Origin of the sequence: Actinomadura sp. 7K507, assembly GCF_004348425.1 — a bacterium.
In the GTDB taxonomy this organism is placed as follows: Bacteria; Actinomycetota; Actinomycetes; order Streptosporangiales; family Streptosporangiaceae; genus Spirillospora.
The window spans coordinates 1-46,939 of record NZ_SMKK01000041.1 but is presented as its reverse complement, the minus strand read 5'-3'; the positions used below and the strand labels follow the sequence as shown (position 1 = coordinate 46,939).

At 69.7% G+C, this 46,939-nt stretch carries 40 protein-coding genes and 1 pseudogene; 27 read left to right on the top strand and 14 right to left on the bottom strand.

Annotated features, from left to right (window positions below; translation table 11 throughout):
• Window positions 1-41 precede the first annotated feature (41 nt).
• Window positions 42-1,499, top strand: a complete 1,458-nt coding sequence (locus tag E1285_RS12265; RefSeq protein WP_132151281.1) for an MFS transporter — start codon at window positions 42-44, stop codon at window positions 1,497-1,499.
• 145 nt (window positions 1,500-1,644) lie between these two features.
• On the opposite strand, the gene E1285_RS12260 is transcribed toward E1285_RS12265, so the two are convergent.
• The gene (locus E1285_RS12260) at window positions 1,645-3,975 is read right to left on the bottom strand and encodes a pyruvate dehydrogenase (protein ID WP_243722736.1); all 2,331 of its coding nucleotides are present in this window, start codon (window positions 3,973-3,975) and stop codon (window positions 1,645-1,647) included.
• 129 nt (window positions 3,976-4,104) lie between these two features.
• Between E1285_RS12260 and E1285_RS12255 the strand changes: the two genes are divergently transcribed.
• On the top strand, window positions 4,105-4,602 hold the full coding sequence (locus E1285_RS12255) for an Lrp/AsnC family transcriptional regulator (RefSeq protein WP_132151279.1): 498 nt from the start codon (window positions 4,105-4,107) through the stop codon (window positions 4,600-4,602).
• A 102-nt stretch (window positions 4,603-4,704) separates the two neighbouring features.
• Here the strand turns inward: E1285_RS12255 and E1285_RS12250 are convergent, their stop codons facing one another.
• From E1285_RS12250 to E1285_RS12240, 3 genes are all read right to left on the bottom strand, one after another.
• Window positions 4,705-5,724 carry an amidohydrolase family protein gene (locus E1285_RS12250; protein WP_132151277.1) on the bottom strand — a complete coding sequence of 340 codons (1,020 nt, stop codon included), beginning with the start codon at window positions 5,722-5,724 and terminating at the stop codon, window positions 4,705-4,707.
• 73 nt (window positions 5,725-5,797) lie between these two features.
• On the bottom strand, window positions 5,798-6,838 hold the full coding sequence (locus E1285_RS12245; RefSeq protein WP_132151275.1) for a leucyl aminopeptidase: 1,041 nt from the start codon (window positions 6,836-6,838) through the stop codon (window positions 5,798-5,800).
• A gap of 11 nt (window positions 6,839-6,849) precedes the next feature.
• Window positions 6,850-7,650, bottom strand: a complete 801-nt coding sequence (locus tag E1285_RS12240; protein ID WP_132151273.1) for an alpha/beta hydrolase — start codon at window positions 7,648-7,650, stop codon at window positions 6,850-6,852.
• Between the two features lie 213 nt (window positions 7,651-7,863).
• Here E1285_RS12240 and E1285_RS12235 point away from each other — a divergent pair, with 213 nt between their 5' ends.
• The 10 genes from E1285_RS12235 (at window position 7,864) to E1285_RS12190 (ending at window position 17,488) form a co-directional block, all read left to right on the top strand.
• Window positions 7,864-8,595, top strand: a complete 732-nt coding sequence (locus E1285_RS12235; protein WP_165966576.1) for a GntR family transcriptional regulator — start codon at window positions 7,864-7,866, stop codon at window positions 8,593-8,595.
• A 217-nt stretch (window positions 8,596-8,812) separates the two neighbouring features.
• A complete protein-coding gene (locus E1285_RS12230; protein ID WP_132151269.1) occupies window positions 8,813-9,439 on the top strand; it encodes an isochorismatase family protein in 627 nt (208 codons plus the stop codon).
• Window positions 9,436-10,515 (top strand): ABC transporter substrate-binding protein, encoded by a 1,080-nt coding sequence (locus E1285_RS12225; protein ID WP_132151267.1) that lies wholly within the window; start codon window positions 9,436-9,438, stop codon window positions 10,513-10,515. The genes E1285_RS12230 and E1285_RS12225 overlap by 4 nt, the downstream gene beginning before the upstream one ends.
• A complete protein-coding gene (locus E1285_RS12220; protein ID WP_132151265.1) occupies window positions 10,508-11,380 on the top strand; it encodes an ABC transporter permease subunit in 873 nt (290 codons plus the stop codon). Before E1285_RS12225 ends, E1285_RS12220 begins: the two co-directional genes overlap by 8 nt.
• Window positions 11,377-12,153, top strand: coding sequence for an ABC transporter ATP-binding protein (locus E1285_RS12215; protein WP_165966575.1), 777 nt, complete (start codon window positions 11,377-11,379; stop codon window positions 12,151-12,153). Before E1285_RS12220 ends, E1285_RS12215 begins: the two co-directional genes overlap by 4 nt.
• Window positions 12,154-12,209: 56 nt before the next feature.
• Entirely contained in the window at window positions 12,210-13,196 is a 987-nt protein-coding gene (locus E1285_RS12210; RefSeq protein ID WP_207946555.1) for a fumarylacetoacetate hydrolase family protein, read from the top strand.
• Window positions 13,193-14,293: a zinc-binding dehydrogenase gene (locus E1285_RS12205; RefSeq protein WP_132151261.1), complete on the top strand. Its 1,101-nt coding sequence runs from the start codon at window positions 13,193-13,195 to the stop codon at window positions 14,291-14,293. The genes E1285_RS12210 and E1285_RS12205 overlap by 4 nt, the downstream gene beginning before the upstream one ends.
• On the top strand, window positions 14,293-15,246 hold the full coding sequence (locus E1285_RS12200; RefSeq protein WP_243722735.1) for a VOC family protein: 954 nt from the start codon (window positions 14,293-14,295) through the stop codon (window positions 15,244-15,246). Before E1285_RS12205 ends, E1285_RS12200 begins: the two co-directional genes overlap by 1 nt.
• Before the next feature lie 28 nt (window positions 15,247-15,274).
• On the top strand, window positions 15,275-16,531 hold the full coding sequence (locus E1285_RS12195; protein WP_132151259.1) for a CaiB/BaiF CoA-transferase family protein: 1,257 nt from the start codon (window positions 15,275-15,277) through the stop codon (window positions 16,529-16,531).
• A gap of 42 nt (window positions 16,532-16,573) precedes the next feature.
• Window positions 16,574-17,488, top strand: coding sequence for a hydroxymethylglutaryl-CoA lyase (locus E1285_RS12190; RefSeq protein ID WP_132151257.1), 915 nt, complete (start codon window positions 16,574-16,576; stop codon window positions 17,486-17,488).
• Between the two features lie 733 nt (window positions 17,489-18,221).
• Here E1285_RS12190 and E1285_RS12185 read toward each other — a convergent pair.
• The gene (locus E1285_RS12185) at window positions 18,222-19,139 is read right to left on the bottom strand and encodes an oxygenase MpaB family protein (protein WP_207946554.1); all 918 of its coding nucleotides are present in this window, start codon (window positions 19,137-19,139) and stop codon (window positions 18,222-18,224) included.
• Between the two features lie 67 nt (window positions 19,140-19,206).
• Between E1285_RS12185 and E1285_RS12180 the strand changes: the two genes are divergently transcribed.
• Complete coding sequence (locus E1285_RS12180) at window positions 19,207-19,833, top strand: TetR/AcrR family transcriptional regulator (protein ID WP_132151253.1); 627 nt, start codon at window positions 19,207-19,209, stop codon at window positions 19,831-19,833.
• A 139-nt stretch (window positions 19,834-19,972) separates the two neighbouring features.
• On the opposite strand, the pseudogene E1285_RS47255 reads toward E1285_RS12180, so the two are convergent.
• A pseudogene (locus tag E1285_RS47255) lies at window positions 19,973-20,095 on the bottom strand (transposase family protein); the annotation flags it as partial.
• A 142-nt stretch (window positions 20,096-20,237) separates the two neighbouring features.
• Here E1285_RS47255 and E1285_RS12170 point away from each other — a divergent pair.
• Window positions 20,238-20,651 carry an Imm10 family immunity protein gene (locus E1285_RS12170; RefSeq protein ID WP_132151249.1) on the top strand — a complete coding sequence of 138 codons (414 nt, stop codon included), beginning with the start codon at window positions 20,238-20,240 and terminating at the stop codon, window positions 20,649-20,651.
• A gap of 319 nt (window positions 20,652-20,970) precedes the next feature.
• Here the strand turns inward: E1285_RS12170 and E1285_RS12165 are convergent, their stop codons facing one another.
• Window positions 20,971-21,633: a hypothetical protein gene (locus tag E1285_RS12165; RefSeq protein WP_132151247.1), complete on the bottom strand. Its 663-nt coding sequence runs from the start codon at window positions 21,631-21,633 to the stop codon at window positions 20,971-20,973.
• A 654-nt stretch (window positions 21,634-22,287) separates the two neighbouring features.
• Here E1285_RS12165 and ligD point away from each other — a divergent pair.
• On the top strand, window positions 22,288-23,226 hold the full coding sequence (gene ligD, locus E1285_RS12160; protein ID WP_243722734.1) for a non-homologous end-joining DNA ligase: 939 nt from the start codon (window positions 22,288-22,290) through the stop codon (window positions 23,224-23,226).
• An 18-nt stretch (window positions 23,227-23,244) separates the two neighbouring features.
• Here the strand turns inward: ligD and clpB are convergent, their stop codons facing one another.
• The 5 genes from clpB to dnaK are packed head-to-tail and all read right to left on the bottom strand — an operon-like array spanning window position 23,245 to window position 29,578.
• Complete coding sequence (clpB, locus tag E1285_RS12155) at window positions 23,245-25,860, bottom strand: ATP-dependent chaperone ClpB (RefSeq protein WP_132151243.1); 2,616 nt, start codon at window positions 25,858-25,860, stop codon at window positions 23,245-23,247.
• Entirely contained in the window at window positions 25,842-26,186 is a 345-nt protein-coding gene (locus E1285_RS12150; RefSeq protein ID WP_132151241.1) for a chaperone modulator CbpM, read from the bottom strand. Before E1285_RS12150 ends, clpB begins: the two co-directional genes overlap by 19 nt.
• Window positions 26,186-27,133, bottom strand: coding sequence for a DnaJ C-terminal domain-containing protein (locus E1285_RS12145; RefSeq protein WP_132151239.1), 948 nt, complete (start codon window positions 27,131-27,133; stop codon window positions 26,186-26,188). Before E1285_RS12145 ends, E1285_RS12150 begins: the two co-directional genes overlap by 1 nt.
• Window positions 27,133-27,732: a nucleotide exchange factor GrpE gene (locus E1285_RS12140; protein WP_132151237.1), complete on the bottom strand. Its 600-nt coding sequence runs from the start codon at window positions 27,730-27,732 to the stop codon at window positions 27,133-27,135. Before E1285_RS12140 ends, E1285_RS12145 begins: the two co-directional genes overlap by 1 nt.
• Window positions 27,701-29,578, bottom strand: a complete 1,878-nt coding sequence (gene dnaK / locus E1285_RS12135; protein WP_132151235.1) for a molecular chaperone DnaK — start codon at window positions 29,576-29,578, stop codon at window positions 27,701-27,703. The genes E1285_RS12140 and dnaK overlap by 32 nt, the downstream gene beginning before the upstream one ends.
• Window positions 29,579-29,932: 354 nt before the next feature.
• On the opposite strand from dnaK, the gene E1285_RS12130 reads away from it, so the two are divergent.
• Together E1285_RS12130 and E1285_RS12125 are read left to right on the top strand one after the other, a co-directional pair.
• Entirely contained in the window at window positions 29,933-30,382 is a 450-nt protein-coding gene (locus tag E1285_RS12130; protein ID WP_132151233.1) for a DUF1931 family protein, read from the top strand.
• Window positions 30,383-30,513: 131 nt separating this feature from the next.
• Window positions 30,514-33,363 carry a LuxR family transcriptional regulator gene (locus tag E1285_RS12125; protein WP_132151231.1) on the top strand — a complete coding sequence of 950 codons (2,850 nt, stop codon included), beginning with the start codon at window positions 30,514-30,516 and terminating at the stop codon, window positions 33,361-33,363.
• Here the strand turns inward: E1285_RS12125 and E1285_RS12120 are convergent.
• Window positions 33,350-33,781 carry a DUF2267 domain-containing protein gene (locus E1285_RS12120; protein ID WP_132151229.1) on the bottom strand — a complete coding sequence of 144 codons (432 nt, stop codon included), beginning with the start codon at window positions 33,779-33,781 and terminating at the stop codon, window positions 33,350-33,352. The genes E1285_RS12125 and E1285_RS12120 overlap by 14 nt on opposite strands.
• Before the next feature lie 277 nt (window positions 33,782-34,058).
• Here E1285_RS12120 and E1285_RS12115 point away from each other — a divergent pair, with 277 nt between their 5' ends.
• A complete protein-coding gene (locus E1285_RS12115; protein ID WP_243722733.1) occupies window positions 34,059-35,870 on the top strand; it encodes an MFS transporter in 1,812 nt (603 codons plus the stop codon).
• Window positions 35,867-36,151, top strand: coding sequence for a hypothetical protein (locus E1285_RS12110; RefSeq protein WP_132151225.1), 285 nt, complete (start codon window positions 35,867-35,869; stop codon window positions 36,149-36,151). The genes E1285_RS12115 and E1285_RS12110 overlap by 4 nt, the downstream gene beginning before the upstream one ends.
• Here the strand turns inward: E1285_RS12110 and E1285_RS12105 are convergent.
• Window positions 36,139-38,673, bottom strand: a complete 2,535-nt coding sequence (locus tag E1285_RS12105; RefSeq protein WP_132151223.1) for a LuxR C-terminal-related transcriptional regulator — start codon at window positions 38,671-38,673, stop codon at window positions 36,139-36,141. The genes E1285_RS12110 and E1285_RS12105 overlap by 13 nt on opposite strands.
• A 172-nt stretch (window positions 38,674-38,845) precedes the next feature.
• Here E1285_RS12105 and E1285_RS12100 point away from each other — a divergent pair, with 172 nt between their 5' ends.
• From E1285_RS12100 to E1285_RS12070, 8 genes are all read left to right on the top strand, one after another.
• A complete protein-coding gene (locus E1285_RS12100; protein WP_132151221.1) occupies window positions 38,846-40,420 on the top strand; it encodes a Na+/H+ antiporter in 1,575 nt (524 codons plus the stop codon).
• Window positions 40,421-40,523: 103 nt separating this feature from the next.
• Window positions 40,524-40,973 carry an Hsp20/alpha crystallin family protein gene (locus E1285_RS12095; protein ID WP_207946553.1) on the top strand — a complete coding sequence of 150 codons (450 nt, stop codon included), beginning with the start codon at window positions 40,524-40,526 and terminating at the stop codon, window positions 40,971-40,973.
• A 47-nt stretch (window positions 40,974-41,020) separates the two neighbouring features.
• On the top strand, window positions 41,021-41,446 hold the full coding sequence (locus E1285_RS12090; protein ID WP_132151219.1) for a thioredoxin domain-containing protein: 426 nt from the start codon (window positions 41,021-41,023) through the stop codon (window positions 41,444-41,446).
• Window positions 41,430-43,019: an FAD-dependent oxidoreductase gene (locus E1285_RS12085; RefSeq protein WP_132151217.1), complete on the top strand. Its 1,590-nt coding sequence runs from the start codon at window positions 41,430-41,432 to the stop codon at window positions 43,017-43,019. Before E1285_RS12090 ends, E1285_RS12085 begins: the two co-directional genes overlap by 17 nt.
• 22 nt (window positions 43,020-43,041) lie before the next feature.
• The gene (locus E1285_RS12080) at window positions 43,042-44,280 is read left to right on the top strand and encodes an FUSC family protein (protein ID WP_132151215.1); all 1,239 of its coding nucleotides are present in this window, start codon (window positions 43,042-43,044) and stop codon (window positions 44,278-44,280) included.
• Window positions 44,281-44,811: 531 nt separating this feature from the next.
• Window positions 44,812-45,354, top strand: a complete 543-nt coding sequence (locus E1285_RS45515; RefSeq protein ID WP_165966573.1) for a hypothetical protein — start codon at window positions 44,812-44,814, stop codon at window positions 45,352-45,354.
• On the top strand, window positions 45,321-45,905 hold the full coding sequence (locus tag E1285_RS45510; RefSeq protein ID WP_165966572.1) for a tyrosine-type recombinase/integrase: 585 nt from the start codon (window positions 45,321-45,323) through the stop codon (window positions 45,903-45,905). The genes E1285_RS45515 and E1285_RS45510 overlap by 34 nt, the downstream gene beginning before the upstream one ends.
• Before the next feature lie 415 nt (window positions 45,906-46,320).
• Window positions 46,321-46,830: an integrase core domain-containing protein gene (locus E1285_RS12070; RefSeq protein ID WP_207946552.1), complete on the top strand. Its 510-nt coding sequence runs from the start codon at window positions 46,321-46,323 to the stop codon at window positions 46,828-46,830.
• The last annotated feature ends 109 nt before the right edge of the window (window positions 46,831-46,939 follow it).

The window sequence follows — 46,939 nt, the reverse complement described above, 5'->3', positions numbered from 1 at the left end:
GCTCCACCCCGACCTCCCAACACAAGAAAGGTGACCCTCAAGTGGCAGACGACCGGAACGGACCGGGGCGCTTCCGCCGGCCGACTGCGGCTCTGGCGCTCCTGGCGTTCGCGCAGTTGATCGTTTCCTTGGACTACAACATCGTGTACGTGGCGCTGCCGGAGATCGGCTCCGAGCTGGGCTTCTCGGCGCAGACCCTGCAATGGGTGGTCAGCGCCTACGCGGTGGCGTTCGGCGGGTTCCTGCTGCTGGGCGGCCGCGCGGTGGACCTGTTCGGTCCGCGCCGCGTCTTCATGGCTGGGCTGGCGCTGTACGCGGTGGCGTCGTTGGCGGGCGGGCTGGCCGGCTCCCCGGTGCCGCTGGTGGCGGCGCGAGCGGTGCAGGGCCTCGGCGGGGCGCTGCTGTTCCCCGCCACGTTGACGCTGGTGTCCACGGGATTCGCCGAGGGACGCGAGCGCAACCGGGCCTTCGCGGTGTGGGGCACCGCCGGCGGCAGCGGCATGATCCTTGGCTCGCTGCTCGGGGGCGTGCTCACCCAGGCGTTCGGCTGGGCCGCGGTGTTCTACGTCAACGTGCCGCTGGCCGCCGCCGCGGCGTTGCTGGCCCTGCCGCTGGTCCCGCGCGGCACCACCCGGCGGGACGGCCGCAGGTTCGACGCGGCCGGCGCGCTGACCGCCACAGCCGGGACCACGCTGGTGGTGTTCGCGCTGGTGCAGGGGCCCGAGTCCGGCTGGGCCGCGCCGTCCGTGATGGGCGCGGCGGGGCTCGGCGCGGCGCTGCTGGCGACGTTCGCCGCGATCGAGGCCCGCAGCGCCGACCCGCTGCTGCCGCTGCGGCTGCTGCGCGGCCGCGACCTGTCCACGGGCGCGGTGGTCACGTTCCTGTACATGGCCACCTTCGGCACCCTGCTGTACTTCCTGACCGTCTACTTCCAGGCCGTGCGGGGGTACGACGCGCTGCACACCGGGCTGGCCTTCCTGGTCCCGATGGCCGCCATCGTTGCCGGTTCCCAGCTCGCCGGGCGGCTGGCGACGGCCCGCGGCCCGCGCACCGCGATGCTCGCGAGCCTGGCCGTGGGAGGGGCCGGCGCCGTCGTCCTCGGCGCGAGCCTCGGCACAGGCAGTTCCTACCTGAGCCTGCTCCCCGGCCTGATCGTTCTGGGCGTCGGGCAGGGCGCGGGCTACACCCTGATGTTCGGCGCGGCCACCGCCGCCACCCCGGGGCACCAGCAGGGTGTCGCCTCGGCGGTGGCCTCCACCACCCAGCAGGTCGGCGGCGCCGTCGGCCTGGCGGTTCTGGTCGCCATCGCCAACGCCCCCACCGAAGGCGTGACCGGGCCCGCTCTGCCCGCGGCCACCACCGACGGGCTGCGGACCGCGGTGTTCGCCGCGGCCGTCGGGATCGCTCTCACCCTCGTGGCCGCCCTCGGATTCACCCCCCGCCCGCAGGCGCACCCGGTGCGGACGACCGGCGACGCGGTCGAACGTGTCGACGCCTGATCCCGTTCCTCCAGCCCCCGAGAGAAGGGAATTCATGGACGCCGGGGACACCGTCCGCCGCCGGCAGCCGCGCTCGGCGGGCCGCACCGGACGGCCCGGACGGGCGCGGGCCGGTCGCGGACGTCGGGGCCGCGCCGACCCGGCGTCAGCCGTCGGCCAGGTCGAGGCCGGCGCGGACGATGGCGTCGGCGTCGAGGCCGTGATGGCGGTACACGTCCTCGATGGACCCCGACTGGCCGAACCGCGTGACGCCCAGCGAGGTGGTCGGCACCCGGTTGATCGTCGCCAGGAACGCCAGCGTGTGCGGATGGCCGTCCAGCACGGTGACCAGCGGGGCGGCCCGGTGGGCGGGGAAGAGGCGGTCGAGGATCCAGCTCGGCGCCTCCTCGTGGCCCTGGCGGGCGCGCACCGCGCTCATGAGCAGGCCGGGGCTGGTCACGCACACCACGTCGGCGTCGACGCCGTGGCCGGCCAGTCGGTCCGCCGCGATCAGCGCCTCGGGCACCACCGCGCCCATCGCCGCGATGGTGACCGCGGGGGACTCGGTGCGCCTCAGGAGGTAGCCTCCCGCGACCGCCTGCGCCCGGCGCCGTTCGCGGGCCGCCGGATCCCGCGGAACGCCGGCGAGCGACTGGTCCACCGGCCGGGTGGAGAGGCGCAGGTACGCCGAGCCGCCGTCCGGCCGCCCCAGCCGGGCCATGGACGCGAGCAGCGTCCATTCGACGTCGATGGCGAACGCCGGCTCGTAGGAGACGCAGCCCGGCTGCTCGATGCCCAGCGACGGGGTGGTGATCGACTGGTGCGCGCCGCCCTCCGGGGCCAGGCTCACACCGGACGGCGTCCCCACGAGGATCGACTGGCCGCCCGCGTAGATGCCGAACGACCACGGCTCCGCCGCCCGCTGCACGAACGGGTCGTACAGCACGCCGATCGGCAGCAGCGGCTCGCCCCACCGGCTCCAGGTGGTGCCGAGCTCCCCGATCAGCCCGACCAGGTTGGTCTCCGCGATGCCCAGCTCGATGTGCTGCCCGGTGGGCCGCTCACGCCAGTGCAGGATCGTCTCGGAGTCGTCGGCGAACCAGTCGGGACGTTCCCGCGCCGACCAGACGCCCACCTTGTTGACCCAGCCGCCCAGGTTGGTGCTGGAACTGACGTCCGGGCTCACCGTCACCACCCTGCGGGCGATCTCGGGCGCCGACCGGGTGAGGTCCATCAGCACGCGGCCCAGTGCCGCCTGGGTCGTCGCCGTCCCGGTCGGGGTGCGGCCGAAGTCGTGGGGCGGGTCCGGCGCCTTGGGCGCCCGGACGCCGGGGCGGCGCAGTCGGCGAGCCGTCTCGGCGCACAGCAGCCCCGCGGCGCCGCCCGGGTCGAACCGCGCCCAGGGACGGGCCGGGTCGGCGCCGACCTCGGCCGCCAGCTCCTCCATCTGGGCGGTGGTCAGCAGCGACGAATGGTTCTGCGGGTGGCCGTGGGTGGGCAGCCCGTACCCCTTCACGGTGTACGCGAAGATGACCGTGGGCCGCCCGTCGTCGATGGCGGAGTAGGCGCGGTCGAGGGCCGCCAGGTCATGCCCGCCCAGATCGGCGATGGCGGCCGCCAAGGTGGCGTCGTCCAGCCCGGTGATCAGTGAGGCGATCCGCTCGCGTCCCGGACCGGTTCCCGGGAGGCGCTCGCGCAGCTCGCCGGGGCCGCAGCGCAGCAGCCGCTGGTACTCCGGGTTGGGCATCCGGTCGATGCGCTCGCGCAGCGCGTCCCCGCCGGGCTGGACGAACAGATCCTCCAGCAGGTCCCCGTACTTCACGGTCAGCACCTGCCACCCGGCGGCGGCGAACATCCCGCGCAACCGGTCGGCGGCGATGTCGGGGATCACCCGGTCCAACGACTGGCGGTTCAGGTCGACGATCCAGACGATCTCCCCGAGCTCGCCCACGCCGGGTTCCAGGATCGCCTCCCACACTGCGCCCTCGTCCAGCTCCGCGTCGCCCACCAGCGAGTACTGCCGGCCGGTCCCGGTGCCGCCGAACGCGTGGTCGACGTAGCGGCGGGCCAGCGCGCCCCAGATCGGGGCGGTGGCGCCGATCCCGACCGAGCCGGTCGAGTAGTCCACCGGATCGGGGTCCTTGGTGCGGCTCGGGTAGCTTTGCAGCCCGCCGAACGCCCGCAGCGTCGGCAGGCGGGACTCCTCCAGCTCGCCGAGCAGGTAGTTGATCGCGTGCAGCACCGGGGAGGCGTGCGGTTTCACCGACACCCGGTCCTGCGGCCTCAGGTGACCGAACCACAGCGCGGTCATGATCGACACGATGGACGCCGACGATGCCTGGTGGCCGCCGGCCTTGAGGCCGGACGGGTTCGGGCGCACCCGGTTGGCCTCGTGGACCATCGAGCTCGCCAGCCACAGCACCCGGCGCTCGATCTCCCGCAGCACGTCCCCGCCGGGCTGCCGCGCGGCGACCGGCGCGCTTGTCATCTGCTTCATAAGTGTTCTCCTGACCGTGCACACGACTACTGCGAGCAGAGCATGAAGTACATTGGTGCACAATAAGCGGGGCAAATATTGAGCAGAATGCACGCTCTCATCTCATCCCCCGCGCAGAAAGCGAGCATCATGCGAAGCGAGGACCGCGTCGACCAGACCGACGCGCGGCTGCTGAGGGCCCTGAACGACACGCCGCGGGCCACGATGATCGCGCTGGCGGAGCGGACCGGGCTGTCGCGCAACACGGTGCAGGCCAGGCTCGCGCGGCTGGAGGAGGGCGCGGCGCTGCGGCCGTTCGAGCACCGGATCTCGCCGGCGGCCCTCGGCTACCGGCTGACCGCGTTCATCACCGTCCAGGTCGCCCAGCGCAGGCTGGACGAGGTGGCCTCCTCGCTGGCCGGCATCCCGGAGATCCTCCAGGTGCAGGGCGTCAGCGGCTCCACTGACCTGTTCGTCCAGAGCGTCGCGGTCGACGCCGACGACCTCTACCGGATCGCCGGGGAGATCCTCGCGGTCCCGGGCGTCGAGCGCACCAACACGTCCCTGGTCATGCGCGAACTGGTGAAGTACCGCATCACTCCTCTGCTCCGCCGAGCGATGGGGGAGGCGAGCCCTGAGGACGGCTGAACCCGCTCGGGCGGACGCGACATCACCGGACCGAGGCGAGCGCCCGGCGGCACGGCCGGCCAGGCAGCCAGGGGCTGACCGGCCGCGGCGCAGGAGGACGTCCTACTCCGGTACCGGCGTCGCCGGTGACGCGGGGGTGGGCACCGCTCCTACCGCCGGAGACAGCAGTTCGATGGCGTTCCCACCGAGGACACCCGCGACCTGGCCGGCCGGTATGACCTTCCGCACCAGATCGATTCCGTGCCGGGTCGACCAGTACGGGTAGTCGCTGGAGAACAGCAGCCGTGAAGACCCGACCAGGTCCGCCAGCAGGCTCAGGGACTCGGGCTGGTTGCAGACCGTGTCGAACCACATCCGGCGCAGGTAGTCCGCGAACGGCCGCTCCAGGCCGGGCCACCATCCCTTGCCACGGTAGACGTCGATCCGGCCGTGCAGATACGGCAGCGCCCCCCCGACATGCGGATGAACGATCTTGAGCCGCGGATAGCGGTCGAGGACGCCTCCGACGATGAGCGACATCGACGCGAAGCTCGTGTCGAACATGTATCCGATCGTCACTTCCATCTTGTAGGGCGTGACCCTCGGTTCCCGGAAGGAGCGGGTCGGATGCAGGAACAGGGGGAGCCCGAGTTCCTCCGCCCGCGCGTAGACGGGCCACAGCCGCTCGTCCGCGACCGACATCCCGTCGATACTGCCCGGCAGGTAGATCCCGCGCAGGCCGAGCCGGCCGACGGCGTCCTCGAGCATGTCGAGCGCCAGGTCGGGATGCTTGAGCGGGAGGTGCGCCAGCCCCGCGAAGCGCCCGGGATGGGTCGCCTGGGCCCGGGACAGTTCCTCGTTGAGGAGCAGGCACAGGTCGTGCGCCTCCTCGCGCTCCCGGTCGTTGACATCGCCTGCCGCCGCCACGCTGACGACGGCCATGTCGATCCCGGCCTCGTCCAGCACCCTGACCTGATGGTCGAGGTCGGTGAACCGCCGGTCGTACTTCCAGACCTCGTCGGGCGAGACCTCGTAGACGTACCCCTCCGCGGTCCGTTCCGCCCGGGGGCCGTGCGTCCTTCCGATGTGCGCGTCGAGGAACGCGGTGGGGTACCAGTGCCACTGGCTGTCGACCACGGTCATGCCTTACCTCCGTTGGTGCCGGTGAGAGTCGCGGGGGCGGGAGCGCGGGACGGGGAGCGAGAAGACGTCCGGATCACCGGCGGGACGGCGCCCGCAGATCCGGGACCGCGATGTCGCCGTCGATGACGACCGGCTCGTCGTCGAGGAACAGGCTGCACCCACGCATGGGAATGTCGAGGTGGCAGGCGGTGTCGTTGGGACCGCCCAGTTCGTTGTTCGGGCCGATCGAGAACATGACGTTGCCGTAGACGGAACGCAGCTCCATCCCCATTCCCCCCGGGAACGACGGCTGTGCGAGCCCGTGCCAGTGCGCGCGTTCGTCGAGACCCCACCCGATGTGGGACATGCCGTAGCCGCGCGGGTCGTCGAACGACGTGATGTAGGAGCGGATCAGGTCCGCGTCGAACCCTCCGCGTATGTCGGTGATGAATCCCTTCTCGATCGTGAACTCGACGTGGCCGGTCACGTACAGGTTCTGCGGTAGGAGCACGTCACCGGGGCCGAGGACGATCCGGCCGTCGACGCCGTCGTCCGCGGCCCCGGTGAACACGAATCCCGCCGGCCAGTGGTCCCACCGTCCCGGTGTGTCGGTGTAGCCGTACTCGGGCACGGTCGGGTACGCGCCGAGCCGGTAGGTCACGTCGGTGCCGTGCTCGTTGGTGAAGCGCAGCGTCGATGCCTTCTCCAGCAGTCCGGCGGCGGCCTCGACCCGCTCGCGCAGTGCCGGGCTGGGGGCGAGGCGCGCGAGCAGTTCGATCGGCTCGACGACCGTGAGGATCCTGGTGCCGGCCGCCTGGACGGCGAACTGCTCGGGTGAGAAGAGCAGGAACGCCAGGTCGACGAGCATGTCCGACTGCTTCAGCGCCTCGACCGCTTGGGGGCTCGCGGCGAGTTCGGTCGATCCCACCGACCAGCTTCCCGTGTCCGGGAGGGGGCGCGGCAGGCGCAGGTGAAAGGTGGTGGCGCCGAGGCTCCTGGCCGCGTACATGAAGGCGTCGGCGTAGTCGAGCCGTTCGCGCCCCCGCGACAGTACGGCCACCCGCTCGCCTTCGCGGACGCCGCACAGGGTCAGCTGGTCACGGAACAGTCCCTGGATCAAGCTCTGGTCGTACATCGTCTTTCCTCTCAGAGGTGGTCCCGCAGGGCGGCCCAGAACCCGTCCGGGTTGTCCCACGGCACCATGTGACCGGCGTCCGGAACGGAGATCACCGGGAGTGCCGGGTTGGCGCGTGCGAGTTCGGCGGCGCCGGCGGCAGTGACGACCGGGCTCGCCGCGCCGCGCACCAGGGCGACCGGTGGGAGCAGCCGGCGCCAGAGGTCGTGGAAGTCGTCGCGGTGAAAGCCGTCGAGCGTTTCCAGGACGGCCGCGGGGTCGCAGGTCGGCAGTTCCCGTGCCCTTATGGCGATCTCACGCCGCGGCCAGCGCGGGTAGCGCGCCCGGATCGATTCGGCGAGGCCCGCCGGCCGGCGGGCCTCGCCGAGCTGTGCGAGGAAGTTCTCCCGGGTGGTCGGGTAGGGCCGCCGTCCCGGGCCCGACAGCGGCGGGTCGACCAGGACGACCCGGCCGTGCCGTCCGGGGTACCGCACCGCGTACGCCGCCGCGATGCGGGCGCCGAACGAATGGCCGAGCAGCGCCGGCGCGTCCAGCCGCAGGGACGCGACGATGGCGGCGACGTCCTCCACGTGGTGGCCGAGCGTGTAGTGGCCCGCGGCGGCCCGCCCCGATCTGCCGCGGCCGCGCAGGTCCGGCACGTGGACCGTGTACCGGTCGGCGAGAGCGAGGGCGATGAACTCCGCCGCATGCGCCGTGGTGGTGATCCCCGGTAGCACCAGCAGCGGCGGGGCGCCTCCGCCGCCGTAGCGAAGCACCCGCAGTCGGAGGCCGCCCGCGTCCACCGGCAGGCTGTCCCCGCTCGGCTCCGGCACGGCGCCTCCCTCCCGCGTCACCGTGGGGCCCGGCGGTCGGGGCCGTCCGGGGCCGTCAACTGATAAGGCATGGGGGTAAGTGGATCCACTTTCTGAAGGAAAAGTCAAGTCTTCCTCCGGAACGATGGAGAGTTGAGTACAGTTAGGGCGCGGAACGATGCGGCCGTGACTCACTTGCTCGGGCGTGCCGTCCACTTACCGGGAGACATGGTGATGAGCGCTGAAATCGGGTCGCCCCAGCGAGCCGACGGCCGCCGGCTGGTCGTCGACATCCACGCCCACGTCCGCCAGCTGATCCTCGACGGGACGCTGCCGCCGGGGTCGACAGTGGCCCAGGCCGAGCTGGCGAGGACGCTCGGAGTCAGCCGCACGCCGTTGCGCGAGGCCTTCCGGATGCTGCAGGAGGAGGGGCTTCTCGAGACCGCGCCCAACCAGCGCGCGCGCGTCAGCGACATCGACGTCGCCTACGTCGACCAGGTCTACGGCGCGAGGATCCTCCTGGAGTCCCTCGGCATCGCGCTCACCCTGCCCGAGTTGAACGCGGAGCGCCTCTCGGAGATGAGGGCGCTCCTGGGACGGATGGAGACGCTGGCCGGGGCCGGCGACTGGAAGTCGTGGCAGCAGGTGCACCATGACTTCCACGCGGTGCACAGCGCGCGCATCGGCGGTCAGGTACGGCAGATCATGTCGAGCCTGGCGGAGCACTGCCAGCGGTACATCACGCAGAATCGCGTTCATGAGGCGCAGACCCTGGACGTCGCGCACCGGGAGCACACGAAGCTGCTCGAGGCGCTGGAGAGCGGCGACCAGTCCACGGCGGTCGAGTCGATCGTCCGGCATCTCGCGAGGACGGTCCTGACGACGATGGCGCACACCGCGCCCGAGTACGAGCCGGTCGGCGTCCGGACGGCGCTGCGCATGGTGCTGGGCACCGCGCAAGACTGACCGCCCGCCCCGTCACCGCCCCGCACTCCCTCTGACCTGCACCTCCGCGACTCGATTCCGGCGTGGCGGCCGATTCTTCGTCGATGCGCCCGCGGTGACCGCGACCTCCGAGCCGGGAGGATAAGTGGATCCAGTTCGTTCGACGGGCTCTTGACTTCCTTGAACGAAGTGTGTTCACTTTGGCCCCAACGTTCCGTCGGAGTGAGGAGAGCGGGACATGCTGGAAGCCACCTACACCGAGGCCGGGTTCGGACGGCCCGTACGTCGCGGCCACCGCCCGGCCGTGGTCGTCGTCGACTTCAGCGAGGGATTCACCGATCCGTCGTTCCCCACGGGGGCCGACATGTCGGCCGAGGTCGAGGCGTGCGCCGTGCTGCTGGCCTCGGCGAGGGAACGGGGCTTCCCCCGCGTCTTCACCACGATCGCCCACGACAGCCCGCACGACGCCACCACCTGGTGGGATAAGGCGCCCGGTCTGCGCACGTTCATGGCGGGGTCGCGGGCCGTCCGGCTGGACGAACGCCTCGGCCGGAGGGCCGACGAGGCACTCGTGGTCAAGAGGGGGCCGTCGGCGTTCCACGGCACCGACCTGGCCGGTCGGCTCACCCGTGATCGCGCCGACACGGTGATCGTGTGCGGGGCGACGACGAGCGGGTGCGTGCGCGCGACCGTCGTTGACGCGATGCAGCTGGGATACCCGGTTCTCGTGCCGCGGGAGTGCGTGGCGGACCGGGCCCGGGGGCCGCACGAGGCGAGCCTCTTCGACATGAACCAGAAGTACGCCGACGTCGTCACCCTCGCCGAAACGCTCGCCCACCTTGCGGGCATCACGGCCGCCGATTGATCGCGGCGGTCGGTCAAACGGGCTCCCGAAGCGGCAGTCACCCCATGGAAGGGGTTAGGTTAATGGTTTCTCTGAAAGCCGCATCCACGATGGCGGCCATTCTGCTGACGGTTTCGGCATGCGGCGTCGGGCAGGGCGCGTCGGACGGCACCGGCCGTTGCGGCACCTTCACCCTCGGCGCGCTGGACGACGACTCGCACCGCGCGGCATACCACGCGATCGAGAAGGGCCATGTGAAATCCGAGGTGATCGGCGAGTTGAAGATCGATTACCTGCAGATTCCGGCGCTAATTCAGGCGACCGCCTCGGGGCAGTACGACGTGGTCGGCACCTCACTGCCGGGTGTGGTCAACGCGCGCGAGAAGGGTGGCGTCGACCTGCGCATCGTCGGCCTCATCCAGGCGCAGACCGGCGGCGGAACCAAGACCTTCGTCCCCACCGGATCCGGCATTCAGAACGGGCGCGACCTGAAGGGGAAGACGGTCGGCGTCAGCGGATTCGGTTCTAGCGTGATGATGTCGACGCAGATGGTCTACACGAAGAAGTATGGCCTGAACGCCAAGGCCGAGGGCGGCGACATCAAGTATGTCGAACTGGATCCGCAGACGATGTACAGCGCCCTCAAGAAGGGCGACATCGACGCCGCCGTCATGTTCCATCAGGCGGGCTGGCGTGCGAGCAACGACCCCGGCCTCCGGGTCGTGGCCGATATCGACAACGACTTCCGCGAGATCAGCGGGGCGTGGCTGGTGGGCGCCGCCTATGCCGTGCCGGGCGACCTGCTCAAGAAGAAGTCCAAGTGTGTCGCCGAGTTCCAGCAAATGATCGGCGAGTCGGTCGCCTACGCGGAGAAGAACGTGAGCGAGCTGGCTCCGGTGATCAGCGAGCAGACCGGCGTCGAGGCCAAGTTCATCGAGTACTGGTGGAACCAGAAGTCCTACCGTTTCGGGGGCGGTACCGACCCCGAATGGATCGAGTGGGCGGGCAGGTTCTACCGGCTCGCGCACGAGGGCGGGCACCTGCCGAAGAACCCGGATCTCGGCGAGATCGTGGTCAACGGCGGCACCGGTGAGTGAGCACGGGACGGGCACCGCGGTCCTGGGCGAGCGGGGCGGCGCCGGGCGCGGGACGCGGGACCGCGCCCCCGTCCCCGGTGACGGGGCGGCGAGACCCGGTCGCCGCCGGATTCTCGCCCACCTGCTGGCCGACGGTGTGCCGCTGCTGCTGCTCGCGGTGTGGTTCTGGTATTCGACGAACGTCTCCGCGGCCGAACTGCCGAACCCCGTCGAGGTGGGCCGGGAGAGCATCGACCTGCTGATCGGCGAAGGCGCGGTGCACACCTGGACCTCGATGGGCCGGATCGTGCTGGCGGTGCTGCTGGCGACGTGCATCGGCAGCCTCCTCGTCTTCCTGGCCGGCGTCGCACCGGTCACCGAACTGCTGATCGGCAAGCGTGTACTGCCGTTCTTCAACAGCGTCCCGGCCCTCGGCTGGGCGATCCTCGGCGTCATCTGGTTCGGTGTCGGGGACTTCTCGGTGGTCTTCGTGGTGACCGCGATCACGATCCCGTTCTGCCTGGTCAACCTGTGGGAGGGCAAACGCGCGCTCGATCCCGGGCTGCTGGAGATGGGCCGCAGTTTCACCCGGTCGCGGGTCCGTGTCCTCTTCGCGATCGAGCTGCCGTTGCTGGTGCCCTACATCTTCGCCGCGGCCCGCCTTTCCTTCTCGGTGGGATGGAAGGTCGCGCTCATCGCGGAGTTCTTCGGCTCGCAGACCGGGCTGGGACTCGTCATGAACCGGGCGAGGCAGTCCTTCGACTCGCCGACGGTCTTCGCCACGATCGTCGTGGTCCTTCTCATCGTCAGCGTGGTGGAACGGCTCCTCTTCGACCCCCTGGCACATTGGTTCGCCAAGCGGACCGGAACGGCGGTGGCGCGGTGAGCACCATAGACATCCGGAATCTGGAAGTCGGGTTCGGTGACGAGGTCATCATCGATGGCGTCGATCTCGGGATTCGCGACGGGGAACTGGTCACGCTGCTGGGGCCGAGCGGCTGCGGCAAGTCGACGATGCTGCGCATCATCGGCGGACTTTCCGGCTACCGCGGCGGCAGTGTCACGGTGAACGGCCGCCCGGCGGCGCAATCATGGGAAAGTCTCGCGTACGTCTTCCAGGCCGCTCGCCTGGCCCCGTGGCGAACCGCGTTGGACAACGTGGTCCTCGGCATGAAGCTGCGAGGAGTCGCCGGCTCAAGGCGCGAGATCCGGGAACGCGCCCGCGGTTTCCTGGAGACGGTCGGCATCGGCGCACTTGCGGACCGTCCCGCTCACGCGCTCTCCGGCGGGGAGCAGCAGCGGGTCTCGATCGCGCGGGCGCTGTCGGTGGAACCGAGCGTGCTGATGATGGACGAGCCGTTCAGCGCGCTCGATGTGCAGACGCGGCGGCGTCTCCGGCAGGAGATCGTGTCGCTCTGGGAACGCACCGCGCTCACCATCGTGCTGGTCACCCACGACATCGAGGAAGCCCTCGTCGTAGGCAGCCGCGTCGTCGTCTGCTCCCCCAAACCGACGGGGATCCTCGCGGACATCGACGTGGACATGCCCTATCCCCGGGACCCCACGACCGCCGAGTTCGGCGAACACCGCAAGCGCATCGTCGAACTGTTCGGCTCCGAGGAAGCGGACGACGGCCGGACCGGGGCGAATGTTCGCTGACGGTTGTTCGCTGACGGTGCGGGTCGATCCATGCTGAACGGCAAAGGGAGAATTCTGTGAGTGCGGACATTCAGTCCTCAGATGGGCCGGCCTTCCGTCTCGGGGCGGCGATCCGCGGTGATGGGCGGACGGTGGTCGTGGAGTCGCGGGGCTCGCTGTACGACCTGGCGGAACTGGTGCCGGCGGCGCCTCCCGCGAGTTCCGTCCTGGACCTGGTCGAAAGCGGCTGGGACGCCGTCCTCGACGGGATCGCCGACGCCCTGGCCGGCGGTCCGGCGGCGAAGCCGCTGGACGAAGGATCCCTGCGCTGGGAGGCGCCGGTGATGCACCCGCGGAAGCTCATCTGCATCGGCACCAACTACAAGGACCACATCCGGGAGATGGGGTTCAGCCTCGACGCGCTGTCCGCCCACCCGTACAGCTTCCTGGCCCCGCCGACCACGACGCTGGTGGGAACGGGACAGCGGGTCGCCGTCCCCGCGATCGCCGAGCGGATCGACTGGGAAGCCGAGGTCGCCCTCGTCATCGGACGCCGCACCCGCAATGTGGAGGCCGCCGACGCGCTCGGGCACGTGGCGGGGTTCGCGGTGCTCAACGACCTGTCCGCGCGGGACTGGAGCGGCCCGAACGCACCGGCGGTCGGCATCGACTGGGTCATGGCCAAGGCGCACGACGGGTTCAAGCCGATGGCGCCGTTCGTCACGCCGGCACGCTTCATCGCCGCCCCGGAGAAGTTGTGGGTGCGGTCGTGGGTGAACGGCCGTCTGAAGCAGGACGGATCCACCAGCGACATGGTGTTCGACTTCTGGCAGATCATCGAGCACCTGTCCCGCATCATGACCCTGGAGCCGGGCGATGTCGTCGCCACCGGTACTCCGGCGGGCGTCGGTCATGGCCGCCGCCCGCCCGAGTACCTCACCGCCGGCGACCACGTCGCCGTCGAGGTCGAGTCGCTGGGGCGGGTGGAGACGACACTGACCGGGCCCGACGGCGCATCGTCCGCCGTGCGCGCCGGGACGGCAGTGCCGGATGGCCGACCGTGACGGGCCGGGCGATGATGAGGGCGGCCGTCCTGGAAAGTCGCGGCGAGCCGGACGAGTTGCACGTCCGGTCATGGCCGCGGCCGGAGCCGGGCCCCGGCGAGGTGCTGGTCGCGGTCCGCACCGTCACCACGGCGTCCTTCGACATGCAGGCGCGCACGCTGCCGATCACCGAGCTGCCAAGGATCCTCGGGCAGGACCCCGCCGGGGTGGTCGCCGAGGCCGGGGCCGGGGCGACCCGGTTCCGGGTCGGTGACCGCGTCACCGTCGGCGGCTTCCAGCCGTGCGGTGCGTGCGAGCCCTGCCGCGACGGACGTCCGTTCTGCAACCGACACGAAGTGCTCGGCATACAGCGCGACGGCGGCCAAGCCGAGTTCGTCACGGTGCCCGAAGAGCTCGTGGTGCCCATTCCGGACGGCATCGGATTCGCCGAGGCGTCCATCATGGCCGTCACCTACCCGGTCGCCTGGAACCTGATCAGCGTCAACGGAATGGTCCGCCCCGGTGACCGCGTACTGGTCATGGCCGCGGCCGGCGGTCTCGGCCTGGCCTGCGTCCAGGTCGCCCGCTCGCTGGGCGCACACGTCGTCGCGGCGGTCGGCGCGCGGTGGAAGGCCGATCGGCTCCGGGAACTTCTCGGCATCGACTCGGTCGTTGACTATTCCCGGCCGAACTGGGCCGAAGACATTCGCCGGATCACCGGTCAGGGTGGAGTCGACCTCGTCGCGGACAATATCTCCAACCCCGCGCTGTTCGAGGACACGCTGCGGCTGCTGGCGGCCGGTGGACGCCTCGTCACCTGCGGGGCGCACGGTGGTGGGGTCGTCAGTGTCGACATCCGCCGGCTGTACCTCAACCGCCAGTCGATCATCGGGGTGAACATCCCCGGCCGGGACGTCGTGACCGCGGTCTGGAGGAGCGTTGAGCGGGGACGTTTGCCGGCGCCCCCGCTCGTTGAGGAGTTCACGCTCGACGATCTCCCGGACGTGCACCGCCTGATCGCCGCCCGGAAGACGATCGGTCGCACGCTCATCCGGGTGACCGAGGACGGCCCGGTGGGCGGCTCCCACCCGAACAGTCATGACATCGAGGAGTCATAGTGCCCACTCCACTGCCTCTCGAAGAGCGGTCCGCCTCCAGCGCGTCACCGATCACGCACACGAGATATCTCGCCATCGGCGTCCCCGATTACCACAAGGCGGTCGATTTCTACGGCTCGACCTGGGGTCTGCGGCCCGTCGTGGACGACACCGGGGTGACCTTCTTCTCCGCCGAGGGCAGCGAGGAGCATTTCGTGCTCCGCGTGCGCGCGGCCGAGCAAAGGCGCCTCGACCTGATGGCACTCGCCGTCCCCACACCGGCCGAGGTCGACCGGCTGGCCGAGTCCCTCGCGCGAGCCGGAGTGCGACTGGACCTCACGCCGGCGTCGCTGACGGCTCCGGGCGGGGGCTACGGGTTCCGGTTCTTCGACCCCGACGGTCGCCTCATCGAGATCTCCTGCGACGTCGGGACCCGCGAGGCACGGGTGATCGAGGAGCGCGAGGACATCCCGAGCAAGCTCAGCCACGTGGTGTTCAACACCGCGAACCTGGCGCGGACGATCGCCTTCTACGAACGTCATCTGGGCTTCAGGATCTCCGACTGGGTGGAGGACCGGATGGTCTTCATGCGCTGCCGGCGCGATCACCACACGCTGGGGTTCGCGGCCGCCGCCCACGCCTCCCTCAACCATGTCTCGTTCGAGATGCGCGGCCTCGAGGAGTACATGCGGGGAACCGGACGCCTGACCAGGGCCGGGTTCCCCGTGCTCTGGGGTCCCGGGCGGCACGGGCCGGGCGACAACACCTTCTCCTACTTCCGATCGCCGGACGGCAACGTGGTCGAGTACAGCACCGCGCTGCTGCAGGTCGACGAGAGCACCTGGGTGCCCTGCCGGTGGGAAGGCGACGGCGAGGAGGCCGACCAGTGGGGGACGGCGGGCCCCATCGACGAGTTCATCCCGGTCGCGGTCGGGGACCCGGACCCGGGCTTGTGGACACCGCCTCCGTTCTGACCAGCCGCTTCCACCCTTCAGGAGAGTCATGACCGGCACAGTTCCGCCCGAGGACCTGGGTGCAGACCGGCCCGCCGGGCGAGGCGCGTCCGGACCGCTGGCCGGCGTGCGCGTCATCGAACTCGGTTCCGTCGTCGCCGGCCCCTTCGCGGGCCGCCTGCTCGCGGATCTCGGTGCCGACGTGATCAAGGTCGAGGCCCCGGGACGACCCGATCCCCTGCGTCACTGGGGGCAGGAGTCGTACCGGGGGCACAAGCTGTGGTGGACCGTGCACGCCAGGAACAAGCGCTGCGTCACGCTCGACCTCCGCACCGAGAGGGCGCAGCGACTCCTGCTGGCCATGGTCGCCACCGCGGACGTGGTGGTGGAGAACTTCCGTCCGGGCACGCTCGAACGCTGGAACATCGACTATCCGCGCATGCGGCGCGCCAACGCCGGGATCGTCCTCTGCCGGATCTCCGGCTTCGGGCAGACCGGACCCTACAGTCACCGTGCCGGCTACGCCTCCGTGGCCGAGGCCATGAGCGGTCTCCGGGCCCTGAACGGGTACCCAGGGCAGGCGCCGCCGCGCATGGGCATCTCGCTTGGCGACTCGCTCGCGGGCATGTTCGCCGTCCAGGGCATCCTCGCCGCACTCCTGCACCGCGACCGTACGGGCGAGGGCCAGGTCGTCGACGTGGCGCTCACCGAATCATGCCTCGCGCTGCTGGAATCGGTCATCCCCGAATTCGATCGCCTCGGCCGGATCCGCGAACCGGGCGGGACGCGCCTGGAAGGGATCGCACCCTCGAACCTGTTCCGCTCCAAGGACGGGATCTGGGTCGTCATCGCCGCGAATCAGGACACCCTGTTCAAGCGCTTGTGCGAGGTGATGGACAGGCGTGAACTCGCCACCGACCCGCGCTATCGCGATCACGAGGCCCGTGCCGCCAACCAGGACGCCATCGAGGACATCGTCGCCGAGTGGGCCGGACGGCACGACGCCCGCCACATCCAGGAGGTGCTGGCCGGCAGCGGTGTCGCCGTCGGCCCCGTTCACACGGTGGACCAGGTCGTCAGCGACCCTCAGTTCCTGGCCCGGGGCATGCTCACTCCGCATTTCGACGAGCGGCTCGGTGAGGAGGTGCTCGGGCCGGGAGTGGTCCCCCGGTTCTCCGCCACGCCCGGTTCGGTGCGGTGGGCCGGTCCCGCGGTGCCGGGGGCGCACAACGCCGACGTGTATCCCGAACTACTCGGTCTGACAGCGAACGACCTTGAGGAGCTGGCCGATGAAGGCGTCATCTGAAACCACGGGTCGCGTCCGCCGCGGGAACCGGCGGCACCGCCGATGACGACTCCGACCCGCCCTCGTCTCGACATCCGCGAAGTGGGCCCGCGCGACGGGCTGCAGAACGAACAGCCCATCTCCACCGAGGCCAAACTCGACATCATCGAGCACCTGGTTCGAGCGGGCGCGCGCCGTATCGAGGCGACGTCGTTCGTCTCGCCGCGCTCGGTCCCCGCGCTCGCGGACGCGGCGGACCTGGCCGCGGCCCTGCGGCAGTGGCCTGACGTCCGGTGGTCCGCCCTGGTCGCCGGTGTGAGAGGAGCGGAGAGGGCCGTCGCGGCCGGCATCCTCGAGGTCGCGTACGTCGTCTCGGCGGCGGACGGGCACAGCAAGTCCAACGTCGGGCGCACGACCGAGCAGTCGCTGCGGCTCATCCCTCAGGTGGCGGACGTGGTCCGGCAGGCCGGCGGGGTGTTCGAGGTGATCGTCGCGACGGCCTGGGACTGCCCTTTCGACGGCGAGACGCCGCAGGCCCGGACACGCGACGTCGTCGCGCGCGCGATCGACGGCGGCGCCGAACGCCTCTGCCTGGCCGACACCATCGGCACCGTGACACCGGGTCGGCTGAAGGCGCTGGTGGAGGCGACGCGTCGTATCGCACCCGGCGTGGACATCGGCGCCCACCTGCACAACACCCGTGGCACGGGCCTCGCGTCGGCCTACGCGGCCCTGCTGGCCGATGTCAGCTGGCTCGACTCGTCGATCGGCGGTCTCGGCGGATGTCCCTTCGCACCGGGTGCGAGCGGGAACATCGCAACCGAGGAACTCGTCTACATGGCGCACGATCTCGGTCTGGAGACGGGGTTCGAACTCGAGGAGTTGCTTGCAGCAGGACACCGAGCACAGGAGATCCTGGACGTTTCCCTCCCCAGCGGACTACTGCGGGCAGGCGACCGCACCCGCGCCCCGGCCTAATTGGGGGAGATGGCCGGCAACTGGTGATCCACACGTGAACCTGTCTCGGATTGGGGGAGCGGGAGGCGGACAATCTGGCCATGGCTGGAGGCATGCCATCGCCCGTGTCAGGTTCTTGATCGCGACTGCTCTTCAGGGCCGCCTTGGTGGGAAGCGCTCGATGGTGCCGCCTGCTCCGGGATGCGAGCCTGCGGATTCACGCCCGTGGAAGTGCGTTGCTGACTGCTCTGGCGGCTCTAGCCGCTGGTTCTGTGGGCGACATGACCGGCTTGGGCGGGCGGAGAGTGCCCGGTTTCGAGGCGCTGCCAGGGTGGACGCAGGGCCCGAATCGAGCCGCCGAGCCGCCAGCGAGCTGCCACGGGGACAAACCGGGACATGCTGGGCGGCGGACAAGCCGGGCATTCTCGTGTTTACCCTGGTCAGAGGTGGTGGGTCGCGTGGGACTCGAACCCACAACCTACGGATTAAAAGTCGGCTGCTCTCGTATCAGAGCAGCGCTCTTAATGTCAGCCTATACCACTCTGTCCGCATCCAGCCCGATCGCCGTGTCGGCCTCTGTCACGCTGTGCCGCTCCGCTTCGGAACAGCTGAGCAGACAACGAGCCGACATGGTCGCACAGCGTCCGCGCCTAGGCGTCCATGGAAGCCGGTCCGGTGGTCCTCGGTCTGTAGCGGGAGCAACCTACGCCCAGGCCTCAACGCTGTCGGTCTGGCTTGGCGGACGTGGTGCGGTTCAGACGGGTGGTGTGGCGGACTGGCAGGGGACGGGCTCGTTCGCTGCGCGGGCCTCGGCCATCGCGCGGAACGGGGGCATGCCGAACGCCCATCGCATCAGGCGGGCGTCCAGGCGCGCGTGTGGCTCGAAGATCAGGGTGTCCAGGAGCCGGTGATGGCGGTAGCCCGTCAGTTCCTGTGCCCAGGCGGGCATCAGGGCCATGCCGGCATGCATGTCGTAGGAGTGCAGTGGGCGGCCCAGTGGGCGCAGCGCGCGCGGCAGGAACGGGCCGGTCTTGCCGAACTCGAAGAAGGCGCGCGTCTGGTCGTTGACGGTGAGCTTGGGCCGCATGGCCGCGGCGTAGTCGTCGAGTTCCTCCATTGTCACCGGAACGCGGCCGGCTCCGCTTTTCGCCGCGATGACGGACTGTTCGGCGAGATAGCGGTCCCGCTCGGACGGGCTGAGCGGCCGGCTGGAGCGCTCGTAGGCCCGCATCACCGCCCAGGGGATGCAGGTGTGCACCCATCCGAGCAGGTCCGGGTCCATTGCGCGGTAGGGAGCGCCGTCCGGTGCGGTGCCGGCGACGCGCTCGTGCATGCGCCGGACGCCTGCGATGAGTCGTTCGGCGGCCTGGGTGTTGCCGAAGGTCGTACAGATCACGTAGCCGAGCGTGGTGCGGGCACGGCGGAACGAGTCGTCCTGGTAACCGGAGAAGTCGTGAACACCGGCCATGACCTGTGGATGCAGTAGTTCCATGACGATGGCCGCGGTCCCGCCTCCGGACAGGGCGGCCATGTCCGAGTGCAGGACCCACGAGACGCTGCCGGGTCCGATCAGTCCCGGGTCGCCGGGCGGGCCCGCGTACACCCTCGGGTCGTCGTGGCGGCCGCCGACCCGGGTGAACTCGGCCACGATGAGGCCCTTGATCCGCTCCATGTCGCCTCCGTTGGACATCGTGTTCGGACAACGTGTCCAAACATAATGTCTGATAGATTTTCGGTCAATGGCCTCACGTCTGACGCGTGGCGAGCGCCGCCGCGCCCTTGAGAATCGGCTCCTGGACGCCGTGCAGCGGCTGGACCGGGAGGGTGTGCCGTTCTCCCGGCTCACGGTTGAGACGCTGGCCGCTGAGGCCGGCAGCGCTCGTTCGACCTTCTATTTTCATTTCGCGGACAAGGCCGCGCTCGTCCGGGCCCTCGGCGAGCGACTGCTCGACGACCTTGGCGACCGGTCGGCCGTCCTATGGAACGAGTCGCTGCCCGGCAGGCGCGGCCTGTACGACGCGGTGCGCGGGGTGATGTGCCTGTACCGGGACCGCTACCCCGTCTTCGCCGCTCTCGCCGAGACCGCCGTCGCGGACGCCGAGGTCAACAAGTTCCTGGTCCGCCGCATCGAGGCGATCTCCGACTCCCTCGCCGCCCGGATCGAACACGCGCAGCGGCTCGGCGTCGCTGGGCCGGTCCTACTCCCCGAGACCGCCCACGCCTTTGTGACCCTGCTCGAACGCACCTGCTACAACCATCTGCGCGGGGCCGACGACGCGAGCCTCGACCGGCATGCCGAGGTCCTCACCACGATCATCTGGAACACCGTCGTCAGCCCGCGGATGCACGGCCGAGCCGACCCGTGAACATCGCGGTGGGGCGACCCGGCGTCCACACGTTGCAGACTGGCCACGGCCCCTCGGGTTGCCTGCTGCCGCCCTCGAGTTCGGGTCGGCCGGTGCCCAACCGGTCCATAGGGCTCCGCCAGCGCTTGATCGCTCGGCGCCGGGCGGCGGTGATGTCGGCGACCGATCCCGGCTCGGCAGGCGAGGGCCACAAGGGTTCCCCGGTCGCGTCGGCCAGGAACTGCACGTTGCCGCCGTGGCGGTGTTTGCGTCCGCTGTACCAGACGTCGTTGCCGGTGTCCGGATCGCGCTGGCGGCAGCGGTCGGCGGGAACAGCTTGCCGTCCAAAATCACACATGGCAGGAAAATGGTAAGCAACAATTCTGGTGGGAAGGCATTAATCGACACTTGAGGTCGGTGGGATCATGGCACAAGTGATGACGGCGCAGGAAGCCGGTGTCGAAGAGAGCTTTTCGCTGCTTATGGTCGGCATCGCTGAAATGCGAGGTGTGGTCGGCGGAACCGCCATTATGTTTCAGTGTGATCTTGAGAGGTCGCAACCCAACGATGAGGATGCGTGGCCCCAGGACAAAACGTATTGTGTGACCAACGAACGTGGCGCTGTCCACTATGGAGGCGTTCAGGAGGTCGTTCTGGATGGCGCGCTGCTGCGGATCGTTTTCAGTGAGAGCGCGACCACGGCTCTAGCGCTGGACGACAGCATCATGGAAATGTCATTGGAAGTTTCAGATACGGATCGCGAGGCGATCCGTGACGGCCTTCGCCGAGTGCTTTCTTGTGGCAGGCGAGAGTATCAGCCGACAATCCTTCAGTTGTGAGCGTCCGCAGGCGAGCAGATCCTGGCCGCACCGACAAGGCCTACGGCGAGTTGCTGGTGCTCGGCGTCCAGGTGGCTGCCTCCATCAGGTGAAAGATCCTCAAGACGCTGGCATCGATCCGTGTCCGAGCCTTCCTCCACCACCCGGGCTCAGGCTCCACTGCTACAAGACCTAGCCCGCTGCTGGCGTGAGACCTTCCGGGGCCGTCACCCTTATGCACCGCGAACGCGTTGGTCACGGTCATGTAGGCCAGTCGCAACAGCACAGCCGCCCATCATCCCTCGGCAACCGCCTCACCGCGGCCTGTCCTTGCGACTGATCAAGCCCCATGCCGGAGCCCACCCCTGCACGTCTCACCTGCACGGACGTAATTTTCGGCAGCCACAACGTTGTCGACGTAGTGACGGTTCCAGATCGGCTCCAGGAGCATGTTCTCGAACCGGAACATCAGCAGGTCCTCGATCGGCTCCTTGCCGAGGAAGTGGTCGACGCGCCTCAGATGGTCCTCGTCGAAGAACTTCAGCAACTCGGCGTTCAACGCCCGCGCCGACTCCAGGTCGTTGCCGAACGGCTTTTCGACGACCATCCGGGCGTTCCTGTTCAGGTCGACCTTGGCCAGGCCCTCGGCGACCGTCGCGAACAGCGAAGGAGGAACCGCAAGATAGTGAGTGAGGAATTCCGCATCGCCGACCTCGCCACGGATCGCATCGAAGGTGACGCCATCGGTGTAGTCGCCGGCGACGAGCCGGAGGTTCCCAGCGAACTTCTCGAACGCCGCGTCGTCCACCTTGTCGTGCTTGGCCTCGCAGGCCTCACGGGCTCGACTTCGCAGCCCGGCCAGGTCGAGGTCGGTCTTGGCGACCCCCACGATCGGCTGGTCCAGCACCCCGTCCGCCGTCAGCTGGTACAACGCCGGCAGCAGCATCTTGTACGCCAGATTCCCGGTGATCCCGAACAGCACCATCGCGTCGGCCCGCTCCATCGCCGGCCCCCTCTCCTCGGCTCACAGCTTGACGCCTCGGCCATCCGGAGAACAAGCGTCCCGCGGGTCGCATAGAGCTCGGTCATGGTCAGAACGTGTCGCCTCGTCTCCATCGATCCCGGTTCGCGTGTCGTTCCGTGCCGATGCCTGCCACTCGCCACGGCCGAGCGCCTCGCCCATTAACGATCATGGTGCACGGAGGTTTGTGTTGACGGAAGGGACCGTGACCACGCGGACCCCGCTCAGCGGTGCACGAGCTTGACGGTCGCGCTGCGGGCCTGCTCGTTGGTGAGATGGTCGACGGACGAAGGGCTTCCCGAAGGCGGCATTCGCCTATCCGTCAACCAAACCGGGGACCTGAACCCCCCATGCTTTTGACCTGCAGTTTCTTGGAGGTCATCAAGTGGCTCCGTGGCCAGAGAAACGCAAAGCGCCAGGTCATAGACCTGACGCTTCAATGGGTGCTGGCGTCCGAGGGGCAGTCACAACCAATTGCACAATATCCGCATCTTGATCGGTGACCCCTTCCGGCTCGTGCTCGGTGCTTAATGTGGTGCGCCTGCCGGGCGGAGGCGGAGTTTTCCCGATGATTGCGATCGGCCGGGCGTTCGGCCGCTGGCTGGGCGGTAGGTCATGGTGATGGGGAGCCTGCCGATGTATCCGCCGATGTTGGCCGTGCTGGGGGAACTGCCGACCATGGAGGGGTGGGCGGCCGAGTTGAAGTGGGACGGAGTCCGCGCTGTCGCCTACATCCGCGACGGACGGTTACGGCTGATGTCGCGCAACGATAAGGACATCACCGTCGCCTGGCCCGAACTCGGCCCGCTCGCCGCCGCCGTCGACGTGCCGGTGGTGCTGGACGGGGAGATCGTGGCGCTTGGACCGGACGGCAGGCCCTCGTTCAAGGCGCTCGGCCCGCGGATGCACCTGCGTCAGCCACACCGCATCCAAGCCCTGGCCCAGTCCGACCCCGTCTCCTATGTGATCTTCGATGTGCTGCACCGCAGTGAGGAGTCGCAGATCGGCCTGCCGTACGCCGAGAGGCGCCGGGTTCTCGACGGGCTCGGGCTATACGGGCCTCGCTGGCAGACCACCATTTCCCACGACGACGTCGCGGACGTCTTCGCCGAGTCGTCCCGTCTCGGCATGGAGGGCGTGGTCTCCAAGCGTGTCGACTCCCCCTACCGGCCGGGGAAACGGCATCGGGACTGGACCAAGACGAAGAACTTCCGGACCCAGGAGGTGGTCGTCGTCGGCTGGAAGCCGGGGGAGGGCCGCCGCGCCGACCGGATCGGCGCGCTCGTGCTCGCCGTCAACGATGAGCGGGGACGGCTGAGATATGCCGGTCAGGTCGGTACCGGCTTCACCGAGGCGATTCTGGACGACCTCGCCGAGCGTCTCGCGCCGTTGCGGCGGGACGGCCCGCCGGTTCACGATGTGCCCTCTCAGCATGCGCGAGACGCCCGTTGGGTGCGGCCGGAGCTGGTCGGTGAGGTCGTCTTCACAGAGTGGACCGCCGACGGCCGACTGCGTCACCCGAGCTGGCGTGGATTCCGCACGGACAAGGAACCGGGCGAAGTCCGCCGCGCATAGGCCGACGCGCCCGTCCTGTCACTCCGGGTTCTCGTAGCGGACGTTCAGTTCCTCGTTGGCGACGGTGATGTGGATGGTCGCGCCGTCCCGGACGTCCCCCGCGATGAGCGCGCGGCCGAGGCGGGTCTCGACCTCCCGGGCGATGAAGCGGCGGAGCGGGCGGGCGCCGTACACCGGGTCGAAGCCCTGCTCGGCGATCAGCCGCCGGGCGTCCTCATCGATCGACAGGCGCATCTGCCGGTCGGCGAGCCGGGAGCGGAGGTCGTTGAACATCAGGTCGACCACCTGTTCTATCTGCGGCAGCGTGAGCGGCTTGAACAGGACGATGTCGTCGACCCGGTTGAGGAATTCGGGGCGGAAATGGCGGCGCAACTCGCCCATCACCCGGTCGCGTGCGTCCGGCTCGATGTCACCCTCCGAGGTGACGCCCTGCAGCAGATGCTCCGACCCGATGTTGGACGTCATGATGATGACGGTGTTGCGGAAGTCGACGGTGCGGCCTTGCGCGTCGGTCAGGCGGCCGTCGTCGAGTACCTGGAGCAGCGTGTTGAACACGTCGCCGTGCGCCTTCTCGATCTCGTCGAACAGCACGACCGAGTAGGGCTTGCGCCGGACGGCCTCGGTGAGCTGGCCCCCCTCCTCGTATCCCACGTAACCGGGGGGCGCGCCGACCAGCCGGCTGACGGTGTGCCGCTCCTGGTATTCGCTCATGTCGATGCGGACCATGTTCTCCTCGGTGTCGAACAGGGCCGCGGCGAGAGTGCGAGCCAGTTCGGTCTTGCCGACGCCGGTGGGGCCGAGGAAGACGAACGAGCCGATGGGGCGGCTCGGGTCCTTGATGCCCGAGCGGGCGCGGATGATGGCGTCGGACACCAGCTGGACGGCCTCGTCCTGCCCGACCACGCGCTCGTGCAGGACCTTGTCGAGCCTGAGCAGCTTGTCTCGCTCGCCTTCCTGCAGACGGCTCAGCGGGATGCCCGTCCAGCGGGACACGATCGCCGCGATCTCCTCCTCGGTCACGACCTCGCGCAGCAGCCGGCCTCCGTTCTGCTTGCTGGCCAGCCGATCCTCCTCGGCGTGCAGCCGCCGCTCCAGCTCGGGCAGCCGGCCGTGCCGCAACTCCGCGGCACGGTTGAGGTCGTAGTCGCGCTCGGCCCGATCGGCCTCCTGCCGAACCTGTTCGATCTCCTGACGAAGCGCCTGCACCTTGAGGAGCGTCTGGCGCTCGGCCTCCCACTGAGCGCGCATGGAGTCGGCCTCGGCGTGCAGCTCGGCCAGTTCGCTCCGGAGTTTCTCCAGGCGGGTCTTGCTCGCCGCGTCCTCCTCCTTGGACAGTGCGGCCTCTTCGATCTCCAGGCGCGTGACGCGGCGGGTGAGCTCGTCCAGTGGCGCGGGCAGGGAGTCGATCTCGGTGCGCAGCATGGCGCACGCCTCGTCGACCAGGTCGATGGCCTTGTCCGGCAGGAACCGGTCGGAGATGTAGCGGTGGCTGAGCGTCACCGCGGCGACCAGGGCGGCGTCCTGGATCTTCACGCCGTGGAAGACCTCAAGGCGTTCGCGCAAGCCGCGCAGGATGGAGACGGTGTCCTCCACGGTGGGCTCGTTCACCGGAACGGGCTGGAAGCGCCGCTCCAGGGCCGCGTCCTTCTCGACGTGCTTGCGGTACTCCTCCACCGTCGTGGCGCCGATCATGTGAAGTTCGCCGCGGGCGAGCATCGGCTTGAGCATGTTGCCTGCGTCCATGGCCCCTTCGGTGGCGCCCGCGCCGACGACGTTGTGGAGTTCGTCGACGAACAGCAGGATCTGGCCCTCGGCCGCCTTGACCTCGTTGAGCACGGCGGTGAGGCGTTCCTCGAACTCGCCCCGGTACTTGGCGCCCGCGACGAGCGAGCCCATGTCCAGATTGAAGATCGTCTTGTCGCGGAGGCCCTCGGGGACGTCGCCGTCGGTGATGCGCCGGGCGAGCCCCTCGACGATGGCGGTCTTGCCGACGCCGGGGTCGCCGATCAGCACCGGGTTGTTCTTGGACTTGCGGGACAGGATCTGGACGACACGGCGGATCTCGGCGTCCCGGCCGATGACGGGGTCGAGTTTGCCCGCCGCGGCGTCGGCGACCAGGTCCCGGCCGTACTTCTCCAGCGCCTCGTAGGCGACCTCGGGCATGGCGGACGTCACCCGCTGGTGGCCGCGGATCCGGGTGAGGGCCTCCAGGAAGGAGTCCCTGGTGATGCCCTGCCGGTGCAGCAGGCGGCCAGCCGCAGTCGCGGAGCCCTCCTCCAGCAGTGCGATGACCAGGTGCTCCACGGAGACATAGTCGTCCTTCAGCCGTTCGGCCTCCTGCTGGGCGGTGTCGAGCAGGCGGGAGAGCCGCTGGGTCACCAGCACCTTGCCGGGCTCGGTGCCCGGACCGCTCACGCTCGGGCGGTGGCCCAGCTCGGCCTCCAGCGCCTCGCGCAACCGCGGCGTATCGGCCTTCGCCTCGGCGAGCAGCCGCGGGACCAGTCCGTCGGCCTGGTCGAGCAGGGCGAGCAGCAGGTGCTCGCCGTCCACTTCGACGTGCCCGAAGCGCAGGGCCTTGGTCTGGGCGTCGTGCACGGCCTCCTGGGATTTCTGGGTCAGGCGGTTGGGGTCCACGTTCGGCCTCCGGTGTGGTGTTGGGTGCGCAGTTCCCGCTCGAGTTCGGCGATGCGGTCGAGTAGTTCGACCACGATTCCGAGCGCGGCGTAGTTGAGGCAGAGTCCCGTCCGCAGGCGTTCGAGGCGTGCGTACGCGGCGACTTGCGCGGGCGGGAACCAGAGCCGGCCGGACGGGTCGCGTTCGGGGTCGAGCAGGCCGAGACGCACCAGCCGGCGTGCCAGCTCGGGATGGATTCCGGCGGCGTCGGCGAAGGTGGCGAGATCCATCCGCCGGGGGCGGGCCGGGGTGATTGCGTAGACCGTGCCGGGTAGCAGATGTTCCATTACGAACTCCTCGGGTCGAACGGCGACGCCGAGGCGAGCTCCTCGAACAGGCGGCGTTCCGTTTCGGACGGCTCGGGCGGCACCACGATGCGGGCCTCGGCGAACAGGTCGCCCGGGGTGCCGCGCGGGTTGGGCAGCCCGCGGCCGCGCAGCCGGAGCCGCCGTCCGCTGGAGGTGCCGGGGGGCACCTTCACCCTGGCCTCACCGCCGGGGGTCTGCAGTCCCGCCGTCGTGCCGAGGGCGGCCTCCCATGGAGCGAGCGGGAGGTCGGTGTACACGTCGCGCCCCTCGACGCGGTAGCGGGGATGCGGGGTGATCCGCACCACCAGGTAGAGGTCTCCGGCGGTGTCGCCGCTCCCTCCCTGGCCGGCCAGCCGGATGCGCTGGCCGTCGGTCACACCGGCGGGAACGGTGACGTCGAGGTTCCGCGGGCCCTCCGGACGGTCGAGGGTGATGGTGCGTCTGGTCCCCTGGTACGCCTCCTCGACGCTCACCTCGATCTCGGCCTCCTGGTCGGCGCCGCGTGACGGCGACCAGGCGGACCAGCGGCCGCCGCCCCGCCGGCGGCCGCCGAAGATCCCGCCGAACAGCTCCTCCAGGTCGATGTCATCGCCGAACCCGCCGGTGTGGACGCCGCCCGTGGTGGCGTAGGGGCCGGCACGTCCGGCGGCGGCAGCACCCGCCCGGGAGCGCGCCCACATGTCCGGGTCGACGTCCTCCGGAACCCGCCGGAAGTCGGGTCCGAAGGCGTCATAGCGGCGGCGCTGTTCCGGATCGGACAGGATGGCGTAGGCCTCGGAGACGTCCTTGAACTTCTCCTCCGCTCCGGGGTCTTTGTTGATGTCGGGGTGATGGGCACGGGCGAGCTTGCGGTAGGCCCGCTGGATCTCGTCCTGGTCGGCGTCCCGGGAGACCCCGAGCACCTCGTACGGATCTTGGACGGCCATCAGTCACCGGCCTTGGCCGACACCGACACCAGCGCCGGACGCAACTGGTTCTCGTCGTCCCCGTAGCCCGGCTGGTGCACCTCGACCACCGTGCCGGGGGGAACGTCGGGGTCGGTGCGCACGGCGACCGCCTCGTGCCGGGTCGGATCGAACGGGACTCCCAGGTCGTCGCGGCGCGGGTAGCCGAGGTCGCGCAACGTCGCCACGGCCCTGTCCCGGACGCTGCGAACGCCTTCGATGACGCTCGCCGGGTCGGATTCGGCGTGCTGGAGGGCGCGTTCGAGGTCGTCGAGAACCGGCAGCCACGCCGCGGTGACCTCCGCCCGCTGTGCCCGGCGCTGCGCCTCCAGTTCACGCGTCATGCGTTTACGCAGGTTGTCGAGGTCGGCGAGGGCGCGCCGCCGCAGATCCTCGAGTTCCTCGACCCGGGCCCTGAGCCGTTCGACCTCGCCGGAATCCCGGTCGGCCGCCTCGGCGGCGTTTTCCCGTCCGTGGCCCGGCTCGGGCTGGTCTGTGTGCTCGGGCTGATCGGTCGGCCGGTCCTGGCTGACCGACTGTCCGGTCTGCTCAGTCTGTCGTGAATTCGGCGTCGATGACATCCTCGTCCGAGCCTTCCGTCGTGGCACCGGCGGGACGCTCGCCCGCGCCCGCTCCGGTAGTCGTTCCCAAGCCGTGCAGGATCTGCTGGAGTTCGGAGGTGAGTGTGCGCAGCCGGTCCAGTGGCGCCTCCTCCTTGATGGCCTGCCGGGCGTCCTCGATCAGCCCCTCGGCCCGCGCCTTCTCATGCACGGGCACCGCGTCACCGAGTTCGGTGATGCGGCGTTCTACCTGGTAGATGGCCGAGTCCAGTTCGTTGCGCGCGTCGATCTGCTCGCGCAGCCGGGCGTCCTCCTGCCGGTTCTGCTCCGCATCGGCGATCATGCGCTCGACCTCGCTCTCGTCGAGGTTGGAGCTCTGGCTGATCGTGATGCGCTGCTCGGCGCCGGTGTCCTTGTCGCGCGCGGAGACGTTGAGGAGGCCGTTGGCGTCGATGTCGAACGTCACCTCGATCTGCGGCTCGCCGCGCGGCGCGGGGCGGATGTTCTCCAGCCGGAAGCGACCTAGCACCCGGTTGTCGGCGGCCCGTTCCCGTTCGCCCTGCAGGACCACGATGTCGACCGCGTTCTGGTTTTCCTCGGCGGTGCTGAATGTCTCGGTGCGGCGCGCGGGGATGGTCGTGTTGCGTTCGATGATCTTGGTCATCACCCCGCCCATGGTCTCCACGCCGAGCGACAGGGGGGTGACGTCGAGCAGCAGGACATCCTTGACCTCGCCCTTGAGGACGCCGGCCTGGATCGCCGCGCCCAGCGCTACGACCTCGTCGGGATTGACCGACATGTTGGGGTCCTTGCCGCCGGTCAGCCGGCGGACGAGGCTCTGCACGGCGGGGATCCGGGTGGACCCGCCGACCATGATGACCTCGTCGATGTCGTCGGCGGTGACCTTGGCATCGCTCATCGCCCGTTCCACCGGGCCGACGCAGCGTTCGATCAGGTCTGCGGTGATCTGCTCGAACGTGGAACGCATCATCGTGGCGTTGAGGTGCTTCGGGCCACTGGCGTCCGCCGTGACGAACGGCAGGCTGATCTGCGTCTGGGTCACCGTGGACAGCTCGACCTTGGCCTTCTCGGCAGCCTCGAACAAGCGCTGCAGGGCCTGGGGGTCCGCGCGAAGGTCGATCCCGTTCTCCCGCTGGAACTCGTCGGAGAGGTGATCGACGATCCGGCGGTCGAAGTCGTCGCCGCCGAGGTGGCCGTCCCCGGAGGTGGCGCGGACCTCCACCACGTCGTCGCCGATGCTCAGGAGGCTGACGTCGAACGTGCCGCCGCCCAGGTCGAACACCAGCACGGTCTCGTTGGTCTTCTTGTCGAGGCCGTAGGCCAGTGCCGCCGCCGTGGGCTCGTTGATGATGCGCAGGACTTCGAGCCCCGCGATCTTCCCTGCGTCGCTCGTGGCCTGCCGCTGGGCGTCGTTGAAGTAGGCGGGCACGGTGATGACCGCCTCGGTGACCTTCTCCCCGAGCGACTTGCCGGCGTCGTCCGCCAGCTTGCGCAGCACCAGCGCCGAGATCTCCTCCGGTGCGTACTGCTTGCCGCGCACGTCGAAGCGCGCCGTCCCGTCGGGTCCAGCGACCACGTCGAAGGAGACCGCGTCCTTCTCGGTCTCGATCTCGTCGTAGCGTCGCCCGACGAAGCGCTTCGCCGAGGTGATGGTGCCCTTCGGGTTCAGGATCGCCTGGCGCCGGGCCAGTTGCCCGACCAGCCTCTCTCCCTGTTCGGTGAAGGCCACGACGGACGGGGTCGTCCGTGCGCCTTCCGCGTTGGGGATGACCCGGGGCTCACCGCCCTCGGTGACCGCGATGACCGAGTTGGTGGTGCCGAGGTCTATGCCGACTGCTCTGGCCATCAGGTTCCCTCCGATGGTTCTCACCGGTTGTTCCGGTGAGATGGCGTGCACCGTTGCCGGAGATGGCAACGCCTTCGTGACCGACGCTGCGTCATCGGGTGGTCGGGCGCATCCACCGACCGTGTAGGTCTCTGCTCGGCGCCCACCGCGGCGCGTCCGTGAGCTTGCTGTGAACGGGAGGCGACCGGCCGGGCGGGCACGCAGGTCGGACCCCTGACTGGCCCGGGCGCACGGCCTTGCCGCGCGGAGTCGGCCCTACAAGATCTGACGATGTGACGATCCCCTCGGGCGGGAAGGCTGAGGAGGACTCCTTCTCCTCCTTTATCGGCAGGAGACGACACGCGAGGTGGCTGCATGGCTGTGATGGGAATCAGCAGGTTCGAGCGCTTTTTCAGGGCGGCCGCCGGGCTGGACGTCGATAAGAACGATCTGCGGCGCTACCACGAGTTTCTTGACGCCAAGCTGTACGACCTGCTCCTCATCGGACAGGCAAAGGCGAAGGCGAACGGACGCGACATCATCGAGCCGTTCGACCTGCCGATCACGAAGGGCCTGCAGGAGAGCATCCACCGGTTCCGCCGGCTGGACGAGGAGATCGAGGTCGAACCGATCCTGGATCTGCTGGCGAGGCGGCCGCCGCTGGATCTCGCGGTCAGCGACATCATCGACGAGAAACTCTCCGAGATCGCGGGCGGCCTTACCCACGCACTGTCGCAGGCCTTCCGGATCATGTATCCGGACCGGCGCAACCCGCAGACCCTGCAGTGGGAAGGGGTCCAGCAGATCTTCGACCTGCTCCTGTGACCCGGAATGCCGTTGACCGGCTCTGGCAGTTGACCCGCCTTTGCCCGATCATGGTTTGTGATGACGCAAGAAGGGAACTGCCGGGTTGACGGTCGCGTATCGTTCCGGCGCATCCAGGGGACGTTCCCGGTATGGACGGGAGGCCGCCGACGCGGGGCACGACCTTTGGTCGCCAACGGGAACGAGCGAGCATCGACGAGTTGCTGACGCGCGTCGACGGCCCAAGGGTCATGCTCGTCGAGGGGGAGCCCGGCATCGGGCGTACCCGCTTGCTTGAGGAGGCCGCACGCACTGCCGCCGACAGAGGCTTCGCGGTGGTGGCGGACACGGCCCCTGAACTGCGTCGGCCCGCGGCCTTGGAGCTGTTGCTGTCGGTGCTCGATGAGCCCGGCCCGCAATCGCCGCCGGCCGGCGGACAGGACCGGTCGGCCGAACGGCTGCAGGCCGCGCTGGAGCAGCGGGCCCGTACCACCTCGCTGCTGGTCCTGTTGGACGATCTTCAATGGGCCGAGCCGGCCACGATTCTCGCGCTGCGGACGCTGCCGATCCGGCTGGCGTCGTCTCCCGTGTGCTGGATACTCGCGCGCCGCACCGGCTCCGGTGGCGCCGAGCTCGATCGGCTGTTCCTCCAGCTGCAGGCGGCCGGCGCGGTCCTGGTCCAGCTCCGCCCGCTGCCGGGAGAGGCCGTCTCCGACCTGGTCACCGCCGCTCTGGGGGCGCGCCCCGATCCCGACCTGCTCGTGCTCGCGGGCGGGGCGGGCGGCAATCCGCTGCTGCTTCTCGAGCTGATGAACGGACTGAGCGACGAGGGCGGGGTGGTGATCTCCCACGGTCACGCTCACCTCGTCACGTCCAGGATGCCGGAGCGGGTCCGCATCGTCATCCAGGAGCGGCTGCATGAGCTGGATCCGGCGGCCCGGCGGCTCCTTGAGGTCGCTGCGATGCTGGGGCCCGCGTTCCACCCACTGGTCGCCGCCGACTTGCTGGGCGTCACCCCCGCCGACCTGCTGCCGTCACTGGAGGCGATGCTGGCGACCGGGTTGCTGACCACGCATGAGGACGCTCTTGCGTTCCGGCACGACGTGGTGCGCGAGTCGGTGATCACGGACATACCCGATCCCGTCCGGCAGGCGCTGCACGTACAGATCGGCAGGACGCTGCTGGAGCACGGCGGTCGGGTGAAGGCCGCGGCGGCCCACCTCATGGCGGGGGCCGTCCCAGGCGTCCCGGAGGTCCTCCCAAGCCTGGACCGAGCGAGCGCGGAGATGCTCGACACCCACCCGGCGGTCGCCGCCGAGCTGATACGCCGGGCGCTCGATCTCACCGAGCTCGCCGACCCGCAGTGGTTCGCACGCACGATGACGGCGATGCGCACGCTCGTCGCCGCCGGTGACCTGGTGGAAGCCGCGGAACTCGCGGAGGCCGCGCTCGACCACTGCGCGTCCGGCCCGTCCACCGCCGAACTGCTGACCGCGCTGTCCCTGGTCCTGGTGCCGATGGGCGAGGCCGCCAGGGCGTCGGACACGGCCAGGGCCGTGCTGGACATGCCGGATCTGCCGGACGAGGTGCGTGACCGCGCCGATCTCGCCCTCCTGCAAGCCGACACCGGCCTGCCCGAGAGCGCGGGCGTACTGGACCGGGCCAAAGCCTTCGTCAAGGCGGGTGACGCGCCGGGCCAGGGCCTGCTCGCCGGAGCGCTCGTCGTCCTCGCGTTGAACGGTTGGGACAAGGGCGAGTTGGACGACGCGCTCGGCCTCGCGCGGATGGGCGTGCGGCAGGCTTCCAACGACGGCGTGCGGGATTGCCGACTCCACCCCGGCCTGGTCCTGGCCGCATTGCTGGTGGACGTCAGGCTCATGGACGAGGCACGGCGGACGATGGTGCTGGGAACCGGCGGGGCCGTCGGGATCGGCCGGGACGGCTGGGCGGCCGGACCGGCGATCGTGCGATCACGCATCGATCTCGCGGAGGGTCATCCAGAGGAGGCGATCCGCGAGGCGAGGGCGGCTCTGGAGGCGGCCGACGCGGTCGGCGCGCGCCTGCTGAGCGCCTCCGCCCGGTCCGCGCTGTCCGTCGCGGCACTGCGCTCCGGCGATCTCGAAACGGCTATCGAGCACGCCCGCGGTGAGGAAGACGCGGGCGGGCCGGCACCTCCTCCCTTCGACCTGACCCGAAGCGAGCTGATCCGGGCGCAGGTTACCGAGGCTTGCGACGGGCCGCAGGCCGCCATGACCGGGTTGCGTCGGCTCCTCGACGACCTGGCCGAGCACAGCCGGGCGCTCATCTGCGACCCGACGGCGGCGGCCTGGCTGGTACGGACGGCGGTCGCGGCGGGCGAGACCGGACCGGCCGAGAAGGTCGTCGCGGCGGCCGACCGGCTCGCCGGGATGAACCCGGGGCTACCCAGTCTGGCCGCCGCCGCCGAGCACGCCCGCGGGTTGCTGCACGGTGAGCCGGGCCTCCTGCGAAACGCCGCCGCGGACCACGCCGACCGATGGGCGTGCGCCTCCGCCTACGAGGACCTCGGCATCCTGCTCGGCGGACCGGACGGTGCGCGCGGCCGGACGATCCAGTGGTTCGACGAGGCCCTGTCCTGCTACGTGGCGGCCGGCGCCGAGCGGGATGCGGCCCGGATCCGGGGGCGCCTACGGCGCATGGGGGAACGCCGCCGGCACTGGAACCGCCGAGACCGGCCCGCGAGCGGCTGGGCCAGCCTCACCGGGGCCGAGCAGCGGATCTCCGGGCTCGTCGCCCAGGGGCTCACCAACCAGAAGATCGCCGATCAGCTGTTCATCAGCGTCCACACCGTCGCGTTCCACCTGCGGCAGGTCTTCCGCAAACTCGACGTCCGCTCGCGCGTCGATCTGGCGCGCCAGGTCCTCGAACATTCCGACGACGTTCCCGGCGCGCGTTCCAAGGAGCTTGACGACGGCACGGACGCCGGGTCGCCCCTTGCCCCCCGACCCCCTAGACCGGAATGAGCGGGCGCAGATCCCGGGAAATGCTGGACTTGATGTCCTCCCATTCACCTTCTGTGACGTACTGCCGCAGCGCCTGCAGGACGGTGGAGACCAGCCGTTCCGTATCACCGCCGACCTCATGCGGGAAGCCGCGCCGGACGCGCTGGAGGAATTCCTCCTTGTTCATTTTCACCGGCACCCGGCTGGGGTCCCAGCCCTCGTAGTGAACGCCGCGGACCAGCAAAGGCAGCTGGGCGGCCAGATGCGCACATTCGTCCACGGTCAGCCGGTCGCGCAAAGCGTGCAGGACCGCGCGCAACGCGTCATAGGACACGTTCCGCTGTTCCTTTGACCACCCGTAGGCATGTTCGATCTCCTTCAGCACGCGGTTCGTCTTGTCGATGGTCTTGTCGAAGGTCGGGAATCCCGTAGCGCTCATGTCAGCCTGCCTTCCGGATGAGGAGGACCTTCCGATCCAGAGCGTCGCGCTGGACCGGGTGAGAACGCGTCACCCGGTCAGGGTGATGCCGGAATGGGCCCGGTTCACCCGGTCTGGGCGAAGCTCGCTCACCCCCTTGTCCGGACGCTGGTCGATGGCAGCGACCTGCCTTTCAAGGGGGTAAGAAATGACAACTGCCAGCGAACCGGGCACGATCCAGACTCAGATTCCTTCTCGGCTGGATCGCCTTCCCTGGTCGAGGTTCCACTGGAGGATCGTGATCGGCCTCGGCACCGTCTGGATCCTGGACGGGTTGGAGGTCACGATCGTGGGTTCGATCGCCGCCCGGATGACCGAGCCGGGCAGCGGGATCGACATCTCGAGCGGCGACATAGGCACCGCCGCGGCCTTCTACGTCGCCGGCGCATGCCTGGGTGCGCTCTTCTTCGGCCAGCTCACCGACCGCTTCGGACGCAAGAAACTGTTCTTGCTCACACTGGGGCTGTACCTGGTGGCGACCGTGGCGACCGCGTTCGCGACCGAGGCGTGGTACCTGTTCCTGTTCCGTTTCCTCACCGGCGCCGGTATCGGCGGTGAGTACGCGGCCATCAACTCGGCCATCGACGAGCTGATCCCCGCCCGCAACCGCGGCCAGGTGGACCTCGCCATCAACGGGAGTTACTGGCTGGGCGCGGCCATCGGAAGCCTCGGCAGCGTGCTGCTCCTCAACGAAGCCCTGCTGTCGGCAGATCTCGGCTGGCGGATGGCCTTCGCCATCGGCGGGGTCCTCGGGTTGGGGATCATGCTGGTACGCCGGAACGTCCCGGAAAGCCCCCGCTGGCTGTTCATCCATGGACGTGCGGATGAGGCGGAACGGATCGTCGACGGGATCGAACGGGAGGTCCGGGCCGAGACGAGGGAGCCGCTGCCTCCCCCGGCGCAGAGCATCACCGTGCGCCAGCGCAGGTCGATCAGCTTCGGTGAGATCGCCCGCGTGACGGCCAAGCGCTATCCCAACCGCACCGTGCTCGGGCTCTCGCTGTTCGTCGGGCAGGCGTTCATGTACAACGCCGTCACGTTCGACCTGGGCACGATCCTCAGCGACTTCTTCGACGTCGCGTCCGGCACGGTGCCCTACTTCATGGCCGCGTTCGCGCTCGGCAACCTGATGGGGCCGCTGCTGCTCGGACGCCTCTTCGACACCGTCGGCCGCAAGCCGATGATCGCCGGCACCTACTTCGGCTCCGCGGCGCTGATCGCGACGACGGCCGCCCTGCTCATGGCGGACATGCTGACCTCGACGACGTTCATCATCCTCGTCGCGCTGAGCTTCTTCGTCGCGTCGGCCGGGGCCAGCTCCGCCTACCTGACGGTCAGCGAGATCTTCCCGATGGAGACCCGCGCCCTCGCCATCGCCCTGTTCTTCGCCGTCGGCACCGCGGTCGGCGGGATCACCGGCCCGGCCCTCTTCGGCCAGTTCATCGGCAGCGGCCGGCTGGATCTGGTCGCTCTCGGGTTCTTCATCGGGTGCGGAGCGATGATGCTGGGCGGGTTCGCCGAGCTGATCTTCGGTGTCCGCGCTGAACAGCAGTCCCTGGAGAACATCGCCCGTCCGCTGACCGCGGAGGAGGCCGACGCCACCACGCCGCAGGAGCAGGAGAGCCTCCGGCGGTCCGAACTGGAGCGGGAACTGGCGCCGGAGGACAGGCGCCTGGCCGCCGAACGCGATCGCCGCGCCCGGGAGCGTGCATCCCGGCGCCGCAAGCGGGAGATGACGGGGCCGCAGCGCTTCCGTCCCGGCCCTGGGGGCTCGCAGACCTACTCGCCGGGGATGATGGGAACCACAGGCACTCCGAGCCGGTCGACGGCGGTCGCCGAGCAGGAACTCGACCGTGAGATCGACGACCTCGCCCACGCGACCGAGGAGGGCCCGGTGGAGCGGCGCGACCTGGCGGAGCGGGTCGGTGCCCGAGGCTGGGGCCCCGGCCGGTTCAGGCGCGCCCTGGATGAGGCGACCAGGGAGGGGCGCCTGCGGCGGCTGCCGCGCAACAGGTACGGCCCCGGAGACTCGGGGAGGGACGAGGAATGACGCTCGCCTGCCGCCTTCTCGGCCATCGTCCGCGGTTCACCAGTGAGGGGAACACGCTGGTGTGGACCTGCGACCGGGGATGCGGTGCCGGAGGGTCCAAGGAGTACGAGACGGCCCTGGACGCCGCCCGTTACGCCCGTGCCTTCGACCGGGAGGACCGGGAGGATCTCGGCAGGCGCGCCCCGCTGATCGGGCTGTTCCCGCTCCGCCTGCTCCGGGCCTTCCGCAACCGCCCCCGCAGCGGGCCAGAGGGCGGTCGCGGCGGCGGTCAGAGAAGCTGAGCCTCCCGGGCCTTGCGCACCGCCTCCCGGCGCCGGGAGGCGGTGAGCTTCCGGTAGATGTGGCGCGTGTGCGTCTTCACGGTGTTGACCGAAAGGTGCAGTTCGGCCGCGATCTCCTCGGTCGTCAGGACGCTCTGGAGATACCGCAGCACCGTCAGCTCCCGCTCGGTCAGCGGCGCGGCGGGGCCGTCGGTCCGCTCGGCGGCGCATCCGACGATCTCCATGACGAACGGCCAGCATGCCGTCCCGGAGTCCAGGTGGGCGCTCAGCAGCCGCCGCGCGGCCGGGCCTTCGCGAAGGAACACACCCCGGAAACGCTCGTGATCGGCGAGTTGGAGGGTCTTCTCCAGGGTCGTGGAAACGTGCCGGTCATGACCGAGACGGTCGGCGGCCAACGCTTCCAGCAGGCGCGCTTCCAGGCTGAGCCCCAGTTCCCCGTTCGGTGCGCCGGCGGCCGTCAGTATCGCCGCGTCCAGATCGCCGTCCCTCAGTTGTATGCGCGCGAGCGCGACCGACAGCGGCGCCGAGCAGCCCGACGCCCCAGCCTGGTCGGCCAGTAGCCGGGCGGCCGTGCCGGTGTCCCCGAAGCTCGTCCGCAGCGCCGCCTCGGCGGCGGTGAACCGGTGGGCGATGTATGTCGGCACCGTCCAGCCGGTAAGTTCGTGGTGGGCCTCGCGCAGTACCTCGTCCGCGCGGGAGCGGTGTTCGCCCACCTGAAGCGACCACAGCCGGACGATGCTGATCAGCGCGGCGAGCAGCCGGTCACCGGGACTCTCCGCGAGATCCAGGTACCGCGCGGCCTCGTTCCCGTCGCCCCATTCGTGGTGAGTGATCGCCAGCGCGAGATGGGCGTATCCGCAAGCCGCGGGCGTCCTCGCGAAGCCGAGCGAATCCTGAGCGGTCTGCCCCGCGAGGTGGAGTTCGCCGAGCAGGGCACGGGCCACGGCGAGCCTGCTGAGGCACACCGCCCGGGCCCGGTCCAGGCCCGCGCGCTCGGCCGCGGCGAGCCCGTCGTGCAGTGCCCTTTCCGCCGTGCGCAGGTCCCCGGTCGCCAGCCGGGCCGTGCCGAGTGCGGAAAGGGCGACCGAACGGGCGCCTTCGCCGTCCTCCCGGTGCGCGAGGAGCCGTGACGCCTGGGAGAACGTCGCGGCGACGTCGCCCGCCGTCACCGACCGTGTCAGGCGGATCGCCGTGGCCTTGTCATCGCCGGCCTCGGCGGCGTGGTCGCCGGCGAGCCGCAGGTAGCGGTCGGTTCCGCGCCGATCACCCAGAAGCTGCTGATTCAGTGCACAGGCCAGCGCAAGGTCAGGGTTATCGCGAAGCGCCGCTTCCGGCGGCGCTGGGTCGGACGCCCAGAGCGGCGGGTCCGAATCCGACAGCACGAGATCAGGCCAGTGGTCGGCCAGCAGATCCGTGGCCATCCGCCAGTCCAGGGACAGGAGGGCGTGCTGCAGCGCGTCTGGGGACGAGCCTCGCGCGGCGTACCAGGCGGCCGCGCGCCGATGCAGGTCGGGGACTCGCCGTGGTGCCCGCCTGGTCAGCTCACGGCGAAGGAACTCACCGAGAAGACGGTGGCAGCGATACGAAGAGCGCCGACCGCCGACCGAGTCGAGGAAAGCGCCCGCGTCCCACAGTTCGGCCAGGATCCGTTCACCGTCCGACCGGCCGGTGAGGGCGTCCGCCAGGCTGCCGGTGAGCTGCTCCAGCACAGAGCCGCACAGCAGAACCTCCAGATGCCCGCCGTCGAGACCGCCCAGTACCTCCGAGGTGAAATAGCCCGCGATGGTCTCGTGGTCGCCGGTCAGCCCGTCGACGAAGCGCAGCGGATCGCAGTGTCCTCGCATGGACAGCCCCGCCAGCCGCAGGCCCGCCGGCCAGCCCTCCGTACGCTGGTGCAGCAGGCGCGTGTATCGGCCGGGCAGTTCCAGGCCCAGTGCGGCCAGCAGTTCGACGGTCTCCGACATGGTGAACGATAGCTCTGCGGCCTCGAGTGCGGTGACCGCACCGGCGAGCCGCAAGCGCGCCAGTGGAGGTCCCGGGCCACCACGCGTCACGATGATCATCCGTAGTGCCCGCCCGGCGTGCTGGGCCAGATACTCCAACCCCTTCAGGACCCGCGGGTCACGTATCCGATGGAAATCGTCGAGGACGACGCCCACGGGTTCGCGCAGATCGGCCAGCGCGGCCGCCAGCCGGGCGAGGAACACTTCATGGGGCGCCTCGTCCGGCGACGGCAGGGCGTCGCTTGCGTGTCCTCCCGCAGAGTTCAGCGCGGCCCGCAGATAGGACCAGAACCGGGGATCGTCCCCGTCTTCGACGCCGAGCCAGCCGACCGGGAGGTCCGTCGCCCTCGTCCACCAGCTCAGCAGCACGGACTTCCCCCAGCCGGGCGGAGCGTTCACCAGCGTCAACGGGTGTTGCAGCCCGGTGTCGAGAACGCGGCCGAGGCGTGGACGCTCCACCAGCCCCGGTGGAGGGGCGGGCACCTCCAGCTTCGAACCCAGCAGTGGTACCTCAGTCACGCCCACCACCCTGCGCGTGCCACCAGGACCTCGTATCCTCAGTACGGGTAGCAGCCGGCGCTGAGCGCCCTCAAGGCGCCCCGGCAGTGATCGCCGGAGAATCAGTTCCGCTTGGACATTTCCCTACCTGCGTGTTCGGCTGGACGGGGCCTTTCCGGGGAAAGCCGCGATCATGGGCCCGGAATCCCTGTTCATCGTCGGCCTGGCCATCACGGCCGTGGTACTGCTCTCCCGGGCCCTGGCCGCGCGTATGGGGGTGCCCGACGCGATCCTTCTCGTCGTGCTCGGCGCAGCGGTTGCGTTCCTGCCCGGCATGCCCGAGGTCGAGTTGCCACCGGAAGTGGTGCTGCTGGGCTTCCTGCCCCCGCTCGTCTACTACGCCGCCTTCTTCAGCGCCCCGCGGGAGGCGAAGGCGGATGCCGTGCCGATCACGGCGCTCGCGATCGGCCTGACGACGGTGACCACCTTCGCCGTCGCCGCGGTCCTGCGGTGGATCCTGCCCGACCTGGGCTGGGCGGCCGCCGTCGCCCTCGGCGCCGCCGTCGCCCCCACCGACCCCGTCGCCGCGATCTCGATCATGAAGCGGCTGAACGCGCCGGGCCGGATCGTGACCATCGTCGAAGGGGAGAACCTCATCAACGACGCCGTCGCGCTCACCGCCTTCGTGCTGGCCGTCGAGGCGCTGACGACGCCCTTCACCGTCGGCCACGGCATCGTGCGGCTGGCCGAGGTCGTCGCCGGCGGTGTGGCGTACGGCCTCGCGGTGGGGTTCATCGCGTCCCGCCTCCGCCGCCGGATCCGCGATCCCGGCAGCCAGATCATCGTGTCCCTGCTGACGCCGTACCTCGCGTTCGTCCCGGCCGAGGAGCTCGGCTTCTCCGGGGTACTCGCCGCCGTCTGCGCGGGCTTCTACCTCGGCACCCGCGGAGAGGGCATGCTCCAGCCGGCGTCCCGGCTGCCCGGGCAGCTGTTCTGGCAGGTGCTGGTCTTTCTCCTGGAGTCGGCGCTGTTCGTGCTGCTCGGCCTTGAGATACGCGTCATCGTGCGCGAGCTGACCGGCGCGGCATGGTCGTCGGCGATCCTCGGCGCGGCCGCGGTCGCGGCCGTCATCGTGGCCCTGCGGCTCGCCTGGACGCAGTTCGTCTTCCCGCTCTCCCGGTACCTGCCCGGCCGGCACATCGCCTTCGACCATCTGCCCTGGCGCGACCGGCTCGCCATCGGCTTCAGCGGCATGCGAGGCGCGATCTCACTGGCGATCGTGCTGTCCCTGCCGGTGTCCGCGCCGGGCCTGCCGCCGGACCGGCGCGGCGAGCGGCTCTTCGTGACCGGCGCCGTAGTGTTCGTCACCCTGATCGGGTGTGCGACCACGCTGCCCGGCCTGCTGAGACGGCTCGGCCTGGCCGAGTCCGACCGCGTCCGGATCGAGTACCAGGAGGCGCGGAAGGCCGTAGTGGACGCCGCCCTGGCACGGCTCGACGAGCTCGTCGAGAACGGCGAGGTCGACGATCGCACCGCCAGGGCCTTCCGCCAGCTGTACGAGGATCTCCTGGACCAGATTCGCACCGAGTTCGGCGAGGACCTCGACGAGGAGGTCACCGACGTCCTCGGCTTCCGCCGCGAACTGGTGCGGACGCAGCGCGAGAAGCTGCGCCGGCTCTACTCCAAAGGCAAGATCAGCGCCGAGGTCCTGCGGGCCGTGGACCGATGGCTCGATCTCGAGGACCCCGACATCCGGGAAGTCGGCTGACCGGGAGCCGCACCCTCCCGGACCTGTCAACTCTGAGGATGTGCCGGACCGGCCGGACGGGCAACGTCGCAAATCAGAGAACGTCCAACGAGAGGATCAGACGATGGCACTGCCCAGCATCCGCCGCCCCGGAGACACGATGCTCAACCCGAGGCCACGGGCGTTCGACCCCCTCTACGAGCAGATGGAACAGCTGGTCAACGCGGTTTTCGCCGGTACCGCCACGGAGATGCCCTGGGCGCCCGCGGCGGACGTGAGCGAGACCGACGACGCCTACGTGATCGAGACCGAACTTCCTGGCCTGAAGAAGGACGAGATCGACGTATCAATGCACGACCGGGAGCTGACCATCACCGGGGAGGTCAAGGAGCAGGAGAGTCGTGGGCTGCGGCACCGCAAGCAGCGGCGCACCGGCCGGTTCGAGTACCGCGTGTACCTGCCCGGTGACATCGACGCCGAGCGAGTCGACGCGAACCTCGGCGACGGCGTGCTCACCGTGACGGTCCCCAAGGCCACGACCGAGAAGGACCGCCACATCGAGGTCAAGGGCTGACCCCGCGCGCGCACGGGGCACGCCGCCCACATCCGCGGGAGGGGCCGATGATCGTCCGTTGCGGGCACTGCGGCACGAAGAACCGCGTGCCGGCCGCTGCCGACGGCAGTCCAGTCTGCGGCAATTGTCACCGGCCGCTCCCGTGGATCGCAGACGCCGGAGACGAGGACTTCACCGAGGTTGCCGAGCGCTCCTCGGTCCCGGTCATCGTCGACCTGTGGGCGGCCTGGTGCGCGCCGTGCCGCACGGTCAGCCCGGTACTGGAGCGCATCGCCCACGAGATGGCCGGGCGGCTGAAGCTCGTGAAAATCGACATCGACCGGGCGCCGAAGATCCAGGAGCGCTTCGCCGTGCGTGCCGTTCCCACGCTGCTGCTGATGCGCGAAGGGAAGGTGATCGACCGGAGAGCGGGCGCCGTATTCGCCGGTCCGCTCCGAACGTGGGTGGGGGAGGCCCTTGGAAGAGACACTTGATCTGTACGGCGCCTACCCCCGACTCGACCGGGAGCAGATCGGGCTGGTCGCGGCATACGGGGAACGACGCCCGACCCGCCGCGGCGACGTCCTCTTCGCGGAAGGGGACTGTGCCTACGACTTCTTCCTGCTCGTGTCCGGGATGGTGGCGATGCTCGACAAGGGCGAGGTCATCCGAATGCACGGACCGGGCCGCTTTCTCGGCGAGATCGGCCTGCTGACCGGTCAGCCCACGTTCCTCACCGCCCGCGTCGAGGAATCCGGCGAGGTGATCGCGGTGCCGCCACGACGGCTGCGCGAGCTCGCCGACCGGGAACCCTGGTTCGGAGACCTCGTTCTGCGCGCGTTCCTCATCCGGCGCTCCCTGCTCATCGAGCACGGCGCCGGGCTGCGAATCATCGGTTCGCGCTTCTCTCTCCGCTGTCTGCGGCTGCGCGACTTCGCCGCGCGCAACCGGCTGCCGCACCGGTGGATCGACGTCGAGGACGACGAGGACGCCGAATCACTGCTCATGAAGCTCGGCGTCCCGGCGTCGGAAACACCCGTCGTGATCCTGAACGGTGAGCGGGTGCTGCGCAATCCGGGCGACGACGAACTCCTCCGGCTGCTCGGGCTACCGCCACCGGCACCGGCCCCCTCGGTGCACGACATGCTCGTCATCGGCGCGGGCCCCGCCGGGCTGGCCGCGGCCGTGTACGGCTCCTCGGAGGGGCTGGACACGATGGTCGTCGATGCCATCGCCACCGGAGGGCAGGCCGGGACGTCGTCCAAGATCGAGAACTACCTCGGTTTCCCCGCAGGCATCTCGGGTGCGGAGCTGACCGAACGGGCAGTCATCCAGGCAAGAGAATTCGGAGCGAAACTTCACGTGCCCGGTGCCGCCACGGGGCTGCGGGCGGGCAACGGCCGGTACATCGTCGACCTCGACGGAGGCGGCGAACTGTCCGGCCGCACGGTCGTCATCGCGACCGGCGCCCACTACCGCCGGCTGGACGTCCCGCACCTGGACGACTACGACGGTGCCGGCGTGTACTTCGCGGCCACCCAGGTTGAGGCGCTGCAGTGCCGGGACATGCCGGTGGCCATCGTCGGCGGCGGCAACTCGGCGGGCCAGGCGGCCGTCTTCCTGGCCCGGCACGCCACCCGCGTGTTGCTCTTCGTCCGGGGCGCAGATCTCGGCGAGAACATGTCGCGCTACCTCATCGACCGGATCGAGCACTGCCCCGAGGTCGACGTCTTCCTGCACACCGAGATCCGTGAACTGCACGGTCACGATCTCCTGGAGGAAGTCGTCACAAAGAACAACCGGACCGGTGAAGTCCGCCGCTTCAAGGTACGTGCATTGTTCGTCTTCATCGGAGCTGACCCCTGCGTCGCCTGGTTGTCCGGCACGGTCGACCTCGATGACAAGGGATATGTGCGCACCGGCGGCCCACAGGCCCTGCCGCTGGAGACCAACCTCCCCGGCGTTCTGGCCGCCGGCGACGTGCGGAGCGGCTCGATCAAGCGGGTCGCCTCCGCGGTGGGAGAGGGAGCGATGGCCGTTCGCCTGGCGTTCGAGCGCCTGAGTTGATGACTAGCCGTCGGGGCATGAGATGAACGGTGACCAGCGGATACGGGCGGCGGCCCGCACTGCCGTCACGCCGGTGCGGGTGCGACTGAAGCGGCTGCGTACACAGCCCACGGCCATCGTGATCGCCCGCCTCGCCGTGACAGCGGTTCTTTCCTTCCAGTTCGCGTCATGGCTGCCCGCTACCAGCCCAAGGCCCGTACTCGCCCCTCTGACCGCAATCCTCGTCGTCCAGGTCACGCTGTACCAGACCATCCACCATGTCTGGCAACGCGTCGTCAGCGTCGTCGTCGGTGTGATGGTCGCAGCACTGCTGTCCAGCCAGCTGGGATTCAGCTGGTGGAGCCTGGGCCTGGCCATCACGGCCGCACTGATCTGCGGATTCGTGATGCGGCTCGGCAACTACATCCTCGAGGTGCCGATCAGCGCCATGCTCATCCTGTCCCTCGAAACCGGCGCCGCGGCCACGGGGCGGATCGTGGAGACCCTCGTCGGCGCGCTCACCGGCCTGGTCGCCGGGATCCTGACCTCGCCCATCAAGATCCAAGCAGCCGAGGAGGCGCTGGAGGACCTCAGCGGCACCATGGCCCGTCACCTCCACGACCTCGCCGCCGCGGTGGAAAACCGCCCCGAGCCACACACCTTCGACGAACTGCTCTCCCAGGCCCGCTCCCTCACCCGAGAAGTCCAACGCGTGGACGGCGAACTCGTACACGCCGAGGAGAGCATCCGCCTCAACCCGCAGGGCGTCGGAATGCTGCGGTCAATGGTGGCGTTGCGGGAGACCTTGGTCGCACTGGAACACTGCGGAGTCACCATCCGCGGCCTCGCACGCTGCCTCGCCGACCACGCCAACGAACCTGAGCAGTGGCGCGAGGACCCCCTGTCCAAGAGCGACACCCGCGCCCTGCTGGCCACGACCATGAGACACCTGGCCTCGGCGCTGGGCACCTACGGGCGAATGCGCCGGCAGCAGTTCGCCACAGGAAACACCGACCTCGAGGACCCGCTCGCCTCCCACCTGGACGCCGCGCGGGAAGAGCGCGTCAAGCTGACCGAGATGCTGCGGGCCGACAGCCCCGACTGGCCGCTCCACGGTGAGCTCCTCGTCCACCTGGACCGCCTGAGAAGCGAACTGGAGTCCGGGCGACGAACGCGAGCGGCAAGGCGCCCGCGTCGCCGACTCCACATTCCCAAGCCTTCGCCGCCCGCCACGCTCAGCCCGATCCGGCGGCGAACAGACCTTCGTCGAATACGCTCCTGACCCGCACTCGCCGTCGACAAGTCGTCGAGCGCCCTTCGACAGGGAGCGTCGTTCAGGCCACTGTCGAGCCCAACGAGATCAGCTTGCCGAAGGTGAGCCGTACCGGCTTCTGTGACGAGGTCCAAGGCTGTCGTGCAGGAGTGGACGTAGCGGGTGGCGTTGTTTCGCCTGGGGTGGTCCGGTGGAGCGCACGATGGTCGGATGGGACGTGTTCGAGGTGTTGGTGGCGTGTACCGCCGGTGTGGGTGTGAAGATCGGGTTTCGGGCCGGGCGGTGGGTGGCAGATGCCCCCGGCTGGCGATGGAGCGGAGCCATGGGAGCTGGTATCTGCGGTTGGAGCTGGGCAGTGGTCCGGGCGGGATCCGTCGGCGGGTCCGGCGGGGCGGGTTCCCCACCCGGAAGGCGGCTGAGGAGGAGTTGCGTCGGTTGCGTGGGCCGGCGGGCAGTGCGTTGACGGTGGCGGAGTGGCTGGGGCGGTGGTTGGCGAACCATCCTGGTGCGGCGTCGACGGTGGCCGGTTACGCCGATCACGTGGAGCGTTATCTGGGGCCGTTGCTGGGTGATCTGCTGGTGGCGGAGGTGTCGGTCGGGCAGGTGGAGCGGATGCTGGCCACGATCGCGCACGACCACGAACAGCGGGGACGGCCGGTGACGGCGGCGACGCTGCACCGGATCCGGGCGACGTTGCGTGCGGCGTTGAATGCTGCGCTGCGGGCTGGGTGGATCGAGGAGAACCCGGCGTCGCTGGTGGTGCTTCCATCGGCGCGGCGGCCGCGTGCGGTGGTGTGGACGGCGGGTCGGGTCGAGCAGTGGCGGCGGACGGGGGAGCGCCCGAGCGTGGCGGTGTGGACGGTCGCGCAGACTGCGCAGTTCCTCAACGGCATCCGAAGCCATCGGCTGTACGCCGCCTACCACCTGATCGCGCTGCGCGGGCTGCGGCGCGGCGAGGCGGCCGGATTGCGGTGGTGCGAGGTCGACCTGGACGCAGGAACCGCGGTGATCTGCCGGCAGGTGCAGCGCAGGAACGGCCGGCTGACCGCGTGTGCACCAAGACGCCGCACAGCAACCGGGTGATCGCGCTGGACCGCACCACCGTGACCGCGTTGCGGGCGCACCGGAGCCGGCAGCGGGCCGAGCAGGAGGCGTTCGGCGAGGGGTACCGCGACAGCGGTTATGTGTTCACCAATCTCAACGGTGAGCCGGTGTCGCCGGGATGGTTGACCCATCAGTTCCAGCGGTTGATCGCCGAGCAGGACATGCCGCCGATCCGGTTGCACGATCTGCGGCACGGCGCCGCGACCCTGGCCCTGGCCGCGGGTGTGGAGTTGAAGGTGGTCCAGGAGATGCTGGGGCATTCCAGCATCGTGCTGACCGCCGACACCTACACCAGCGTCCTACCCCAGGTCGCCCACACCGCAGCCGAGAAGACCGCCGCACTGCTCATGCACGCCGCCGGCATCGTGCCCGGCACCAACCGCCGCCGCGGCAGAGGCCCGACCCGCCGCAAGCGGCGCGCCCCGCGCAACGGACAGGCGCGGCTGCCCCGAAAGCGCACCAGCAGGACGAACCGGAGCGCGCGTGCGAGACCCCGGGCTCGACCGGCCGCGAAGCCTGCCGCGTTGTAGTGGCTCGTACGCGACCTCAGAGCTTCGGCTCCCGACATGAGATCTTCGAGCGGGAAAGGACAACCGCATACCGTTTCCGCACCTAACGACCGTCGGTGCGCGATCCAGCCCTGCCTGGACGACGGCCTGGGGGAGAGGAGCCCTTTGCAGGGCCTCTGTTCCTGCATCCCCGTCCCCAGGAGGGCCTCATGTCGGCCCCAGGCATGATCAACCACGCGCGGTGTAGAGCGTGTTTTCCCTGGTCAGGGGTGGTGGGTCGCGTGGGACTCGAACCCACAGCCTACGGATTAAAAGCGGTTCGGAACCGCCGAGCCGACAACGAGCCGACATGGGCCGTTGGCGATTTTGTGGCTTGCTAAGCGGCGGCCTCCCCTGACCAGCATGGACGGAGTTTTCGGCAAGCGCAGCGCTGACCTTGCGCCGCATCTATGTGTTCTTCGTGATGGAGGTGGGCACCCGCCATGTCCATGTCCTGGGTGTGACCGCGCACCCGGACGGGGCATGGACGGTGCAGCAGGCACGGAATCTGCTGATGGATCTGGGGGAGCGGGCCGCCGGGTTCGGCTTCCTGGTCCGCGACCGGGCCGGTCAGTTCACCGCGGCGTTCGATGCCGTGTTCGCCGCTGCCGGGATCACGGTGGTGAAGATCCCGCCGCGAAGCCCGAAAGTGAACGCCTTCGCCGAACGCCGGATCCGCACTGTGCGAGGCGAAGTCACCGACCGCATGCTGATCGCCGGGCTACGCCACCTGCACACGGTCCTGAGTGAGTATGTCGCGCACTATAACCAGCATCGTCCGCACCGGGCTCAGGGTCTGCGACCACCAGACCACGACGACATCACCACGGCCGCAGTAACCGACATGACGACGGCGAGAATACGGCGGCGGAGGGCCCTGGGCGGTCTGTGTCAACGGCCGTTCTGAACTCCCCGTGGGCGGCCTTGAGATCTCCCCGCTGGCGGCCGTGGTGTGTTCCCCAACGGCGGCCAGATAGTTCCCCGCCGTTGGTGCTGGTCAGGGTTAGGTGAAGGGC

What these genes read in the sequence shown, in the direction of transcription:
- E1285_RS12145 (WP_132151239.1), bottom strand. Translation starts at nt 27,133, where the DNA reads ATGGCCGTCCAAGATCCGTACGAGGTGCTCGGGGTCTCCCGGGACGCC.
- E1285_RS12100 (WP_132151221.1), top strand. Translation starts at nt 38,846, where the DNA reads ATGGGCCCGGAATCCCTGTTCATCGTCGGCCTGGCCATCACGGCCGTG.
- E1285_RS12165 (WP_132151247.1), bottom strand. Translation starts at nt 21,633, where the DNA reads ATGGAGCGGGCCGACGCGATGGTGCTGTTCGGGATCACCGGGAATCTG.
- E1285_RS12170 (WP_132151249.1), top strand. Translation starts at nt 20,238, where the DNA reads ATGGCACAAGTGATGACGGCGCAGGAAGCCGGTGTCGAAGAGAGCTTT.
- E1285_RS12125 (WP_132151231.1), top strand. Translation starts at nt 30,514, where the DNA reads ATGGACGGGAGGCCGCCGACGCGGGGCACGACCTTTGGTCGCCAACGG.
- E1285_RS12130 (WP_132151233.1), top strand. Translation starts at nt 29,933, where the DNA reads ATGGCTGTGATGGGAATCAGCAGGTTCGAGCGCTTTTTCAGGGCGGCC.
- E1285_RS12110 (WP_132151225.1), top strand. Translation starts at nt 35,867, where the DNA reads ATGACGCTCGCCTGCCGCCTTCTCGGCCATCGTCCGCGGTTCACCAGT.
- E1285_RS12230 (WP_132151269.1), top strand. Translation starts at nt 8,813, where the DNA reads ATGCTGGAAGCCACCTACACCGAGGCCGGGTTCGGACGGCCCGTACGT.
- E1285_RS12180 (WP_132151253.1), top strand. Translation starts at nt 19,207, where the DNA reads ATGGCCTCACGTCTGACGCGTGGCGAGCGCCGCCGCGCCCTTGAGAAT.
- E1285_RS12255 (WP_132151279.1), top strand. Translation starts at nt 4,105, where the DNA reads ATGCGAAGCGAGGACCGCGTCGACCAGACCGACGCGCGGCTGCTGAGG.
- E1285_RS12120 (WP_132151229.1), bottom strand. Translation starts at nt 33,781, where the DNA reads ATGAGCGCTACGGGATTCCCGACCTTCGACAAGACCATCGACAAGACG.
- E1285_RS12260 (WP_243722736.1), bottom strand. Translation starts at nt 3,975, where the DNA reads ATGAAGCAGATGACAAGCGCGCCGGTCGCCGCGCGGCAGCCCGGCGGG.
- E1285_RS12080 (WP_132151215.1), top strand. Translation starts at nt 43,042, where the DNA reads ATGAACGGTGACCAGCGGATACGGGCGGCGGCCCGCACTGCCGTCACG.
- E1285_RS12250 (WP_132151277.1), bottom strand. Translation starts at nt 5,724, where the DNA reads ATGACCGTGGTCGACAGCCAGTGGCACTGGTACCCCACCGCGTTCCTC.
- E1285_RS12090 (WP_132151219.1), top strand. Translation starts at nt 41,021, where the DNA reads ATGATCGTCCGTTGCGGGCACTGCGGCACGAAGAACCGCGTGCCGGCC.
- E1285_RS12185 (WP_207946554.1), bottom strand. Translation starts at nt 19,139, where the DNA reads ATGGAGCGGATCAAGGGCCTCATCGTGGCCGAGTTCACCCGGGTCGGC.
- E1285_RS12140 (WP_132151237.1), bottom strand. Translation starts at nt 27,732, where the DNA reads ATGTCATCGACGCCGAATTCACGACAGACTGAGCAGACCGGACAGTCG.
- ligD (WP_243722734.1), top strand. Translation starts at nt 22,288, where the DNA reads ATGTATCCGCCGATGTTGGCCGTGCTGGGGGAACTGCCGACCATGGAG.
- E1285_RS12245 (WP_132151275.1), bottom strand. Translation starts at nt 6,838, where the DNA reads ATGTACGACCAGAGCTTGATCCAGGGACTGTTCCGTGACCAGCTGACC.
- E1285_RS12195 (WP_132151259.1), top strand. Translation starts at nt 15,275, where the DNA reads ATGACCGGCACAGTTCCGCCCGAGGACCTGGGTGCAGACCGGCCCGCC.
- E1285_RS12190 (WP_132151257.1), top strand. Translation starts at nt 16,574, where the DNA reads ATGACGACTCCGACCCGCCCTCGTCTCGACATCCGCGAAGTGGGCCCG.
- E1285_RS12235 (WP_165966576.1), top strand. Translation starts at nt 7,864, where the DNA reads ATGAGCGCTGAAATCGGGTCGCCCCAGCGAGCCGACGGCCGCCGGCTG.
- E1285_RS12150 (WP_132151241.1), bottom strand. Translation starts at nt 26,186, where the DNA reads ATGGAACATCTGCTACCCGGCACGGTCTACGCAATCACCCCGGCCCGC.
- E1285_RS12095 (WP_207946553.1), top strand. Translation starts at nt 40,524, where the DNA reads ATGGCACTGCCCAGCATCCGCCGCCCCGGAGACACGATGCTCAACCCG.
- dnaK (WP_132151235.1), bottom strand. Translation starts at nt 29,578, where the DNA reads ATGGCCAGAGCAGTCGGCATAGACCTCGGCACCACCAACTCGGTCATC.